Raw genomic sequence first — 54,998 nt, forward strand, 5'->3', positions numbered from 1 at the left:
TCAGGTTTAGTAGGGCTGGCGCAACTGCTCAGTAACGGTATCAGGGATAGCGCAGCGACTATCCGCCACTTGCTGCTCAAGAAACTGGATGTCATGGCGAAGCTTTTCCTCCTGCTTTGCGTTTCTGTTGGCTCTTTCGATAAGTAAGGTGTTCATGCGCTCGCGTTCGTTACTGACTTGCTCAAGAAGTGTTTTGCGCATCAGGCTCGTTGCATTGGCGCTGGCCAGTTGCTCACGTAACAGCGAGTTTTCAGCCTTTTGAGCTTTGATGTGCATAGCCATCCCAAAGAGCGTGGCAATGAGAAGAGCGGCGACTACCGCTTTACTAGCGAAGCTCATTGATAATTTCCGTATCGGTTGGAAGCTGGCCCAGTTGGAGCAGTGCGTCGTAAACAGAGATTTGCCCGAGACAGAGCTGGGTTTCGATTTCCCGCCTAGAGACTATTCCTCGGCATTGCCACTGCGGATCCCGACAGTCTCTTGGTTCTCCGCCTATCGTGACATAACGCCAACGGTTGAACTGATAACAGGCGTATTGGATTTGGCCACGCTGCAGATGACGATAGAGCGTAGAGTTTTCGAGTGCTCCGACTCCGACGTTGTAAGCAAAGTCCAGCGTAGCGATGTGAACATTGGGCGGGAGTTGATAGGTAAGCTTTTCAAGCGGCTGATTATGCTTTTCTAGAGATTTAGCCAGCATTTCCGCGCATTGCGCATCAGTGTACTTATCACCCTGTTTAACGCCGTTGGTTTCGCCGTTACAAACGGTCCACACTCCGCCAACGTCCTGATATGCCACATTCTCTTTGCCCTCGAAAGCAGCCGTCAACGCAACTGCCCCGACAAGCGTTGCACCGATTAGTCTGTTGTACCGCATTGTTCATGCTTCTGGATGGGAGATTTAGGATACAGCCATCGAGCGGCCGTTAGCGCGATACCCAAAATAGACAGCGAGGTACCGACCACAAAGGCAATGTCGCTGCCATACCAGGTAAAATTACCCGCAATGATGTCTGCAAAGCTCGAATTGAGCATGGATTGGTAGTTCTCTACCCCTTTAGCGACACCAACGCCGACGGTTGTGCCGCTACCCACCGCGATAGACATGGTGGCTTTGTCGGTAAGAACGGGGCTGGATGTCTTACCGATGGAAAAGAAGAAGCTCATTAATAGTCCCCGGAAACGAAAAAACCCCGCCGAAAAGGCGAGGTTCTACATCATGGGTAATAATTTACCGAACTTTTTGGTTCAGTCAATGACAGCATAGCCACAGGCTTTAGTTGATTTTCTGGCGGCGATGGTTATTTCAACGATTTAATCCATCGACTAACTCTGGATGAACACGCGCAATTTTTTCACGAATCGCATTGCAGACGAACGCATTCAAACTCTCACCTTCTGCCGCAATAACGGCGGCACGATGCAAGTTCTCTCCGGTTCTCACGTTAAAGGAACCTTTGCACGGCTTATTAGGTTCGCGCCCAAGCTCCGCACATGAAGCCAAGTACTCATCAACAGAGTATTGAAACTCTCGCTCTAGCTCCTTAATCGTGCTGGCTTCATAAGTCACCACGTCGCGAATAAAAGCCAGCTTTCCAAACAGCGTATTAGTCTCTAGCTCTGGCTCAATTGTGCCAATGTAGCCCTTATACCTTAAGTAAGTCATAGAATGCCCTCTTGTTTCAGGTGCATGATTACCGATTTAAGCGCACCACCTTTAATTTCGTTCTCAGGGTGAGGCTTATGCAGCAATAACAACGCATCAGTTTCAGCATTGAAGAAACGCACGCGAGAACCTGCCATTTCTTTCTTCTCATATCCTAATTGAGCGAGTAGCGTAACCAAATCACTCCAAGGGAATACACGTTTTGCGTTTTGTAGCTTCGCCAGAAGCTTTTCTTGCTTTCCCATTACCACTCCTTGCTCTATACGCAAAGTATAAACAGGAACAACACATTTGCAACTATATTAAGTTGCAAATGACAAATGAACCGCGAAATGACTCCGCCCCGATAAGTTAGTGTTTCGCGGCAGATTTACTGGCGGTGATGGCTATTTCAACCATTTTCTTGTTCACCGCTTCGGCGATCTGCGCCATTTCTTGCATGGTAAAAATACCTGGCTCTGCAATTAGGTTGGCGATCCGGCTTTTGCTGACAACAAAGGCATCATTAGGGATGTGTTTTGCTTCCACGGTTTGACCGTTCTCGATAACGAGCATGATCCGCGTCATAGAAGGAATTGGGAGCTGAGGTTCTGGTAGTGCTTGGGTGAGGGGCTGAGTTTGGGCTGATTCGGTCTCTTTATCGAGCACATCCAAAACCCATTTGCGGAATTCTTTGGCTCTTTCCGTTCTAGATAGCATAGCAATAAGATGAGCGCCGCGAAGGGAGAAAATGCGAGAAGATTTAGTCAAGTTTCCCGAGAGGGTCAAATTGACCTCTTCGGTCATTGCGCTTGAAAACTCATCTTTGTTCCGAGCATAAACTCGGCTAATTGAGTTTGAATTTGCATAACCAAGAGCCTTTGCAATATCGGATGCTGATAACCAGATCTGGTTGCATTTCTCGATTACATCAAAGCGAGTATTTTGGAAAGTAAGTGCTGAAGTCATAGTGAACTCCTTGAGTATGATACATAAATCACCACACAAAGGTTCCTAATCAATGGGTGGTGAACTGAACGAGGTTAGGAACTACCGTACTCAAGGAAACGGCGCGCCGAAGCGCCCTCATCCAGCCCACCATAATTCTATAGGTGTGCCGAAGCCACACACAAAAAAACCAGCAAAACGCTGGCACTTGTGTGCCTTGAGTTACAATGCGGGGTTCCTACGCCCGACACTGGATTTTGCCAGTGCGAGGTAAAAATAGCTCGGTACATATTGACTGTCAAGCCGATAAACTTTAAGTGTTGCTTGTTTCGCCATCTAATGGCACCCGAAAAAGGAGATCGGCCACAGCTTTCCATTCTGTTACTCATCCCCCAAATACCCCAAACTTCTCCAATCTCAACCGCTTTTCCAATGCATCTGCGGCGATGATCTCCTGCCTGCAATAGCCACTTACAAGCTCAGTGATTACCGGGAGGAAGTTGCGCGCAAAATCCTCTTCTGAAATGCGCACGCCGAGCTGACGAAACTCCGCGTATATTTGCTCTCTTGTTGGGCGAAGCATCCCTACACCACCGCATTCGTTGCACAAGCGAAGCAGGTAGTTACCTGAACCATGACATTTGGGGCAATTGAGTGAGTCACCCGCTTTCATCTGCGCATGTTCGTGTAACCTCGCTTTCTCAAGTTCTATGTCCTGCTGGTGTTTCTCTATCAATGGTTGCATGGAAAGATTGCCGGACTTTTCCATCGACTTGATGCGCAATTTCCATGTCTCGATAAGCTTCAGAGAGCGCTTCGAACGTGCGTCGTATTTCTTATACAAACTGCGCAGTTTAACTCGCTGTGAACGCAGAGGAACTTGCAGTACTAGGTTGGCAACAATATCGGCTACCGCGCTCACATGGTTTACCTTCTCCTGCGCGACAGTTGCGCGCACATGGTCAATGAAGGTCAGGCGTGCAGCTTCATCCCCCAAATAGCGGGCCTCGATAATGGTTCGCCCTACCGGGTGATGCAACAGCTCAGCCGAGAACGCAGCCAGTATGACATCTGGCGTTAATCGTCTGCGCCCTACTTTCGATTCCACAATCATTGCCTTTGGTGCATGGAGCTTTGCCAACATTTCCACTGCTTGATTCATAGTTCACCCGCCATATAGTTGATTATTATTTGTTTTGCTTCGTCAAAGCCTTTAGGGAAGACCACCAAGTAACCCTGCTGGCACAACTTGTCACCTAGCTCACTTTGCGCATTTGAAATTACAGAGCGATAAGGCGCTGGCGCTTTCATTTCAATGCGCAAGCCGTGATAGCCACATCTGGCCACATCAAAGACGTAGTCCATGTAGCCGGATGTCCCGCCCATCTCGATGAAATCCTTTCGCGCTTTAGGCCCACGCTTTCCTTCATTGGGAATGTGAGTGAGATAGTCGGCGATATTCAGCCCGTCAATGACAGTGTGCTTGGCCCACTGATACAGCGCTTTGCATTCGGCCAGTTCGATTTCTCTTACCTTTCGCTTGGCCTTGTCACCGCTCATAGAGACATGCTTCCCTGCAAGCCTTTCGATTTCATAGGGGTTCATGCAAACGTCAGTATCCCTTCTTCCACAAAGCTTTCTTGAGTCTCTTCTACCGCTCGGAGTTTATCGGCGGCATACGCTTCGCGACCGCAGCGATCAATCTCTGCATGGCAGGCTGAACATGCATAAACCACCATGTTATCGCCTGCTTTAATGCCCATCCCACGGCGTAAGCCAACATGCGCCGCCACCGTCGTTTCTGGGTCAAAGTTACAAATGCCGACTAAGCGCAATGTGCATGCTTTACCGCGAGCCGACTTCATGATTTTTTTACTGCGAACGAGCGTCATACATACCCCAACATCTGGTTAATGACATTCTCCATTTCGGCTTCATTTCTTAGATAGCCACCTGGTCGAACGATTTGATTCCAAACCACATTGAATGAAGCGCGATATAACTCCTGAAACTCGTGCTCCTGCATGTTGGCAAAACTGATTGACTTAGGCTCTTTACGAAGAGCCCCATTAGGCAGTGTCACAATGCTAAAAAATCCCGCTTCCACCACAACCCAACGGCGGTAAGAGAGAAAACTCTTTTCAACGGCGTAAGTGGTTCGCTTGTGTATGAGCTGGTTGAGAAATGCCGATTCGAACTCGAGCAAAACGTCTTCCTCTCCAACATGCTTCACTAAGAACTTCACAAAGTTATCCAACAAATGACGCTCGTTCGGACACACGGCCCCGCCAGTGGGTTGCCAATAATCAAACCCAAGTTTAAGCAGTGCCATATACTTGCGGTGAAACATTGGATTGCGCACTTTGCTTGGCAGCTTGGGGAACTCAATCACTTCGCCGATGGCGTAGCGACGTAAAACCTCATCATCTTCTGGAGACAGAGGGGCTAACCCCCCTGTTTTGCAGCGAACAAGGGATAAGCTCATTGCAGATCCCCTTGGTCGTCTTTAAGCAGGCTCAGAATACGATCATTCGAATTGCTGAAGTTCTCGTAATCTTGTGTCTCACACTCGTCCCAGCGCTCGATTTCTTCGCGCTTTGCTTCACCGGAAATGCAGTAAAAAACATACGTCACCACACACGCGCACGCGTAAGCAAACAGCGCCTTTTCTTCAGGCTCGAATGACGTCAAAGAAATAAAGTAGCCAGCCGCAATCGCAATACAAACCGCGACAAACATCATGGAGATTGATTGAATAGATTTCATGAGTTCACCTTCATCCCTATTCGTTTCGCCACCTCTTTCACTGGCAGAGACGGCACAAGGCGATAGCGCCAAACTTGTTTCTTGTTCACAACTTCCATTTTGCGTTGCTTAACCAAGCCATGCCGTGAGGGGCTGACTTCACGAAGCCTTGCAGAAATAGCCGCTTGCGTATCGCGATCTGGAAAATGAGCGTGGATCATCGCTTCAATCTCGCGCAGAGTATGCCAACCGTTATTCGACACCATCACCGCAATCACTCGGCCAATCTGTGAAGTGTTGAAATTGATCTGCTCTGGATACTTGCTGCGCTTCCACGCCTCGATGGATGTCATCATTTCCGTCATGCAACACGCTCCGATTTCAGGGCCATTTCCCAATGCTTAAACATTTGCTTGGTCGGCGGTAAATGCTTGTCTGCTTCAAAGCAGTACATCAGCCATTGGTGCACAATGGCCCGTGTAGGACGAAACTGGTGCAAATACATCTTCACGCCGTATTCTTTGGCAAGATCAGCGAGGATAACCGCGTGTTTTCTTGGTATACCCTGCTTTTCCCAATCTCGAACAGCGCCGTAACTCAGATCATCACAGCGACGAGCGATCATAAAAATTGCGTCCCCCCGCTCCATCGGCAGCTTGCGAAGCAGTGAGAGAAACGCATACGCACTCAGCTCATCACGCATGGCTATAAATTCACGTTTGGTAAAATGGATATTCATTGGTCGTTACCTCTTTTGGGCCAATTGCATTTGCACAACGTTGGATTGACTTACCAGTGCCACTGGCGCTTTCTGAGTCGCATCACCGCCACGATACACAAGCTTGCATTGCTCCCTATCGCCTACACTCAACGGCGGGTCGATAGCAAAGCCCGAAGCCGCGTTCTCCGTTTCAGATACACCAGCCAACACTCTGGGATAGCTGCTCGGCGGATTGAACAGATACGTGCGATAGCGGTTCTCAAAGTCCTTTTGGCGAAATGTCAGCTCTTCCTCGCTTCCGTGACAAAGCGCTGGCCATCCCCCCATATCACTCACCACCGCATGGATCAGCGCATCGTCAAACACCACAGAGGTGTAAGAACCAACACTGCCTATCGCCTTTTTGGTTTTGTTCCAAGCCAAGATCGCCCGATCTTTCGAGGTACCGCCAAGCAAGCGCACAATGTCTGCCGGCTTTGGCGCAAACTGGCCGTTATCTGGGTTGCGGCGGTGCATGGATAAAGCCTGTTTCACCGCGGCAAGGTCAAAGATACTCAAGTCTTCCCAATACACGCTGAGCAGTGCGGGGGTCAGTTCCATCCGGTAAATACTCAGCGTGGCCGCAAGTGTTTCTGCAAATTCTGGTCGTTGATTAGGTGTCATGGTCGTTACTCTCCGTGTTCGAAGGTGTTTCCTGTGCTTGTGGTCGTTCCTAGCCATTGGTCAATGGCGCTCTGGTTCCTCGCTTCCAGCGCGGATTGACGCCCTTGAGGTGGCGCAGAGATTGGCGCATGTGAACGGGCCAAGTGGTTTTCCAGCCACTCAACCTCAAACCCTTGCCAGCCTCTCTCCACGCAAATCCCCAGCACATCGTCGGCGGTCAGCCCTAGTTTCTGCTGTGCAAGTTCAAGTTTGGGTCGCAGACGGTTGATCGCCGTTTGCGTCAGAGGGGCGCGTTTCTTGTTGCGGATTAGTTGCCAATCACTCAGCACCTGATCGCTTGGTTGTGTCGGCCAGTTTGAAAAATCCAAAGCCTGCGCTTTTTTTGGTTTACTTTTTTTCTCTTGTTTAAATTCAGTATTTGTTAAGTGATCAGTACTTATTAAAAGATCAGTATTTATTAGTGTCGGCTCAGCCGGATACGGTTCGGCCGTTTCCGGTTCAGCCGTATCCGGCTCATCCACCGCTTCCGTGTTATCCGTATCCGGTTTAGGCGTATCCGGTTTTTCTAGTGGTTCATCAAAGACCACATAGTCCACACCCGACATTCGGCCAGAGCCATTACGCCGTTGTCTGCGTTCCACAAACCCTTTCTCAACCAGTTCTGTAATGGTTGCGTAAACAGCGTCACGCCCAATAGGAGCAGCGGTATCACTAAAACACTTGACCAACTGAGCAGGAGACACTTCCCAGTTGTCCGGCTTGCTCAAGAGGTACGTCAGCACTCCGATAGCGCGTGGGGACAAACCGCTATCAAAAATGGCGTTATTGATAATCGTAAAACCGACCTTTCTGGCGCTACGGATGATGCTCATTAGTGAACTCCTTCCGCTTTCTTACTGAAATCAAAGGGATTATCAGTCCCCGCCCCTAACATATGCGCAATCAAACGGCCACGAACTTGATCGCGGCGCTCGCCTGAATACTCAGCAGCCTGAGTGATCACCAATTCAACAAACGCAGACTCCGAACTGCATGGAGTGTGAGCGGGGTTGGTCCCCCGCCCTTTTTTAGTTGTGTTCATGTTTATCGGGCCTCTTGTTGTGGCGAGCGAGAGGAAGGCGTAAGAACATCAAACTCCCCCTCAACGGTGAATGGTTTGTGATTTTCGATCTCATCAAAGAAATCAAGTCGCTCTCCCCCTTGTCGCTCCCAAGCAAGCAGCACTTGGTCTCGTAACTCGGGTTCACTCTTCAAAAGAGCGATCACCGCTTGGATGATCAGCACATTGCAAAGAACGGCCTTTTGCGCGTCTACTTCATTTGCCAGCAAGGAAAGAAACTCGCTTTCATCCAACGTGAATCGGGCTTTCACCTGAGACGTTCGCACCTTGTCGAAGGGCAAGCCCTCCATGCCAACGGTTCGGTTTTGCTTGAGCTGTTCAATTTTCTGATTGATTTTGGTCATTTTCATTTGGTCGTTACCTCGTTAGGGGCCATTTCATTACCCATTTACTGTTAGTCTCACTACGAGTGGGGTTCAGGGAACACATCACTGAAAGTGCAATTAGCATTTAAGCCATTGAGAGCCTTTACGATTTTCCAAGCGGTAGAAACATTTAGATTTCGCTCACCGCTTTCATATCGGTCAATGGTGCTTTGGCCGACACCAATGGCTTCGCCCAAATCTTTTTGAGTTGCTCTAACGGCATTTCTGTAGTGTCTGATCTTGTTCATAACACCTCCAAATTGGGATTTATACCATAACGGAATACCAGCAACAACATGGATATACCAATAAGGCCATTTTAACTACATTCCGATATGGCATAATCTGGGAATGAAAATGAATTGGAACGATCTGGTTAAAGCCAGAATGAAAGAAATTGGCATGACACAGGATGCTCTTGCCGAAAAGATGGGTCTTGCGCAGGCTTCGATAGCCCGTTACCTAAATAAAAAACGAGAGCCAGATATTGATACAATCGCCAAGATTATGAAGTGTGTAGGTCTTGATCAATTGATGTTGAGCTCTGATGGTTATGTTGAATACCCTGACGAAGTATTGGCGAACGTTTCGAGAGTTAAGGTTCAACCAAAATACCAGAATTCTTTCCCCCTATTGAGTTCTGTTCAAGCCGGCGCTTGGTCTGAAGCCGTAGAACCCTATCGGCTTGATGAAATAAGCCACTGGTACGAAACCACAGAAAGAGCCAGCAAACGCAGCTTTTGGTTGGAAGTAGAGGGCGACTCAATGACATCCGCAACAGGTGTGAGCTTCCCAGAAGGCACGCTAGTGTTGGTAGATACAGAAAAAGATTACCAAAACGGTTCACTCGTCGTCGCTAAGTTAACCGATGTAAACAACGCAACCTTTAAAAAGTTGGTGATCGATGCAGGGCAAAAGTATCTCAAGCCCCTTAACACCGCTTATCAAATGATGCCAATTAATGGCAACTGTCGCATTATAGGCGTGGTGATCGATGCAAAATTAAAATTATTCTAAGGATGGAAAAATGTCTTATTTCTTTGACACTGCTGTTAATATTGAAGGAAATAAAAAACTAAGGTCACCTCAAATTGAGGCATACATAAAAATAAAAGAGTATTTTAATAGCAAACCTATAAATAGAGAAGCGCTAGTTGTTTTGCCAACTGGTACTGGGAAAAGTGGTCTAATATCTATATCTCCGTTTGGTGTGGCAGAGAAGCGAGTTCTTATCATTACTCCGGGATTAATTACCAAAAATAGTATTCGTCAAACACAGGAAGCGCTTAAAGACAACTTCTGGATAAACTATGACATAATTTTTAGTGGAAAGGATATACCAATAGTAAGTGAGTACCTTCCAGAATTGTCAGACGAACACCTCAATCAAAGTCAAATTGTTTACACCAATATCCAACGAATTTCCTCCTCAAGAAGCAACGGCCTGTTGAGTCGAGTTCCACCAGATTTTTTTGATTTTATTATTGTTGATGAGGCACATCACTCCCCTGCACAAAGTTGGAAGGAGGCATTGACGTATTTTCACAACGCAAAAGTGCTACATGTAACAGGCACACCATACCGTGGTGATAATATTGATTTGCCAGGTGAAAAAATCCACGAAACTCCTTTATCTGAAGTAATGCGCGACAGATATGTGAAATGGCTCAGAAAAGATACTGTAAATGCCCATGAACTTTATTTTACAACTCCTGACAAACCTGGAATAAAGTTAAGTAAAGAAGCAGTCCTTGAATTCAAAGATAAAGAGTGGATTGAAAAAAGTATTGCACTTTCTAAAGGTTGTTCTTTAGACGTTATTGAACACAGCCTAAACAAACTAGATGAACTGAAGTCTGCCTCACCCAACGTTCCCCATAAAATACTAGCAGTTGGATGCAGTATAGCTCACGCAGAAGATCTGCTGAGTTGGTATAAGGAAAAAGATAAGAAACCTGTCATTGTCCATAGTAAAATGGAGCCTAGTGAACTTCACGAAGCACTTCAGAAAATAGAGCTTAATCAGTGTGATGTTGTAATATCTGTAAATATGCTTATGGAGGGTTACGACCACAAATATCTTACTGTTTTAGCAATTTTTAGACCTTATAGAAGTTTAAATGCTTTTGCGCAAGTAGTTGGCAGAATACTGAGGACAATTCCTGAAAACGAGATAACCCACTTTGACATTGATAACAATGGAATTGTGATCTTCCATGAGGAAATCGGCCTTAACTCCATGTGGGAGAGTTTTCAGAAAGAAGTGGAGAAAGCTCGCCGAGTTAGAGAATACACTTACACCGAACGTGATTATGAGGAACGAGAGCATACATTAGCGGGAGTTGAAAGCGATATCTCTTACGTTAGTGACAGTGACTCTTACCTACATGATATTGATTTTAACGATCTTTTTAATCGAAAACGCCAAGAGATTAATGCCTCCGTAGAAACAAAACTTAACCAAATCAAGCAGTCTGGCGTGGATATCCCTGATGACATACTAGAAAATTTACGCAAACAACTAGCGGAGAATGAAACTCAAAAAGCGGCAGAAGAGTTTATCGATCCAGAGTTGATTTCCAAGCGCCCTCATATCGCGAGAACAAAACTGAGGCAAACGCTAAAAGAACGCACCCAAGATATGGCTTCTAACATATTGATTGATAATGGTATCGGTGAAAAGAGCTCCGAACTGTATCATAATTTCAGAAATCACATAGTTCCGCTACGTGAAACTGACGCAAATGATGGTATGATTGTAAGATACGTTAACATGAAACTTTACAATATGTTTGGGCCCATAAAAGACCGAGATAACCATACTTTGGTTGCGTCTATTAATAGCTTGGAGAATATATTCAGAGAGATTGAGAGGATGATTAGATGAATAACGCTTTGATTATGAAAGAAATTAACAAAATTATATCATTCTGTATGGTCAAAGGTGTCCAACCTAGTGAACTCGCTGCTTCAATTTTTGAAAGTGAATATCACCACATTGAATCATATAAGGAAGGTGATAAGGTTGTTTTTGTACTCAGCTTTATTGATAGAAGCGAAGATGACGTTAGCAATATTAAAATGAAGTATGTTTACAATGAAAGTCAGCAGTTAATCTCAGTTAATCAAAAAGTTAACTCCGGTCCTTATAAGATTCAGTGGGATAGAAATCAAAAACTTACCGACATGCTAAAATCTCTCGCCCAAATGGTACCTGGCGATACCGCATTGATCGACAAGTTAAAAGACGCAATCCCTAATGAATTCAAAGACATACTATACCCACACTTAAAGTTAGTAAGTTAATAAATTTCCACATCAAAAAAGCCACTACACTAGTGGCTTTTTTTGCTTCTTAGCATCTCACCACTACCCTTTGTAAGCAGCCCTACTTTGCCTCTCAAACTCCAAAATGTAATACAGATCACATTCCTCGTATCCCCAAAAATTTAATTCCATTTTGGTATTGACAATAAAATACCATTTCGGAATACTATTTATACCAAAGGCAAACAGCCTTACGCTCTTTAACAACATGAACCATGAACGATAACTACCCTCTCCGCTTGTAGGTGAGAGTAGAGGTCAGCCCAAGATCCACGAATGGGCGACATGAATTTCGTGAAACAGACTTGTGTGCCTCTTGCGGCGACCGGATGTTGGCCCCTATGGATAACGGGAAAAGCTTGGAAGAACCAAGCCGCTAACATTGCTGGAATGGCTTAACCGAGTGGATGACCCGCAATGCACACAACCCCGCCTAGTTTCGGCGGTGAGGTAGAAACGCAAATCGGCTTTGGTAACAGAGCCAATTTGAAACCCCTTTTTTGGTCGGACAGCGGCGTTAGGAAAGGCCGACAAAGCCTAACAAAACTGCATTAGAGGGGTTTCAAATAGAAGGAGGATTTATGCTTGAGCAGCGATTCATTTTCACTAAGCCAATGCCGTTCATTGCTTATCGCCATTTTGACCGATTGATGGCCGATATTAACGGCCTAATGAAATCACAAACTCATACCGATATGTTACGGCTCACTCTCTGCTTGGTTGCGAGTAATGGGCAGATCACTGTTGCGGGCTTTACGACATTCGCAAAACTTGCCGAACGCAAAAATGTTGCCGTTCATTTTCAACTGCCGTCCATAGTTGATGCATATAACTTACGCGGCATTCCAGAACATGACCATAACGTAACGTTCACTATGTTAGGAATTGAGCTGCTCTCTGGGTCGATAGAAGCAATTACCGATCTGATTACCACCTATGAAGGAAAAATGTGCTTTTTGAATTTCTCAAGCGACATCACTCAACGAGCAATGTCGCCAGATTCTTTTGAACATTGGCTCAAAGATGAACTCTCTATTTCACCACCCCTAAACGCAACTTTGCGCCCAGTTCAAGTAGACGTTGATGGGTTGCCTCTTCCTCAATTAGCTCGAAGCGTTCTAGATATTTTTGATACCTATTCTTAATGCTTTCTGACACTCAGTAACTCGGGCGCGAGCTATAAAAAACAAGCAGTCACTCTTGTGTTTGGGGAAAGGGTTTCAAATAGAAGGAGGTTCTGTGTCAGATCTTGTCAGAAAAGGGCTGGTTTTCCCCAGCTATCGGCCTTCACTTAGGTATAACGAGGCATACAACGTTTTCAACGTTTTGCGCGATGAATGCTGTAAAGGCCTTTACCCAAATCAAAACTTTGTTGTCATGCTCAGTTTCATCTGCCGATTCAAAGATTTTACGTTGGGAGCCAACGTCAGCTTTATGCAAGCCGGAAACGAGGTTCGCACCGATTGCTCTCAGGTTGGCCTCTTTGACCACGGAGTTGTCCCAGATGGCATATGTAAAACAAATGGTTGGGAAAACACTTTAGCCTTAGAGCTCGTTGGCATTGATTCCCTTATAACCACGCGCAAGAGTAATCTTGCCGAGTTATTTAAAGCGTTTTGGGAATCAAACGAGCGCTTCTATCACCTTACAGGCGACATCAATAAAAACCTGATGCCACCCAACAGTGAGTTCGAACAATGGCTGAATGGAAAACTTATCTCATTTTCTCAGGAAGCGCACTTTTCGCTCCAATCTCTTGAAGATAATCAAGGGAAACATCCACAGGCGTTAATTTGTAGCGTTTTAGAAAGTCTGGATACATGGCAATAGCATCTTCAGTTACCCAGTAATCTTGCTTGCCGTACTCGTCAGGATTTTTATTGTAAATCAGCAAATTAACATTCAGGTCTATCGCAAGCTGCTCTTCAAGTGAACCAAAATGCCAAGGTGGCAAATTTGTACAATCAGGTTCGAACACAAAATGGAAAAACTTCATAGATTTTAGCGCCTTCGTTTACATGAAATGTTGGGGAACATGATTGTAGCTTGGGCGCTAGATCCAAAACACCAGTAGCCATTTTTGTGTTTTAGGAAAGCTATAGAGATCACGCTCTGGGTGTGATGCAACAAACCAACCTGCTTTGGTGAGCGACTGTTTTTCTTCAACTTTTGACTGTCGGTGTTAAATTTTTGAAGGTCGCTCAACCAAAGCAAGTGAAAGCGTGACTACAAGGTGTGTCAGCTAGTAGTGCAAATCCTTGGCTCGATGTTCCTAACATCGAGTTGCCGCAGCCGGGGCAGAACCGGACGTTGAATTAGCGGTAAAAACACTAGCATTGCAGGGGCTAGGCCTCCAAAAGCCTGACTGCATGGACACCGGGAAAGACTGGCGAGTGACTGCCGAACGTAGTCATTTTGAAAGCGGTCTGGCGCGAGAGACGCGAGACTCATATGGAATTCAAATAGGAAAAGCTAACTCAAGTCATCGAGGCCACTAGTGTGAAACTGAGAAGATTGATCACTAAGCCCGTTTCAATATCGAAGCCTGTTAGCCAATCCAGACCGCTTTCAAAAACAAATAATACGGTTTTATGAGGCGAATCATGAACGTTGATTGGAAATATTTTAGCCAAACCAAAGGCTACAAATCTCTGAAAGAAGCGTACATGAGTGACGCTAGAAGGGCCGGAAAAGAAGCGCGACCAATGCGCAGTAAAGGCGAATTGTATGAAAAATTTCAGTGGGTAATAAGCCGTTGTTTTCATTACGCGCAATCATTGAATAAACAGCCTTGGGACGTTCTGGATGAATGGGAATCTAAGCGTGATTTCTGGTGGTTGAACTACTACCAAGAATCAAGACAGCCAAAGATTCGCCCTGAATCCATATCCAGAAAGCCAATGCACATCCGAGGCATTAAGAAGTATTACAAGAGTGGTCGTTTCCGTGACTCAAACACAAGAGTCAACTCAAGGATTGGCGATTATCTTAGAAATCAAAGAACCAAGAAGCCTAGATGGACCGCAAAGCGAAAAAGTCTAGGTTATTAACCGAGTCTGTAAGTTAGAACCTCGAAGGGAAAGCGCTCATTTGGATGAACAGGTAGAGCTAAGTAATCCTGTTGTGAGTAAGTACCAGATTGGCTGGGGAAAAGCATCTGAACTCTAATAACGATGTGCAATATCCGCCTTGTGTAGACCGAGCAAACCGATACCAGAACACACCTTCTCGCGCTAACGTGACAACAGTTGTTCTAACAGGGTGCTGGTATCACCTATTTTTAAAGCAAGCTTAGATAGCTGACATTTACCGAAGTATCGGGGTCTGGGGAACGAAAGCTTGCTTTCAAACCAACTGGTTGGATTTGGTGTTTTTAGCACCTCCAGCGCCAGTGGCGGATAGTGTAACCGCATGACAGCTCGGAAAGACGGCAACTTCCGTTACCAATATTCTATAAGCTCTAGAAATTTGGCCCTAGTCGGGTGACGACAAAAAACTAAAGTCTGGCTGTGACGAGACCTTCCGAAATGAAGTAAAACTACAGCCATTTAATAAAGTCTTTTGCAAGTGTTGAGCTTAAGCGGTGTGAATCACTAGAGCAGGTGAGGTGAAAGCCCTCACAACATGCAAAACAAGTTGAATCGCTAGCCCTGTGAGATTCAGGGCAACTCGCAAAACACTTTTCAAAATACGCCCCGTATGCCAGCACCGGCCTTCTAAGCCGGTACGTAAAAAGCTGGAAGGACGTGAGAGGTTCGATTCCTCTACGGGGTGCCACATTCTACCAACGACCAAACAACCCGCCACTGTGCGGGTTTTATTTCACCAGATAGAAGGTAACGACGATGAGCCAATGTAATTGCTTTGATGAAATGCTTAAAAGAGTAAAAGTGTCCGTAAAAGAACAGATTAAAGATACACCGATGGTTGAAGATTCTCTTAAAGTTGACTGGCAGAATCGCGTGTTCTTTCTTGACGGGAAACCCTCTGCGCCTGTTGCTCTTTATGTTAACGCTGAGTATCGACCACTTAAGAAAAACAGCGAACCTGCAAAGAATGTGAGGCACTTGCAACACGGATTCAAAATGTCTCACTGCCCTTTCTGTGGCAATAAATACGACAGCGAAGAAACCAAAAAGCCCGACTAATGCCGGGCTATTGGGGAGTGCATAACGACCAAGAAACGCACTCCAAACCGCCGAGGCGGTCAAGGTAACGACCAATAGACAACCACATCGCAGACTCATCCACATTGCAAAGGCCTATTGGCAGCTAAGGCAACGACCAAGAAGCCCTAACCGTTTGGGAGAATAACAAAGTGAATATCCTAAATCTAGTACCAGAAAATCAAGAAGCTGCGTTCAGCCACTTCATTGACAACGGCATCAGCCGCATTAAAGCCAATCGTGAATTTTGCGGCTTAACCCTGAGCAGTTTTGTTGAATGGATGCTTGAGCAAGATATGCCCTTTCGCATGATGACAGGCCTCGTCCGCAATATTCTCTCCATCCAGTTTGAACCCATGATGAGTAGCCACAAACTCATCGAGCTTGAAACCTTCCAAGAGCACTTTAATGAGCTTTTAGAAAAGTACGTGGATGCCAACCGGAACGTTGTTCTTAAAGGCTACCGCGAACTCAAAAACGACCAAATCCAAGAGCAGAAAGTGACTCAGTTTGAGCAACAGCAGCTCTCTAACTTTTAATCGAGGTAATGATAATGACCAATATTGTGCCATTTGAGGAGCGTCACCCACTTGTCGCACAACGCGGGATAGACGAGGCCACCTGGTCTGCACTGCAAAACAGTGTTTATCCGGGTGCGAAGGAAGAATCTATCTTGATGGTGACGGATTACTGCCGCGCCCGTCACTTAGACCCGCTTCTTAAGCCCGTTCATATCGTGCCAATGAACGTGAAGAACTCACAAACCAACAACTACGAATGGCGTGATGTGGTGATGCCCGGCATTGGCATGTATCGCATTCAAGCAGATCGCAGTGGTAGCTACGCTGGCTCAACAGACCCAGAGTTCGGCCCACTGATTGCCATGGAGTTTAAAGGTGAAAATAACTATTCGGAAATCATCAACATTCCAGAATGGTGCAAAATCACAGTCCATAAACTGATCAATGGCACCTTAGTCGCCTTCTCGGCAAAAGAAATGTGGTTGGAGAACTACGCAACTGCAGGGAAAAACACCCAAATTCCCAACGCGATGTGGAAAAAACGGCCATACGCACAGTTAGCAAAATGCGCCGAGGCTCAAGCCCTTCGCAAAGCATGGCCTGAAATCGGACAGCAAGCGACTGCTGAAGAAATGGAAGGTAAAGAGCTCATCATCGAGCACGATGTTACGCCAGCTCGCAATACCATCACCGTCAAGCAGTACCCCGCTCAAGACTTCGAAAAGAACTTCCCTTCTTGGCAAAAGAAAATCGAATCAGGCCGCAACACACCTGAACGCATCATCGCCATGGTTGAAGCCAAGGGAGCACTAACCGAAGACATGAAACAGCGCCTTTTAAGCATCAGTACCACTCAGGGAGAAACCAATCATGCAAGTCACTAACATCCAGTTCCACAACGTTCAGCAAGGCACCGATGAATGGCATGCATTGCGTGAAACCGTCGATTTTACCGCTTCTGAAGTTTCTGCCGCGCTAGGGTGCTCACCTTATAAAACCCGCGATCAGCTCATGCACGAGAAAGCGACGGGCATTAAGCCAGAAATCAGTAGCTATCAAGAGAAAATCTTCGCCGATGGCCACCGCTTTGAAGAAATGGCGCGCCCTATCTTGGAAAGTAATCTTGGTGAAGAGCTCTATCCGGCCACCATTACTGGCGAATGCGAAGGGCTTACTCTACTCGCTTCGCTTGATGGCTTAACAATGGATGGCGACATTGCATTCGAACACAAATCGCCTAATGGAAAGCTTGTTGCCCGAATCGCTGAACGCAACTTAGACACTCATTATGTTGTGCAGATGGAGCAACAGTTACTTCTCTCTGGCGCGGCAGTCTGCAAGTTTGTAGCAAGTGATGGCACTGAACAAAACTGGCACGAAATGGACTACTACCCCGACGAATCAGTACAAAGCTGGATTATTTCAGGCTTAAGGCAATTCAAGTCTGACTTAGCGGAGTACAAGCAAAAACTGGCAAACGGCGAAATCGCTCAGGAAAGCAAGCCAGTGGTCACCGCCGAGGTAATTCAAGATTTACCCGCCGTCACCTACAAAATGAACGGCCTTGCGATTGTCAGTAACCTAGACGAGTACAAGGTTAAGGCGTTAGAACTGGTTGAGCAATCCAAAAAGAAACTGGAAACAGACCAAGACTTTGCCAACGCAGAAAGCATGGTGAAGGTGTTCAAATCCGCCGAAGATAAACTCGGCCTAATGTCACAACAAGTTCTCGGGGAAGTGGAAAGCATTGATACCTTTGTGAAAGACCTTGGCTTTATCAGCGAAAACATTCGCCAAGCGCGCCTCGCGCTAGATAAACAGGTCAAGTCTCGCAAAGAAGAGATCAAGACTGAACTGGTTATGAAGGCAAAGACTGAAATTCAAGCCTTAGTTGCTGACATGTCCCAAAAATATAATGTCGGTTTTAACGTTAAGCATGACTTTGCTGCGGCCATTAAAGGCAAGCGCAACATTGAAAGCATGCAAAGTGCAATCAATGACGAACTGGCCAAGGCAAAAATTGCACTGTCTGAGCTAAAAGATATCGCGCAAACCAACCTAGATACCGTTAATCAGCATAGCGAATACCGCTTCTTATTTAACGACTGGGGGCAAATCGCCTTTAAAGCACCGGAAGACTTCGCAACGCTCGTTAAACTGCGTATTGCCGAGCACAAAGATGCTGAAGAGAAACGCCTTCAAGCAGATCGCGACCGCATCCGCAAGGAAGAAGAAGCTAAAGCGCAAGCCGAAGCCGAGCAAAAAGCAGATGCATTACGTAAAGAGCAGGAAGCCGAAGATCGCCGCAAAGCGCAAGAGCTTGCAAAGAGCCAAGCCAAAGAGAACGCGGTTGAACAAGCAATGCAGGACATCCCTACCCCTGCAGACCCAAATCGTATAGCGCATGCTCGCCAGGTATTAGCAACGGCCGAAACCGCCGAAGTGAAACCGTTCACCGTTGCGAACAAAGCGGTTATCACCATCCCAACCGACGAATACAACGAACTGTTACGCAAAGCCGATTTGCTTGAAGCGCTCTACGCATCGGGGGTCGATAATTGGGACGGATACGGCGAAGCCATCGCCATGTTAAAAGCGTCTTAAGCCTTGAAGCTATTGACAAAGCGCCTAGTTCGGGGCTAACCTTTACGTGCACTGGCAAAATCCAGTGCCGGACGTGGAAATCCGAATTGCAAGGCGCATAGTCGCCAACACATGTTGGTTTTTTTATGCGTAAAATCCGCACATCTAAATTATGGTGAGCTGGATGAGGCTGGCTTCGGCTAGGCCGTTCCCTTGTAGCGGTATTTCCACACCTCGTTCAGTTCACCACCCAATCGTGGAAAGTTGAGTGGTGAACTCCTAAAAAATACAAGGAGCCTCATCATGAACACAGTTTCTACAGCTATCGCATCTGCTAAACCATCCGATCTTGTTTTCGCATCTCAAACAAATCAGCTCGTTACCAATTCAATGAAAGTTGCTGAATACTTTGGCAAGCAACATCGTAACGTATTAGCAAAGTTAAGATCATTGGAATGTTCCGGCGAGTTTAGGTCTGCTAACTTTTTAGCATACCACCACAAGAACGAACAAAACGGTGAAGTTTACCAAGCCTACCAAATGACCAAAGACGGCTTTATGTTCTTGGTGATGGGCTTTACAGGCAAACGCGCCGCAGAAATCAAAGAGCGCTACATCAACGCCTTCAACGAAATGGAGCAGAAACTGGCAAACAACCAGAAGAAGCTACCAGAACCACAAACCCCAGTACCTTCAATGACACGAGTGATGCTTGTTATCGAGAACGGCCAAACCGTGGAAGCCAAGCACATTCCTAACGATGCATTCGTTGTCAGCAAAAGCAGAATCGCCAACCTCATAGCAGAGCCGGGCATCTTCACCATGCAAGAAATGGCGCAGATCGCCGAAGCGGTGAACAAGAAAATGGTTGAAATAGCCATTACCGCCAGCAAATCTGCCGCGAAACACTAACCCCACAAAGCCACTTTCGAGTGGCTTTCTTTTTAAATCAACTCAGGGGCTAGCCCCTGAGAATCAAGGTAACGACCAATGAAGAAGCACATTTCATTTATTGCTTACGGCCCCGTAAGCATAGATCCACGCGATGGCGAGACCGAAGCCACCGCAAAAATCGAAGACGTTCTCGGTAACTTCACTGCAGAGGAAATCGCTGAACACTTTAACACCGAAGAATTGCTAAGTGAGATTGGCAAAGCCAAGGCGATTGAATGGCTACTCAGCCAAATGGGAACTGATGAGCTGATTAGTCTATTGATGCTTAAAGCTGCATAGATCGACATAAAGATATAGCTAACTAAACGAGGGCATTGACATGTCAAAAACAGAAGCAGGAAACCTCAGTATTGAGGACCGCACCACCAACTTTCCAAAACTCATGCAAGAACTTGACGGCGGCGTTATCTCCAATGTTATTGGATTGGCTCTCTCGAATGTAGCTCGCGCAGCCTCATACAGCGATAAACAGGGCAGCGTGAAGATTGATCTAAAACTAAAGCCAATGGGCACAAACAATGAAATGGTCGAGATCACTGCCAACATGTCGGTTAAAGAACCTAAAGCCGGCTTTGGAACCAAAAACGAAGACTTTCAATACACTTCAATCGCTTTCGTTGGCAAAGGCGGGAAACTCACTTACGACCGCCCTAAAGAAGATATCCGCGGGCAACTAATTATCGACGATTCTAAACAGTTGCGCGAAGTACGCTAATTCATTCACCAATCACATTTGAGAGAAACAGCTATGAGTATGGACAAATCTGCTATTCAACAAATTCAAGAATCCGGCAATGCCAAAGATTTTCTAAACCAGCTAGTAAATACTGGTTTCCCTGTCGCAGCACTGCCAAGTTCGTTCGATTTACACGATCTGGAATCATACATGCCACACCGCAATATGTTTCGCGGTGTTATGGAAACGAGCCATATTGATGAGTTTGTACGTTATCACGAAGAGTATCAAACCGAAGGTATTCAGTGTTTCATCAGCACAGAACGTATGTCAGCCACAACAATTTTTGATATCGGTACGATGATGAAGCCAGGCCACTGTAGACATAAGGCTAAACTCGCGCTTCGGCAAACGGCATCATATCGAGCCCTTTTAGAGATCAACGGCGAGCGCCTAAATCAGAAGAAACTCTCGGATTGGATTGAAGACTACAGCACATCCATTCAAGTATTCTCCACCACAGGTGAGTTAATCGAGAACTCCATAGCTTCTGCTGCAGTACGCAATATGAAATTTGAATCCAAAGCGGGCCGAGAATCGAACGTGGATGATTTTAGTCATCAACAATCAGAATACGAGTCGATAGCCGTACGTACCAAAGAAGAATTTCCAATGCCAGCAGTTTTCAAGTTCACCTGCCAACCATATCTCGGACTTTCAGAGAGAGAGTTCGAGCTGCGAATGAGCACCATTGGAAACGAAATTCTAGTACTACGAATCAAGCGACTCGAACAGCACGAGGAAGAAATGAGTGAAGAGTTTAAAGACAACTTAGGAAGAGGATTTATCTCTGAAAATATCGAGATCAACACTTTTATCGGCACATTCACTTCTTAACCGCTTATCTTCACTTTTCTTTAAGCCCTCACCCGAGGGCTTTTTAAGGTAACGACCAATGAACCACTACGCACAAAAGCTGCTAGAAACACAGCAGCAACCGAGCCATAAACTGAAAGAAATCGGCGACCAATGGCAGACTCCAAAAGCCATTGCTTGGGGGCTATTTAGCACCTTCAACGCTCGTCTTGGCTCCATCGTCATCGATATATTTGCCGATGATTGCAATACCCTACTTCCAAGCTACTACACCGCTGCCGACAACGCCTTAACCAAAAACCTAGCGGCAGACCTACGTAAGATCGGTGGCAGTGCAGCTTATGGCAACCCGCCATATTCAAGAGCCAGTTTTGATGACGAGAATAACGCCATCACAGGCATGGAGCACATCATTGAATGGTGTCGAAATCAGCGTAATGAAGGCGCAAAAATCCTCTTGCTCATCAAAGCGGCCACCTCTGAAACATGGTGGCCAGAGGATGCAGATTTCATCCAGTTCATCAAAGGCCGCGTTGGCTTTGAAGCACCCGACTGGTTTGTACCTGCCACGCCCAAAGACAAGCCAAGCTCTGCAGGCTTCCCTTCCGCAGTCGTCATCTTCGATAAATCGTGGGCATGGGAACGCCGACCAACTGAGCGCTTAAATCGAGATGACCTTATCGCCCAAGGTAACGTCATTTTAAACATGATGGCAAAGCAGAAGGAGGCAGCATGAAGATACGAATGCTTCCAAAAAGCAAAGCCGCCGATGCTGCAGAAATTAGCTTTAAGCGAAATCTAATTTTCGAACACAACGGCAAAGCTTACTTCGTCAAATCACTTAGCAAAATCGGCACTGGGCCAGATTCAAGGTTAGTCGCTGAGTTAGAGCCTGCCTTCAACCCCATTCATTGAGGTACCCATGGGAAACATTGTAAAACTTACCGATATTGGCGAGAACGAAACGCTGATTGATTATGCGGTTCGCAAAGAAGAAGAATGCAACGAGCACCGTATTACCATTGCGAGCCTACGTGATTGGATCCACCAAATCGCCGTTAACTCAGGTAACGAACAATTCATCATTGACGCGACAGGAGCTGCACTCTCAGGAGAAGAGTGCAACCAGCAAACTGAGTTTAACTAACCCAGCTTAAAAGGCATAAAACAAAGCAAGGGGTCCGAATGAATACACTTAACATTCCAACCACCAAAGGCCGTGCAGATGTTCCGGCCTTTTTTGTTGATGGCGTTAGCGCATTAGCAATCACTATGACGAACTTTGGTCTTTTTGAAGTTACGCACATCAAATCTGGGCACAAGATCATCGGTGGTTTTGAGCGCTTTGCCAATGCAGTTGTTGAAATGCTCTCACTACACCTAGCGATGCACGAAGCGGGGATCGACTTTGACGCTGAGCACGACGAGTTCAAGCGCCAAGTTAAAGAGTCGTCAATCAAAAGTGAGCACATTTCTGGGCTAACTCTGGTCGAGCATCTTCAAATCATGCGCCCAATCATGGGCTTTTCTGGAGAATTCCCGTGGGAAGGCGAGGAAGAAAGCCCGCACACAAAAGCTTCTCGGCTCATTGCAAAAATTAATGAGCTTAATGGTGTTAAGCGGGTTAATGAGCAAGCATAAGCAACACCGACGCCCAAGCAGAGATCAATTTAAGCGCATGCCAAAAATAGGCAAAGACAGTGACGGAATGATCGTCGTTCGATGCAACAACTTCGACAGAGTGTGAACGCCAATGAGCAAGAAAAGACAATTAATCTGGAGTAAATCCGGAGGAAAGTGCTGGTACTGCGGATGCGATCTACCACAAAAAGGATGGCACGCCGATCACTATTATCCGATAGTAAGAAAGCTTGAAGAGAACAAGAACAAGCACGGTATGGTTATTGGGTATAAAACTGGTAAAGAGTGTTTATACCCAGAGTTGGACTGTGTAGAAAACCTAGTTCCTGCATGTGCTCCATGCAACAGCTTTAAATCATCACTACCACCAGAGGCTTATCGCTCTCTAATTCAAGATCAATTTGTAAATACCATTAAGTACTCTACAGGACTAAGACAGTTAAATCGGCTTGGTCTAGCTGACTTATCTCCTAAGCCAGTTGTTTTTTGGTTTGAAAAGCAAGGCATTGCAATGCCAGCTCAATGGGATTTGATGGGGATATCTGATGAAGCATTATCCATCGAATGGTGCATAGACAAATCAGAGCCAGACTATTACCACCAGTGGATTCGCGGGAGGATGATAACACTACGCCGTATTAGCAATTACTGGCTAATTATCGCAATAGAAACTAGTTGGGACTCGTCAAATAGAACAGAAATACCAAACGTTTCTGTTGATAAAGCCAAAGCTCAGGCTGCTGAGTGGGCAATTAGACTGGATAACCAGTTGAAAGAGCAAGAAAGAGAGGCCAAATCAAATGCCAGTTAACACTAAAACCCCATTTTCATCACCTAAGCCATTTTTACCCGTGATCAGCTTTAAAGAAGAAAACCCATACCCTCAAGCGAAGAAAGTTCGCCAGGCGGACAGAATCGCAGCTTACGCAAAATCAACGGAGTTGGTTGGCAGCTTCCTAGAAGGGCTGAAGCACTCTTAAGCCCTTAACCTATTGACAAAGCGCCTAGTTCGGGACTAACCTTTACGGGCACTGGCAAAATCCAGTGTCGGGATTGGTCTCCCGCAATTTTCCAAGGCGCATAGTTGCCAGCTTCTCGCTGGTTTTTTTATGCGCGCGATTCAGCACACCCAAATTATGGTGGGCTGGGTGGGAGCGCCTCGGCGCGCCGTCCCTTGGAGCGGTAAGACCAATCTCACTCAGTTCACCACCCAATGGTTGGTCTCATTGACGTGGTGATTTACTCATTGCGTTCCAAGGAGGCTTCTATGCCTAATCAAATCAAAGTCCCTTTTCACGGCTCAAATCTTTTTATTGTCGATCGCAACGGTGAGCCATATACACCGATGAAACCTATTGTTGAAGGAATGGGACTGGCTTGGCAAAGTCAGCACAAAAAGCTAACAAGTAATTCAGAACGATGGGGTATCACCATGATGGTGATACCATCTGTAGATCCACACAACTCAGTAACTTGCATCCCTCTTCGTAAACTCTTCGGCTGGCTCCAAACACTTCAACCTAACCGCATTCGTGAAGATATCCGCGACAAAGTGATTCAGTACCAAAACGAATGTGATGATGTGTTGTGGAAATACTGGACTGATGCGCAAGTTATTCAAACGCCGGAACCACCGCTCCCAGTACCTTCCATGACGCGGATCATGCTAGTTATTGAAAACGGCCAAACCGTGGAAGCCAAACATATCCCAAATGATGCCTTCGTTGTCAGCAAAAGTAGAATCGCAAACCTCATAGCAGAACCGGGCATTTTCACGATGCAGGAAATGGCGCAAATATCAGAGGCGGTGAACAAACAAATCGTCGATATTGCTTTAACCGCTGGCAAGGCCATAGCTAAACACTAATCCAGTAAGGCCACTTGTGTGGCTTTTCTTTTGGGCAAATCACAGGGCTAGCCCCTCTGCTAAAAGATCAAACGCGCTACATTGCAACAAACACAGGGAGTAATCTCAATGCAATGTAGCCGCTGCGACCAACCCGCCATTGTTTCCAAACCAAAGCCTCTTTGCGAAAGCTGCGCACTAGACACGGCTTTGGGCCTGCTCGCCGCTTCTAGACTCAGCGAGCAATCCATTCAAGCACTCATTCAATCTGGCTTTGACATGCCTGTCATAACCGAGCGTCACTATTCCGCGACCGATCTTGCCAAGGAGTTTGGCATATCGGCGCAGAAGATAGGCAAGTTGGCGAATGCGAACAACCTAAAGCAAGCGCCATTCGGTCAATGGCGGTTAACCAAAGCCGCTAACAACCCCAAACAGATCGAATCCTTCTTTTATAACGAAGAAGGACGAGACCAAATCAAGCAATTATTAAGGTAACGACCATGCCACAAAAAGAAACCACTAATGTAGAACCTATTTTCATTGCACCAAATGAATGGGTTGAAGATACCCTACTTTCAAAAATAACCGGAATGACTGAAGGGCAAATTAAAAATTATCGTCAGTATCGTTGGGTTGAAGGCATACACTATAAACGAGCTTCTTCATGCAATTCGAGTAGAGGTAGTACTTATAAATACAACCGTATCGCAATTGATCAATTTTCTTCACAAGAGAAGGTGGCATGATGAAGCTTCCAGAAGGCGTTGAAGTACGCGGGAACTCGATTCGTATCCGCTTTACATATAAAGAAATCCGATGTGGTGAAACGCTGAAGGGTTGGGAAGTTACTAAGAGTAACATTAAAAAAGCTGGGCAATTGCGAGCCGTTATTCTATCGGAAATCAATGACGGCACATTTAATTACATTCGCAGATTTCCAAACTCAAAAAAAGCAAAAGAACTGTCCTCCCCTAGCACCCTAGGATCAGAAATGACCGTACAGCAGCTACTAGATACATATTACGAGTTCAAAGTAAAAAAACTTTCATCCCAGACTCAATACGTAATGAAAGGGACCATTGAACGCTGTCAAATGTTACTAGAAAATATAAAAGTAAAGGATTTCAACCATCTACATGCTTTGGAGTTTCAGAAATTCCTAGTCGAGAAACCTACTATTCGTGGTAAAGCACGAAGCCCGAAGACAACAAACAACCACACTAAGCTTATGCGAAGAGCATTCGATTTAGCCGTCAAATCTAAATTTATTGACTCCAATCCATTCGCAGATCTTCAACTTGTTAGAAACAAGCCATCTGAACCTGACCCGTTAGAGCGAGATGAGTTTGAAAAATTACTTAAAGCAACACCTAATGAACGATGGGCAAACATGTTTACCGTCGCAGTTTATACTGGTCTACGAACCGGGGAACTATGTGCCTTAGCGTGGGAGGACATTGATCTAGAAAAAGGCATCATCAACGTCAGGCGCAACATTGGTGTGAAAAGAGTATTTACAACTCCCAAAACTCACCGTTCGACTAGGACTGTACATTTGCTAAAACCAGCCTTAGAGGCTCTACGTTCACAGATGAAATATACCTACTCGCTTACTGCGAAAGATATTGAAGTTGAGGTAAAGAATACCAGTGAAGTTCGTCGCGAATCTGTTAGATTTGTATTTGTTCCTATGAATTGTTTGCAGAAGACCGAACTAACCTACAAGACAACCACCTACAATCGTTTGTGGACTCGCAGGTTGAAGGCGGCGGGCATTCGCCACAGATGCTCCTACCAATCACGCCACACCTACGCATGTTGGTTGATAAGCAACAATGCAAACCTATCATTTATAGCAGAGCAAATGGGTCACGTAGGGACGTCTATGCTAGAAAGAGTATATGGCCGATTTATGAAGTCACATGCTAGCAATCAAATAGACATTTTGAATAAAGTAATTTCCAATTGGCCCACCAGTGCCCCATCAGAAAATCCTATCGAATAGAACACTTTAAAATCAGATAGTTATTGAGAGTGTATGAAAACGACGCAAATATATACTCACGTGCTCGACAGAGGCGCATCGGGCGTACTCAGCCCGCTATCTCGTTTGTAAATGAAGAAAAAGGATAAGAAAAAAGGAGAGCAAATGCTCTCCTTTTCTTAAACCCAAACTGCTAATTAAAGAGCAGCTTTCGCTTTTTCAACGAGAACAGCAAATGCTGCTTTGTCGAATACTGCGATGTCGGCCAGGATCTTACGATCGATCTCGATAGAAGCTTTCTTAAGACCGTTGATGAAACGGCTGTAAGATAGACCATTTTGACGAGATGCTGCGTTGATACGTGCAATCCATAGTTGACGGAATTGACGTTTCTTAGCGCGACGGTCACGGTAAGCGTATTGACCAGCTTTAGTAACTGCTTGGAAAGCTACGCGGTAAACACGAGAACGTGCACCGTAGTAACCTTTAGCTTGTTTCAGAACTTTCTTATGACGTGCACGAGCTTGTACACCACGTTTTACGCGAGGCATTATGCTTCTCCTAAACTAAACGAATTAAAAACTAAAAACAAATTAAGCGTATGGCAGACAACGAACGATACCCGCAACTTCACATTTAGGAAGAATTGCGTTTGGACGTAGTTGACGTTTGTTCTTAGTAGTACGCTTAGTCAGGATGTGACGTTTGGTAGCGTGTTTGAACTTAAAACCACCAGCAGTTTTCTTGAAACGCTTAGCAGCACCTTTGTTGGTTTTCATCTTAGGCATGATGAATAACTCCGCATTGTAGTAGTTTAATAAACAACGTAATTAGGGCGAATAAAAAACCGCCGCGTTAAACGGCGGGTATTTATTACTTGCAAAAGCCGTTAATTACTTCTTTTTAGGGGCCAACACCATGATCATCTGGCGACCTTCAATCTTCGTCGGGAAAGATTCCACAACAGCGATATCTACTGTGTCTTCTTTCAGACGATTCAGAACGTCAACACCGATCTCTTGGTGAGCCATCTCGCGGCCACGAAAGCGAATAGTTACTTTCACTTTGTTGCCTTCCTCAAGGAAACGCACCAGGTTGCGTAGTTTTACCTGGTAGTCTCCGATATCAGTTCCAGGACGGAATTTAAGTTCCTTGATCTGAATCTGTTTTTGCTTCTTCTTTTGCTCTTTAGTAGCTTTGCTCTTCTCAAAGAGGAACTTGCCATAGTCCATCACTCGACAGACTGGTGGCTCGGCGTTAGGGCTGATCTCTACGAGATCCATACCAGCTTCATCGGCTGCTGCTAATGCTTCTTGGATCGATACGATACCGACAGATTCACCGTCAGCGCCTGTTAAACGAACTTCACGAACGCCACGAATTTCACCGTTTAAACGGTGCTGGTTTTGTTTGACCGGAACTTGGCCACGTCTTCCGCCTTTAATAGTTTATTCCTCCAGATTGAGCTTACGGCTACTGATTTGGTCTTGGATGTAAGAAATGAAGTCATCCACCTTAAATTTACCTAAATCATTACCTTTACGAGTACGCACTGCGATTTCGCCAGCTTCCATTTCTTGGTCGCCGCAAACCAGCATAAATGGCACGCGCTTCAAAGTGTGTTCGCGGATTTTAAAGCCAATCTTTTCATTTCTCAAGTCCGCTTTTGCTCTAATTCCACATTTTTGTAGTTTTTGAGCAACTTCCTGAACATAATCAGCCTGTTTGTCAGTGATGTTCATAATCACTGCTTGCTCTGGCGCCAGCCAAGTTGGGAAGAAACCCGCGTATTCTTCGATCAAAATACCGATGAAACGCTCAAGTGAACCCAAAATCGCACGGTGAATCATAACCGGGATAAGGCGTTCGTTGTTTTCACCAACGTAAGTTGCACCAAGACGAGACGGCAGGTTGAAGTCGAGCTGCACGGTACCACATTGCCAAGCACGATCTAGGCAGTCATACAGCGTGAATTCGATTTTCGGGCCGTAAAACGCCCCTTCACCTTCTTGGATTTCGTATGGAATCTCCATCGACTCCAAAGCCAGTTTCAATGCTTCTTCTGACTGATCCCAAATTTCATCGCTACCAACACGTTGTTCTGGGCGAGTAGAGAGTTTCACGACGATGTTATCGAAACCAAAAGTTTGGTAAGTGTCATACACCATCTTGATACAGTTGGTCACTTCTTCTTGAATTTGACTTTCTGTACAGAAAATGTGCGCATCGTCTTGAGTAAAGCCACGAACACGCATAATGCCATGCAGTGCACCAGAAGGCTCGTTACGATGACAAGAGCCAAACTCCGCCATACGCAGTGGTAGATCGCGGTACGACTTCAAACCTTGGTTGAAGATCTGCACGTGACCCGGACAGTTCATCGGCTTAATCGCATACTCACGGTTTTCAGAAGAAGTCGTGAACATCGCGTCAGCGTATTTGTCCCAGTGACCAGAACGCTCCCACAATACACGGTCCATCATCAATGGGCCTTTCACTTCTTGATAGCCATATTCGTTTAGCTTGGCGCGAATGAACACTTCCAAGTCGCGGAAAATTGACCAGCCGTTGTGATGCCAGAACACCATGCCCGGTGCTTCTTGCTGCATGTGGAACAGATCAAGTTGCTTACCGATCTTACGGTGGTCACGTTTTGCCGCTTCTTCAAGGCGAGTCAGGTGGTCTTTCAGCGCTTTCTTGTCGTGGAAAGCCGTACCGTAGATACGTTGCAGCATCTTGTTGTCGCTGTTACCACGCCAGTACGCACCAGCCACATTCAACAAAGTGAAGTGTTGGCAAAAGCCCATATTAGGGACGTGCGGACCACGACACATGTCGATGTATTCTTCATGATGGTACAAACCGGGACGATCGTCACGAGAGACATTCTCGTCCAAAATTTCCATCTTGTAGGTTTCGCCGCGCGCTTCAAACGTATCACGCGCTTCCTGCCAACTGACTTTCTTCTTGATAACCTGATATTTGGTTTTCGCCAGATCTTTCATGCGAGCTTCGATCTTTTCTAGATCGTCTTGTGTTAACGACTCTTCAAGATCAATATCGTAGTAGAAGCCACTGTCGATGGTCGGACCGATCGCCATTTTCGCATTTGGATAAAGCTGCTTAAGCGCGTGCCCCAAAAGGTGCGCACAAGAGTGGCGCACAATCTCAAGACCATCCACTTCATCTTTTGTGGTGATGATTTCAAGACTGGCATCGCTTTCGATCAGATCGCACGCATCCACACGTTGACCGTTGACACGACCTGCAATGGTCGCTTTCGCAAGACCAGGACCGATCGATTGCGCAACTTCCATGGTAGAAACTGGGTTATCAAAATGACGCTGACTGCCGTCAGGAAGAGTAATAATTGGCATGTTTTTTCCTTTACAGTGGTGTTGCACACCAAGCAACACATGTTTTAAGAAATACGCTTTAGATTCATATTGGTATGAAAAACGCATTGCGAGTGTAATTGATTTGGTACGAATTTTGGTGCAATTACGGATGCACCAGCCTAGGTACTGAACCCGCATTCTAACCAATGAAACTGAAATCGCAATGAGTTTCTTGTTTGTGAAGCCTACAGATTCAACGTCGGCGCAAGCGCTTGAGCAATTTGCGCGGCGGACGCATCTAACGGCAGGGTAAAGGAACGATATTGATCGCCAGAAAAGCTCAATGAGCGATCAATTTCCGCCAAGCAATGGACTCGCTGCCCGTCCAAAATAAACGACAGTTCGATCTCTTTACTGCCGATAAAGCCGTTACTGCGAAACTCAAGCTCTTGATAGCAGCCGGAGCGAGAAGAAAAACTCTGTCCACGCAACTGCCCCTTTTCGACGTCCGCTTTCACCATAGTGAACCCCGCCTGAACAATAGCGTCGATGACCTTGCTCACTACGGGCAGTGGTTTTACTTCGATAAAATCTCGGTCACGGGGATCGATGGCAAAGCCAATATCCAATGTCGTTTCCAACCAAACATGGCACTGGTTTTTCAGTGCATTGACCGCGGTGATCGGGGTTTCGTCATGCAATTTCATCTCAAACGGCACTTGTTTTTCTTCATTCGCTTGAATTACGAATGGCTCAACGGCAGCCAATTTGTCCAGTGTGAACGTTTGGTAGCTGACACTCTCTTCGCTCTCTACTTTGACTTCGGTATTGAGCTTGATGATGATGGCGTCGATCTGCTGTTCCACATCGCCGCCCTTAATGTGAACGTAGCCTTTGAGTGTTTCACCTTGATACACACTCATTTGGTCGAGAATCGTATCCACCTTGGCTGAACCAATTCCCAATGACGCCTTAAGTTTTTTAAACATGAGATCCCTTTTTATGCTGATTTATTTGTACTTTGCCCCTGTTTACACAACCGCATAACGTGTCGCAAGTAAAATGGCGCAAAAGAATGGTAAGAATGTGTCACAGCACAAAATGGTCATCTTGAGTTGCTTTTTATGCCTCTTTTTTGCACTATTTGTATAGTCAATTAAAAGGAACCTTTATGTCATCGCCAATTTATATGCAAATCAAACAGTTTATTGTGCAGAAAATCGACAGCGGTGTGTGGCATATCGGCTTCAAAATTCCCACTGAGCTGGCACTGACAGAGCAATTTGGCGTCAGCCGCATGACGGTTAACAAAGCAATCCGCGATTTGGTCAATGAAGGACGACTGCAGCGTCGGCCACGTTTAGGCACTTTTGTCTGCGAGCCGACGGAAAAAGCCGAATCGCCGTTGCTGGATATTCGCAATATTGCCGAGGAAGTGAGTAATCGTGGCAAAGCGTACCGCAGCAAAGTGCTTCGCCAACAAGCTTTGAAAGCGGACGATACAATTGCGACCAAATTGGGCGTAATGCTAGGCACGCAAGTGTTTTACAGTGAGATCATCCACTACGAAGACAAAGAGCCGATCCAACTTGAGCTGCGCTGGGTCAATAGCAGCTATGCGCCCAATTACTTGCAGCAGGATTTCACACAGATAACGCCGAACCAGTATTTATCGGAAAGCTGCCCGCTGAGCGCGATGGAACACACGGTAGAGGCGATCATTCCCGATGCGCGCGTACGTCAAGAACTCAATATGAAAGTGAGCGAACCTTGTTTGCTGCTCAACCGACGCACATGGAGCGACGACCGACTCGTCAGTACTGCCCTGCTCTATCACCCTGGTAACCGCTACAAGCTAAGTTCCAAGATTCTGCTTTGATCGCCACCTTGCCACTTCGACTTGATCACATTTTTGCAACATCCAACTTGTCATAAATACTTTTTTAACCTATTTATTTGTATATACATTTAATGCATACAATTAATCAGGATGACATCATGGATCTGCTGCTCACCAATGCTCGCCTCGTCACCATGCTTGACGGAGATACGGGTTACCATCCGACTGACCCGCTCACCATTGGTATTCAAGATGGGTTGATCGCGTATGTGGGTGCGGACACCACTGAGCTCCATGCAAGCCAACGTATCAATCTGGAAAGCCGTCTTGTCACTCCCGGCCTGATTGACTGCCACACCCATCTTGTATACGCCGGAAATCGCGCGAATGAATTTGAGATGCGCCTAAACGGGGTGCCATATCAGCAGATCGCCCAGCAAGGCGGCGGAATCCTTTCTACGGTACAAGCCACACGTTTGGCGAGCATCGACACCTTGATTGAGCAAAGTCTACCAAGATTGGATGGGCTGCTTGCCAGCGGTGTCACATCCGTAGAAGTAAAATCGGGCTATGGGCTGACCTTGGCTGAAGAGATCAAAATGCTGCGAGCCGCGAAGGAGTTACAACGTCACCGAAAAATTAAGGTCACGACGACTCTCTTGGCCGCGCACGCCCTTCCTCCCGAATACGCTGGCAGAGCGGATGAGTATATCGAGTTCATTTGCCAAGAGATCATTCCAACGGTTGCACAAGAGCAACTGGCTTCGAGTGTGGATGTGTTTTGTGAGTCGATCGGCTTTAACCTCGCGCAAACGGAGAAGGTGTTTCGCTGCGCCCTTGAGCATGGTCTGCACATCAAAGGCCACACCGAACAGTTATCTAACCTTGGTGGTAGTGCATTAACTGCCAAGTACCAAGGGCTGTCCGCCGATCATATTGAATACCTAGATGAAGCAGGCGTTGTCGCGTTAGCCGCTTCATCCACAGTCGCCACACTGCTGCCCGGCGCTTTCTATTTCTTACGTGAACAGCAACAGCCGCCGATTGATCTCTTGCGCCAGCATCAAGTACCCATGGCAATTGCCACCGACGTCAACCCAGGCACTTCCCCTTTTGCCGATTTGACCTTGATGATGAACATGGCGTGCACGCTGTTCAGACTCACGCCACAAGAGGCGCTGCGCGGCGTCACTCAACATGCGGCGCAAGCGCTTGGCTATCAAGGAAAACGTGGGCAAATCGGTCTTGGGTTGGAAGCCGATCTGGCGATTTGGGGTATCGAGCACCCCGCTGATTTAAGTTATCAATTTGGTGCAAAACGCCTGCATGCCCGCGTGGTTGATGGCGATTACCAACAGCACAAAGGAGTGTTGTGATGAAAAGTCCGCTTAATCTCACCAACGAGTTTCCTTGGCAAGGCCGACAAGATGCCGAGGATGGTGCGCTGGGTAAACGCGTCCATCATGTCATTCGTCATGTCGATTATGCTGCCATCGACCCGCTTTCACGTGCCGTTGCCCTGCTGGGTTTCGCCTGCGATGCGGGTGTGGCGCGTAACAAGGGTCGTATCGGGGCGAAAAAATCCCCCGATTTGATCCGCCGTGCGTTAGCCAATCTGGCTTGGCACAGCGATGCGCCGCTCTACGACCTCGGCACTGTGGTGTGTGAGGATGACCAACTCGAGAGCAGTCAGCAGCAATGTGCAGAGGTTATCAGTCAAGCGCTCGCCCACTGCCCGGTCATTATCCTAGGCGGCGGACATGAAGTCGCGTGGGCTTCATTCCAAGGCTTAGCGGGTTATCTGCAAAATCATCAGCCGCAGAGTAAGCCCAAAATTGGCATCATCAACTTCGACGCACATTTCGACCTGCGCGCGTTTCACAGCCAACAGGCTGAAGTTAAGCCAAGCTCAGGCACACCATTTAATCAGATCCAGCACTTTTGCCAGCAGTCGGGATGGGATTTCCATTACGCGTGCCTTGGGGTAAGCCGTGCGAGCAATACCAAAGCGCTCTTTGAACGCGCGGATCAACTCAATGTTTGGTATGTGGAAGATAAAGATCTCGGGGTACTCAATCTCGACTATCACCTGACAGAACTGCAGCACTTCATCGATGGTTGTGATTACCTCTACTTAACCATCGACCTCGATGTTTTCCCGGCAGCAACCGCACCGGGCGTCAGTGCGCCAGCCGCCAGAGGCGTGAGCTATGACTACTTGGCTCCGTTTCTTGAACGCATTCTCAGCCATTATCCCAAGCTGATGCTGGCAGACATCGCGGAATACAACCCAACCTATGATATCGACAGCCAAACCGCCCGTTTGGCCGCCAGATTGTGCTGGGACATCGCCAACGCAATGAATAACAAGTTTTAGACCGAACTGAGCCTGAACAGCGCCAGCGTTCAGGCGACTTAAAACAACTATCAGGTCGGCCAATGAGCCTGCCAATTCGTGAAATTAAAGGAGTCTCCACATGACACAAGGACACGATCCTCGCCTTGACACCAGCAGAACCATTCGCGCCCCACACGGTACGACTCTGCGTGCCAAATCCTGGCTCACTGAAGCGCCACTTCGCATGCTGATGAACAACCTCGACCCTGATGTGGCCGAGCACCCACACGCACTGGTGGTCTATGGCGGCATTGGCCGTGCCGCTCGTAACTGGGAATGTTTCGATAAAATTGTTGAAGTGCTGGAGCGCTTGGAAGAAGACCAAACGCTGGTGGTGCAATCGGGTAAGCCTGTGGGCGTTTTCCCCACCCACAAAAACGCACCACGCGTTCTGATTGCCAACTCAAACTTGGTGCCACATTGGGCTAACTGGGAGCACTTCAACGAGCTCGATAAAAAAGGTTTGATGATGTACGGCCAGATGACGGCCGGCAGTTGGATTTACATCGGCTCACAAGGCATAGTGCAAGGCACCTACGAAACGTTTGTTGCCGTGGCGAAGAAGCATTTTTCAGGTGATGCCAAAGGGCGCTGGGTTCTAACTGGTGGCCTTGGTGGCATGGGAGGCGCGCAGCCTCTGGCAGCGACAATGGCTGGCTTTTCTATGATTGCGGTTGAGTGTGACGAATCACGCATCGACTACCGCCTACGCACTGGTTACGTAGACAAAAAAGCCACGTCGCTTGACGAAGCCTTGGCGATGATCAAAGAAACCGATAAACCGATTTCGGTTGGCTTGCTGGGTAACGCCGCCGACCTCTTCGCTGAGCTGGTTGAGCGCAACATCACCCCAGATGTGGTCACCGACCAAACTTCGGCGCACGATCCGCTTAACGGTTATCTTCCGCAAGGTTGGAGCATGGCACACGCCGCCGAAATGCGTCTGCAAGATGAAGCTGCGGTTGTCAAAGCAGCAAAACAGTCGATGGCGATTCAAGTCCGCGCCATGCTCGATCTGCAAGCTCGCGGCGCTGCGACGCTCGACTACGGCAATAACATTCGTCAAATGGCGTTGGAAGAAGGGGTAGAAAACGCCTTTGATTTTCCGGGCTTTGTACCCGCGTATATTCGTCCGCTTTTCTGTGAAGGAATTGGTCCATTCCGCTGGGCGGCCCTTTCTGGTGATCCGGAAGATATTTACAAAACCGATCAAAAAGTCAAAGAACTGATCCCAGATAACCCTCATCTGCACAACTGGCTCGACATGGCACGTGAGCGCATTCAGTTCCAAGGCTTACCAGCACGGATCTGCTGGGTCGGCTTGAAAGATCGCGAACGTTTGGGTCAAGCGTTCAACGAAATGGTTAAAAATGGTGAATTAAAAGCACCGATTGTGATTGGTCGCGACCATCTCGACTCGGGTTCTGTCGCCAGTCCGAACCGTGAAACAGAAGGCATGATGGATGGATCAGACGCGGTTTCTGATTGGCCACTGCTCAATGCCCTGCTGAACACTGCGGGCGGCGCGACTTGGGTTTCGCTGCATCACGGTGGCGGCGTGGGAATGGGCTTCTCACAACACTCCGGTATGGTGATCTGCTGTGATGGTAGCGATGATGCGTCTGCGCGTATTGCTCGCGTGCTGCACAATGACCCAGCCACTGGTGTGATGCGCCATGCCGATGCCGGTTACGACATCGCCAAAAAATGTGCTGCCGAGCAAGGGCTTGATCTGCCCATGCTTAACGAAGAATTGCGCAAGTTGAAGTAAGGAAAATCGACATGTTTAATTTTACGCTTAACCCAGGCCACTTGAGCCTCAATGAACTGCGCAAAGTAAGCCGCTCCCCTCTCAAATTGTCCTTGGATACATCGGCGATTCCAGCGATTGAGGAAAGCACTCGAGTGGTGGATCGTGTTATTGCGGAAAATCGCACCGTTTACGGCATCAACACTGGTTTTGGTTTACTGGCCAATACGCGTATCGCGCCAGAAGATCTTGAGACACTGCAACGCAGCATTGTGCTTTCGCATGCTGCGGGGATCGGTCAGTTGATGGCGGATGAAACCGTCCGTTTGATGATGGTTTTGAAAATCAACAGCTTGGCTCGCGGCTTCTCCGGCATTCGTTTGAAAGTGATCAACATGCTGATCGATCTGGTGAATGCCAAAGTCTACCCTTGCGTGCCACAAAAAGGCTCGGTTGGCGCTTCTGGCGATCTTGCGCCACTGGCCCACATGAGCACGGTTTTGCTCGGTGAAGGTCAAGCGCGTCATAACGGCGAAATCATTTCAGGGCTGGAAGCGTTGAAAATCGCCGGGCTTGAGCCAATTACGCTGGCACCAAAAGAGGGCTTGGCGCTTTTGAACGGCACACAGGCGTCTACCGCCTTTGCACTGGAAGGTCTGTTTATTGCGGAAGACCTATTTGCCTCGGCCACCGTGTGCGGCGCCATGTCGGTGGAAGCAGCGCTGGGCAGCCGTCGTCCGTTTGACCCGCGCATTCACCGCGTTCGGGGTCATCGCAGCCAAATGGATTCCGCAACGGCGTATCGTCACTTGCTGGAGAACAACAGCGAAATTGGCGATTCCCACAGCAACTGCGAAAAGGTGCAAGACCCGTACTCGCTGCGTTGCCAGCCACAAGTGATGGGTGCGTGTTTGCAACAGATCCGCAACTCAGCCGAGATATTGCTGGTTGAAGCGAACTCTGTATCGGATAACCCGCTGGTGTTTGCCGAAGACAATGACATCATCTCTGGTGGGAACTTCCACGCAGAACCGGTGGCAATGGCCGCGGATAACCTCGCCTTAGCGATTGCTGAGATCGGCAGTCTGTCAGAGCGGCGTATGGCACTGCTGATCGACAGCGCGTTGTCGAAACTGCCTCCTTTCTTGGTAGATAACGGCGGCGTGAATTCAGGTTTTATGATCGCTCAGGTCACTTCAGCCGCGCTGGCCAGTGAGAACAAAACCTTGGCCCATCCTGCGTCTGTCGACAGTTTACCGACTTCGGCAAATCAGGAAGATCATGTGTCGATGGCAACCTTTGCGGGGCGCAGACTGCGTGAAATGGGCGAAAATACGCGCGGCATTCTTGCGGTTGAGTATCTCTCCGCTGCACAAGGGTTGGATTTCCGTGCGCCGCACAAATCCTCACCACGTATTGAGCAAGCCAAACAGATGTTGCGTGAAAAAGTCGCTTTCTACGATAAAGACCGCTACTTTGCGCCAGATATCGAAAAAGCCAATGCGTTACTCGCACTGGCGGTACACAACCCACTGATGCCTGAAGCGCTATTACCGAGCGTCATCTAAGCGAAAAAAGCCGAGAGAGTTGCGATTCTCTCGGCTTTTCACCTGCTGAATTCATCTTTTGCATATAAATCCGTGAGCACATCCCAATCTTGACACTGGATGGACCATTGACCTCTCAAAGTTGGCATATAATCCACGGCAGTTTAAGTTATGTCAGATGAAATATGTTTCTAGCACCTTATTTTTCAAGCAACCAACAACAATTCCAGTTTACCCGCGAACAAGCAAGCCACTTTGCCAAAAAGGTCGCCGGTGATTTCAACCCTATCCACGATGAAGACAGCAAGCGCTTTTGCGTACCCGGCGATCTGCTTTTTGCCGTGCTCCTGCGTAAAGAAGGCGTGAGCCAGAAAATGCGTTTCGACTTCTCTGGGATGGTCAGCGATGGCGTTGCGCTGCACATTGAAAATAAGTGTGAGAAAGAGAGCGCAGTAGTCGATGCCGCAGGCAAAGAGTATTTGCATATGCAGCGGGAAGGCCAAGTGAATCACAATCCCGAATTTATCGAGCATGTGGTCACCAACTACGTTCAATTCTCTGGAATGAACTTCCCGCACATCATGGTGCCGTTGATGGAAGAGCAGCAGATGATGATCAACTGCCAACGCCCTTTGGTCATTTACGAGAGCATGGAAGTGGAATTTAGCCGTCTCGACCTGACCCACCCTGAAGTGGAGTTTACTGGCGCAACATTTAACGTCGATGGCAAACGTGGCGTAGTCACCATGAACTTTGCGTTTAAAGAAGAAGGTGAAGTGGTTGGCCATGGCATCAAACGAATGGTCGCCAGCGGCTTAAAGCCGTACGACCAAGAAGCGGTGGACGATTTAGTCAATCGTTTTCATTTGCGTAAAGAAGAATTCTTGCAACGTTTTGCCGCGGCGGCTTAACCAAGCGAAATGATAAAAAGGGGCCATTTGGCCCCTTGCTCTTTTTTGGCTGACGATTTACTCCGTTGTTTTTTACATTGACCATCAAATCCAGCGTCTAACTTTTTGTTTATATTGTAAATAAGCCGAACCAAACCGCTTTTCTAGCGCACGTTCTTCCGGCTGGATCTGAAAGCGATTCATATACAACACAAACAAAGGAGCAAACGCGAAAGTGATGACATTCTGCAACCAGCAAGCATACGCGGGTAACAGCAGCAACAACGCCAAATACATCGGGTTGCGGCTGTAAGCAAAAATGCCACTCGCTACCACGGTTGAGGCCGTCTCCGGTTTGACCGGATTGACTGTCGTTTTTGCCTTACGAAACTCTCTCACGCCCGCAATACCGACGACAGCGGAAAGTCCGAACGGCAGCAAGGCGCTCACACGGGGAAACGTTAAGCGAAACAAAGGTTCGGCCAGCCACAGGTCAACGGCGAACATGCCTGTGCACATCAGCAAGAATACCGCCACTGGGGGAATTTTGAGCTCTAACTTACGCATAACTTCTCCAAAAAATAACCCGGCTGAGCGCCGGGTTGAGGTATTACAGAATGCTGAGTAGAGCTTGAATCGGATGCATCTGCTTCGTGCCTTCAAAACGTTTTACTTGGCTACGGCATGAATAACCAGTAATCAAGCAACGTTCTTTGGGCAGTTGCTCTAGGCTCGGCTTCCAGCTCAGCGCATAGATATCTTTCGACATCTGCAGTTTGTCACTTTCATGGCCAAAGGTTCCCGCCATACCGCAGCAGCCCACCGGAACCGTCTGCAGCACAGCGCCAAAGTGGCTAAAGATAGCACCCCACTCTTTTTCCGCATTTGGCAGCTTGGTTTTCTCCGTGCAATGGGCAAACAGATACCAAGGCTGGCTATCTTCGGCGGTGAAAGAAAACTCTTTTAGGCGCGGCAACAACCACTCGTGCGCGGTAAGCACTTGGAACTCGCCGCGTTTATCGGCCAGAATTTCGTTGTACTCATCACGGTAACAGAGCACCAGTGCGGGATCGACACCAACCATAGGAATACCGAGATCGGCCACCATAGTAAGGAATTTGGCGGTATCTGCCGCCGTCGCCGCAAAACGTTTCAAGAATCCTTTGATGTGCTGCGCTTTGCCATTGGGCTTAAAGGGCAACAACACTGGCGTTTTACCCAGCTTGATGGCCAAGCTGGCAAAATCTTCCACCACTTGTGCATCGTAATAGCTGGTAAAGGGATCTTGCACAATCAGCACATGATTGCCTTTTTCCTCAGAAGACAAGGCATTGAGCGCTTGCAGATCAAAGCGCTTCAACGTGGTGAGTCTCTGTTTCAGCGTCGGCACAGATAGCAGCGGCGTATCGACGTAACCAACGGTTTTTTCCGTCAGGCTTTGCACCCAAGGCTGAGAAATGACACCGTTGACCAACTTGGGCGCTTTGCCCATCAGCGGCAATAAACTCTCTATGTTGGCAACCAGATAATCTTTCGCTGGGCGTTGATAACGACTGTGGTAAATATTGAGGAATCGCGAGCGAAAACTCGGCACGTCGACTTTGATCGGACATTGGCTGGCACACGCTTTACACGCTAAACAGCCGTTCATCGCTTCGTACACTTCGTGCGAAAAATCATACTCATGACGCTTATTGATCGAGTTTCTCACTCTATCCAATAAACTTTTCACCGTGGGCGAGCCGGCGACAAGCTGCTGTTCCAAATCAAGAATATCAATGCCTTGTTCCGTCAACTGGCGTAGCCATTCACGCACTAAGCCCGCACGCCCTTTAGGCGAGTGGCGACGATCGGCGGTGACCTTCATGGAAGGGCACATCGGCGAGCTGGTGTCGTAGTTAAAGCACAAACCGTTACCGTTACATTCCATTGCCTGTTTAAAGCTGTCTCGCACCTTGACGTCAATTTGCCGATCGTAATAACCCCGTTTGGTATCGGACACTTTCACCAGAGGTTCGTCACTTTCAAGCGGCGTACAGATTTTACCCGGATTCATTTTGTTATGCGGGTCAAACGCCGACTTGATGCGTCTGAGCTCGGTAAACAGCTCGTCACCAAAGAACTCTGGGCCGTATTCGGACCGGAAACCTTTGCCGTGTTCGCCCCACATCAAACCGCCGTACTTAGACACCAACTTGACCACTTCATCGGATATCTGCTTCATCAGCAGCTCTTGCTGAGGGTCACACAAATCCAGCGCTGGACGTACGTGCAGCACTCCGGCATCAACGTGACCAAACATGCCATAATCTAGCTGTTTGCTATCGAGCAGTTGGCGAAACTCGGCAATAAAGTCGGCGAGGTTTTCCGGTGGCACACAGGTGTCTTCCGTAAAAGCAACAGGTTTAGCGCGCCCTTTCGCTGCTCCAAGCAAGCCCACCGCTTTTTTGCGCATATTGTAAATTCGGCCAATACTGGCCAGATCATCGCACACTTGGTAGCCAATAATGCCCGCTTCGCCGTTTGCCAACATCTCATCTAAACGAACGATCAATGCGTTTACCTGCTCGTTGACTTCTTGCGGATTTTGCCCGGCATACTCAACCATGTTGATGCCCAACATCTCTTGCCCCGGCACATCGGTGATTAAGTCGCTCACGGTATGCCAAACGATGTCCTGCTTGGCCAGGTTCAACACTTTGGAGTCGACGGTTTCCACGGAGAGCGCTTTGGCTTCCACCATGAATGGGGCATTACGCAGCGCGGCATCAAAACTGTTGTACTTCACGTTGACTAAAGTACGCGCTTTGGGAATTGGCGTGAGGTTGAGCGTCGCTTCTGTGATAAAGGCCAACGAGCCTTCGGCGCCACACAAGACACGAGTAAAATTAAACTCGCCACTCTCATCGTCAATGGCGTTTTTCAGATCGTAACCGGTAAGAAAACGGTTAAGCGGCGGAAATTTATCCACAATTTGCTGACGTTTTTCCCGGCAAACGGCTTCCGTCACTTGAAGCGCTTTGTGGGCGTATTCGCCTTCTTGCGGCAAACCATGTGAGAGATCGGTTTCAAGGATGGAACCATCAGCAAATACCGCTTGCAATGAGATTACATGGTCAGAGGTTTTGCCGTATTTCAACGAGCCTTGGCCAGAAGCGTCAGTGTTGATCATTCCGCCCAGCGTCGCACGGTTGCTGGTCGAGAGGTCAGGAGAGAAAAAATAGCCGTAGGGCTTCACTGCATCATTGAGTTGATCTTTGATCACCCCTGCCTGAACGCGAACCCATCCTTCCTTTTCATTGATCTCCAGCACTTTATTCATGTGCCGCGACAAGTCCACCACAATGCCTTTGGTCAGCGACTGGCCATTGGTTCCGGTACCACCGCCGCGCGGAGAGAAGGTAACTCGTTCATAAATAGGCTTTTGAATCAGTTTGCCAATCAAAGCCACATCTTGGGTAGTTTTAGGATGAACAACCGCCTGAGGAAGCTGCTGATAAACACTGTTATCTGTGGCGACCGCGAGACGGCTGGAATATTGGGATTCGATGTCGCCGCTAAAACCAGCCTGCTTAAGCTCTTTGAGAAAGCTCAGCACAACAGGATCGACATCCGATTGCGAGTTAAGTTTTGGTAACATTTGCTTCCTGCCCCTACAACACTGATCCAATCAGTTGCGGGTTAATATTTTTGAGTTTGAAAATAATCTTTGAATTTCGTCACTTTACAACATTTAAAAAGGTGATCAAATCAGAATCTCAATGCAAAAATGGAAGAGTTGCTTTCTTTTCTGCAGATTAAAACCTAAATTCATTACAAGAGACATTGTAAAGAACACACACAGAGCATTGATAATGAAAAAAAATAAAGTCGTTACGACTGAAGACATCCTGTTAAAACTGTGCCAATCCGTTTCTGGCGTATTAACTTCCGCCACCTCATCACAAATCAACTACTCTGCCATGGTGCAGAAAATCAACAAAACCAGCTTAAAACCTGATTTTGGCTGTTTCGTACTCTTTGATGGCGGTTTTACTGGATTAGTTGTCATCAATTTTACCGCAAAAGCGGCGTTAGAAATCTACACCAACTACATGCGCAGTATGGGCATGCCAGAGGAAGAACTTGCTGTGTTACACACGTCCGACGAAGTGGGCGATGTGCTCGGTGAACTGATGAACCAACTGGTTGGTGACTTTACCAACAAAATCCGCAAAGAGTTGCAAACCAATATCACACAAAACCAGCCTAAAATGCTTTCTTTGAACAAGCAGGTTTTGCTGTCGGTGGATACTAACCTCGACCGTCCTCAAGCGCGTCGCGTTACTTTCTCGACCGAAAACAACAACATTTTCTATCTTGAGTTAGCAATGGATAAAACAGAGTTCATCCAGTTAGAAGATTTTGAAGTGAGTGAAGATGAAAACCCAGATGACATCTTAGAAATGACGCAAGCTAACATGCGCAGCAAGCAGCAAAGCCAATCCTCCAGTGATGATTTGGACATGGCCTCTGACCTTTTGGACGAATTGGGCATCTAACTCGTTTTGCTAAGCGAACTTCAAGCCGCCTCCTAGTGAGGCGGTTTTTTTATCGCACGACACTGGTTAAAGATGCAGGATTTAGTTTTGTCACAAAAAAGGGTAAAATATGCGACTTTTCTGAGCCACCAGGATTTGTTGTCACTTTCCATGGATAAACAAAAAGCACTGAAGAAGATCGCCAAGTGCCTTGAACTAGGTAACTCTGCGAACGTTAACGAAGCGGCCAATGCGATTAAAATGGCCCATCGCCTAATGATGAAATACGGGCTAGACAAAGACGATATCGAGTTCATCAAAATGGGCAAGACACAGTCTAGTCATCTGTTGCCAGCCAACGTCAGCTCCGTTTTGCTCCGTGTGATCCGTGGAATTAATACCAAATTCGGCGTCGAAGCGGTGCTGCTTAATCATAAGGGCTTAAAGAGATTGGAGTTTATTGGCGAAGCCGATCGCGCTATCTTTGCCGCCTTTGCCTTTGACATTATTTACCGTGAGATGAACGAAAGTACCGGACAGTTTCGCAATAGCTTCGCAGGCTCTGGCACGTCCAGTCTTGAGGTGACCAGACGGGTCAATTCCTACGTTTCCGGTTGGGTAGAAGGCGCTTTGGAAAAACTGCCGGTAATCACACCCGATGAAGAGTCGGCGAACAAAATCAACAGTTACATCGACAAAGAGTTTCAAAACATTGACCGCGAAACCTTCAAGAAGCAGTTGCGCGAAGCGATGAAAAATCTTACTGCCGATTATGAAGTGGGTTTGAAGAAAGGCCGAAAAGTCTCGGTTAACCGCCCCGTTGGTGGTCAACAATCCGCTAAGCAAATAGAAAAAAGATAACCTTACACTGACAATTAAAACATTAGTTCTGTGAATAATTCTCTCTTGGAGGCAGACGTTCGCCTCCGATTCACACGGAGAGATAACCTTGAAAAACCGTTCACTTGCTTTAGCGATTCTACTGACCCTTAGCGGCTGCCAAGCGACTCAACGACAAAACGCAACCACCGGCGAAGCCGAAACCAATTCCGCAACCAAAGGTGCCCTACTTGGAGCTCTCGCTGGCGCCGTTGCAGGCGCGGCTACCGGCGACAAAGATGACCGAGGCAAACGCGCACTGATTGGCGCGGCAGGTGGTGCAGCCATCGGTGGCGGTGTCGGCTACTATTTTGATCAACAAGAGAAAGCGCTACGTCAAGCCTTGCTCAACTCGGGTGTTCAAGTCGAGCGTATTGGAGAAAATCAACTGCTGCTGCGTTTGGAAAATGGCATCGGCTTTAGCTCAGGTTCTTACAACCTCGAGGCTTCCATCCACAGCACACTGCAAGGCGTTGCACGCGTTTTAGTCGAGTATCCGGACACCAGTTTGGTGATTGATGGTTATACCGACAGCACGGGCAGCGATTCATCCAACCAAATTTTGTCTGAACGCCGCGCTGAATCTGTGCGTGCTTTCTTAATCTCGCAAAAAGTGGCTGCTGGCCGAGCGATTGCACGCGGAAACGGCGAACGTTACCCACTTTGCACCAATAGCACTGCCGAAGGCCGGGCCTGTAACCGCCGAGTAGAAATTCAGATCCTGCCTTTAAAATAGGGCTATCTGGACAGTATGAACGGCCGTGTTTACTGCTGATTTCAATTCAGGTTCCGTCTATACTTGGCACTGAACCTGAATTTGAGAGGCACGACTTTGCGCTATAATCTTCTGATTCTTATCGGACTTCTCTTGTCCACTTCGGCATTCGGCCAATCAGTGCAACAGTTAACCGAACAGGCCAATCAAAGAGATCCAAACGCGCAATACCAATTGTCACTTGAATTGGCCAAGGAAGAAGGCGAGGCGGCCAAAGCCGATGCCTTTTATTGGTTGCAGCAATCGGCACAATTGGGCTATGAGCCCGCACAAATCAAGTTAGCCCAAGCTTACGAAAGCGGTATCGGCACACAAGTTGATCTTAAACTTGCTGCCAATTGGTATTGGCAAGCCGCCGTACAAGGTAATCTGGGCGCGCAAATCAAATTAGGGGCACTGTTTGAAGAGCAAGGCTCTCTCTTTTCACAACTTGATATCGCCCAGTTCTGGTTTGGAATTGCGTCCAAACATTCTGCCGAAGCGGAAGACGCTTACAATCGCATTCTAGAAATCAAATTTAATGCAATGCGCGCCAAGCAGGTTTCTGCCATTTCACAGTTGGATACGGCATTAGATACCCAAACGCAATCGCTAGACTCCGGGCTAGAGACTTCGGCTGCAACTACCGCTCCGCCCTCGCCTATATATACCGACTGGATCTCCATCAGCGCCATTTTGTTTCTCGCACTCTCCTTCAGTAGCGTCATGTTCTACTTTCGCCGTAAAAGAGTGTCGCGGGAAACAACGCAACAGCTTGAACTGCAAAGCGAGCTCAAAAAACAACGCTATAGCAACAAACAGCTCAAGCGACGGCTGGAAAAAGTCTTTAATGAATACAAAAAGGTACAGGCCCAAGCTGGAAAGCAGAAACTCTCTCTGGCGTGTGCGATGTTTGGTTATTCGCCGAGTGCCATTCCCGACGAAAAATCTATTAAGATTCGCTTTCGCCAATTATCCCGTCTCTACCATCCTGACGCCCGCGGCAGTGAAGAAGAAATGAAGCGTCTGAATGGCGCATTGAAGGTTCTGTTGCAAAATGTTGCAGATTCGTAAATGCACCCATATCTCTTAGACCAAATAGACTTCTTCACCTTGTTAATAAAGGATCGCAATCGATCTCCCTCTCATTTTTTATTAACAGATATTTAACGCAGTAACGAAGTTTATGGCATAATGCGCCTCGAAAATGACACCAGCACAACAAGAAGCCTGGTGAGGAGAAGCAGCATGTTTAATATTGAAGGCACCTGCGATTGGTGCAAGAGACCAAGATTGTTGACACGTCACGATTATCTGGATGGCAAATCCAACCATTCTTGTGAAGAGTGTAACGACATCGCCAAGATTGACGTTCGTCTGTTTAATCTTGGTGAGCAACAAATGCGCGACCGTCAGGCGAGAGCCTGCTAAAACGGGAAATCACGCAAAAGAACGGATTCTTTAAGCACCCTACGGGGTGCTTTTCTTTTACCTATAGTTCTTGAATTACGCAATGCATCCCTGACCACCTTACTGAGCAGCACTGTATACCCCTGTATAAACCCTCACTCGTCGCTGAGAAGTCCATCACAAAACCTCACACTCTTCTAAACGCCAAAGAATGGAAAATATCATGTACAAACAATATGTTAATACACAGCACCCTACCATCAGGCGCGCAATATGTGGCGAAAAAGAGAGCAAGTAGGTTGACGAACAGCATTGGAAAAATTACTGTATAAACATACAGCATGTATATAGGAGCAGTAAAATGCAGATTCAAGGTCAAACTCGTACATACTCACATTTCAATGTTCTGGCACAACCGACTCAGCCAATGAATGCCTCAGCGCCGTTGTTGCAACAATTGGCCGTTTTATCTCAGCTGAATCAATGGATTTTATTTACCTCCGAGTGCCCACGTCCGGATCTTAGCCAGCTCACTGCGTCTAATATTTGCTGTAAAAATGTCATCCAGATGAAACCGTCCCACTCTCTGACTGAAATTGAAATCGTGATGAAAGCGATACGCTCTGGCAATGCTGCCGCGGTTGTCGCGTCTAGCCAGATTGATTTAGTCAACCAATCTCTGCTGCAGGAGATGGCAAAAGAGTTTGGCTGTGAAGTCTTTTTCGTTGAAGGCAGAGCAACTCAGTATCATTAATAAGTTCAACGTTATCCATCCTGCATTTGGCCTTCTTTATGAAGGCTTTTTTAAATTTCGTCAAACCAAGGCAAACGTTTGCTTTTCTTCTGGCGAGTTCAAATAGTTCTGGTATCATGCCCCGGTAATCGATGAATCTGATGGATTTTGTTGTCCGATTCGTTTCCGCATGACGTTTGAAATTATGATAGGAATGTCAAAATGAGCCTCGCTGATCAAGTACTTGCCGTCAATGACGATCTGCCCATCCGTACCGATAAACCCGTTCACAGTGGAAAAGTTCGCTCTGTCTACTGGCTTACTGAGCAAGACAGTGCCCGCCTGATAAAAGAAAAAGGCTATAACGTTGCCCCAGATGCGCCCCTAGCCATCATGGTGATCAGCGATCGTATCTCCGCTTTCGATTGTATTTGGCACGGTGAACACGGGCTCAACGGCGTACCGGGTAAAGGGGCCGCATTGAACGCCATTTCTAATCATTGGTTTAGGCTGTTTAAAGAGAACGGATTGGCCGATAGCCACATTCTTGATATCCCACACCCGTTTGTTTGGATTGTGCAGAAAGCGAAGCCTGTGCGTATTGAAGCCATTTGTCGCAAATACATTACAGGTTCCATGTGGCGCGCATACGAAAAAGGCGAGCGCGAGTTTTGCGGTATTCAATTGCCAGAAGGGTTAGGCAAAGACAAACCTCTGGTCGAACTGCTGATGACACCGTCGACCAAAGGGATTTTAAAAGGAATTCCTGGCGTGCCTGAAGCCGATGATGTGAACATTACCAGACAAAATATTGCCGACAACTTTGCCGCATTTAACTTTTCCAGCGCTGACGACATTGCCACTTACGAGAAGCTGCTGAAAGAAGGTTTTGCGGTGATCAGTGATGCTCTAGCACAAGTAGGACAAATTTTTGTCGATACCAAATTCGAGTTTGGTTATGTGCAAGATGCGCAAGGCAACGAAAAGCTGATTTACATGGACGAAGTGGGCACGCCCGATTCATCGCGGATTTGGGATAGCGAAGCGTATCAAGCGGGTAAAATTGTCGAAAACTCGAAAGAAGGTTTCAGACAGTTTCTGCTTAACTACTTCCCAGACCCTGATATTCTGCTCAACAAAGATCGCATGCCTGAGCGCGAAGCACTGGCTCGTGACAACACGCTGCCAGAAGAGGCTTTACTGGCGGTATCTCGCACCTACATCGGCATCGCAGAAAAAATTACCGGTCAATCAATCACTTTAAGCGAAAATCCAAAACAAGAGATTATTGATATCCTTGCGCGTGATTACGGTCTTATCGATTAAATGAATTCAATATAACAACGTCAGTACCAACAGCCCGCCACCAAGCGGGCTGTTTTTTTATTGCAGCGCTGCGTTTAACTCATGGAAATGGTTTTACCATCGTTGGTAGTAACGCGTTTTGGTCACCAAACTGACAATCCCTTCCATCGACGGCATATCGAGCGAAAAATAGTCTAGAGGTTCTGCACGCGCGACCACTCGCGTATCCAACATGTAGAGATAGAGTAAATTACCGATTGATTAAAAACTCTAAATGAATGAAACATTTACATGAGACAAACAGAAACGCAGCCAGTGATAAATCATCAAACTGGCTGCGTCTAAAAGCGGCTAATTGGCAGGATTCTAGCTAAAGCCTTTGAGGTGAATGGTAAAAACATCCTGCTCGTAGCAGTTGATCACGCTGTCGCTACGGCTTTGAATAAAATCGATTTGTCTAGGTTCCAACGCGTAAGGCATCACCACGGTAAGCTCATCAATCCCTTCCAGTTTCGCGAGACGAAGCAGAGTTACCAGATTGGATTCATCACTACGACGAGAAGACATCGCTTTTAGTGCTGCATCCCAGAGGCGGTCTTCTGGTTTGGCAAGTTCGGCAATGCTGTCTTTCCACACCGTACTAAACACAGGCGCGAAGGTGGTCATCGCTTCTAAGAATGTCCATTTTTTGTTGCAAGAAGCCCCGAGAAAACTGGTGTAATCAAACTCAACATGCGTTTTTTCATTCTTTTCCATTTTATCCCCCGACAGACTGTCAACACAGCCTATCCACTATTAGACAATTACTTTGATATAGCAATAGGATATAAAACAATCGTCTTTTATGCCCTTATTTTAAGGAAAAAGGAAATATCAAAAGCAAATTCGTAACAATAACAGCACACATTCTGTAACCATGCGCATCTGATTGATTAATATTTCAAGCTAAAAACAAATTACAGACTAGGAAACTAGAAAACTAGAAAACTAGAAAACTAGAAAACTAGAAAAAGCCTACCACTTGACTAATTTAAACCCGAGGCCAATGCGTGTCTGATTGTGGTCATAGTCAATAAGCGTTTCGCCATAGCCATGATAAGCCTGCAAGTAGAAACCGATTATGTCATTGAAATAAAATGTGTAGCCAACCTCAACACCACCACGATCGTCGTTCCAGTTGTAAAATCCGCGAGTATTGAAAATGCCAGCGGCGCTATAGAACTTCAGCCAGACTTCGTAGGGAGCATAGTAATCTTCGATGTTGCGATTCTCCGACGTATCGCCAACAACCGACCACAAATGCACACCCCACTCTACAGGACCTTCCAGTCGCTCCGCAGCGAAGTAGAGCCGGTCCCAACTGCGTGATAAGTCCCCCGAACGACCATTGGATTCGTGTTTGTAACCCGCTTCCAAGTGATTGAAAAGCAGTAAGTTGCTTTGGTGAGCAATAAACAGTTGTGGTTTGTAATTGGTCTCACGAAACGGGGAAGAGATACTGGAGTTAGCTAACTGCCACAGTGACTTTTGCGTGTAGGAACCGACAATCGCGGTACTCTTGCTAAAGCGGTAGATGGGCACTGCCACGGACAATTGATATTTGACCTCGAAGTTTTGCAGATCTTCTAGATCGGTACCTGCGTATTCTTCTTCATTCACATCGGTAGTGTAGGTGCCGAGCGCGTAGTTGTCGTCGTAGCTCGAGATATTAACTAAGCTTTTGCCACTGGCGAAACAGGGCAGCGCCAAAAGAAACCATAATGCGTTAAACTTCATATTCATCTTCATTTTTAGGCAAATGGCTGCCGTATCAAGAGGATAAGCGGCAAATGTAAACACTCATCGTTTGAGAAAGCAAATTTTATTCCCATTTACCTATGGCTAACGCACATCGACAATACGGCTCGCTTTACGATACTGGACTTTCCAACCTGAAAAGCGCGGCAACTCCCAACGTTTCGGATCTTCTTTGCGATTGCCGCCACAGTGGACCACTTGCACCAGCTTACGCGCCGGGAAATACTCCACCTGCAATTGCAGATCCGATAAGGTCAACGATAATGGATACTGCTGTGCAAAATCGGCGTATTGCCAGTCTGGAATGCCGGCAAAAGGAAAGTCGGCGGCGTCAAACAGCGCCATCTCTTCTAGCGTATTCACCCCCAATGTATCTAACTGCTCGGCAAACCAAACATCAAAACTCACTTCTTTACTGTGAACTGAATTATTGTCATTCAGGCCTAATGCACAAAAAAGTTTCCAATGTTCAATTTGTTGGTGGCGCTCGGTATAAAATCCGTCCAGCAGTTGACCCGACTTCACCTGCGCGACAATCGCTTGAATCGCACTTTCACCTTGCGGCTGCACCAGCTTGCTGGCGACAACGCGTCCGGCGAATATTCGCTCCATCAACACTTGGCCTTGTTCGCTCTGTAAGCGGCTTTCGGCCTGACGCCACTCCCCTAGAACGAGCTCATCAACCAAGGTTAGCGCCACGGGCATCATTACCGAAGCGAGATTGAGCGTCTGCTTAACGCCTCGACCAGGCAGAGAGTGGCTATCTAGCACCACCGCCGCTTGCGCCTTGTCCCCAAAGCGGCTCTGTTTGCCCACCAGCATCTCCAGCTGGCCATTGCCCAGCGCCTCCTGCCTTTTGGCGCGGCGAACAAACAGCAGCTCTGGGTGTAACGTGGCGATTGCTTTTGCCAGCGCGTCCCGCTGATAGCGCGACGCCACCTCCAGTTCTGGTAACTCAAACAGAGCGCGCATTTGCTCTGCCAGCCCCATCGCCTCTGTCAGAGCTTGCTCATCGATGTTGACGCCGGGATAGCGTTTGCCACGTACTAGCGCAATCAATAACGTGACATCACACAAGTTCGGTTCAGCAACATCGAGCTCTTGCGCTTGTTCGCCACCAGCGAGCTGATATAAGTTAGCGGGCACCGAGAGCGCCGCGGCAAGGTCAATCATCGCCTCTTTAAGCGCTTTGCTGGGCATGCGCGTGACAAGGTCGGCGTACAGTGTGTCAATTGGCAGTGGGTTGAGTAGTCTGCCGTGATCTGTCACACGCCCGAGTTGATCGATGGCTTGCATGGTACGCAGTACTTCGCTGGCCTGACCAAGCGATTTTTCCGGCAACGGGTCGAGAAACGGCAACTCAGCCAATTGATAGCCACAACAAGCTGCAGAGAGCATCGGCTCGCTGAGTTCCTCACGTTGCAGTTCAGGTGGTGTAGCAAGTTCCATCGGCGCATGTTCACCAAACAGTCTGACGCAGCGACCGGCCATCACTCGGCCTGCGCGCCCCGCTCGCTGCGCCGCACTGGCTTTGGAGATAGTGCTTAACACCAGTGCAGTTCGTCCGTTGCGTTGCACGTTACGCCGCTCTAAACCGGAATCGATCACGCAGGTGATGTTAGGAATGGTCAGCGAGGTTTCAGTCACATTGGTGGCAAGAACCACTTTTCGCAGCGGCTGGACCGTTAATGCTCGCTGTCTTTCTTCGTCACTCACACTGGCATGCAGCGTCACCACCATGATGTCAGTGAAGGCTCTTAGCGCCTGCGCCACTTGCGCTATCTCTTTTCGCCCGGGCAAAAACACTAAAATATCTTCCCCGCCTCGCGTCAGTTCATTGCCGATGGTCTCAACCACTGAGCGTTCTAGAAATTTCTTCTGCGGCAGTTGCCTGCTCTCTTGCGCCAGATGCTGCACTTCAACCGGAAAGCAGCGCCCGTGAGAGACGATGCGGTGAGCGGCAAGATAGCTGACCAAGCGATCTCCCGCCATGGTCGCCGACGTGACGATCAAACGATGCTCGCCACGCACTTTCAGCATCGCGGTGAGTAAGTCCATATCCCAGCGGCGTTCATGAAATTCATCAATCAAAACAATATCAAACGATTTTAGACCGTCCTCGGCAAACCAGCGCAGCGCCACGCCCGGTGTGACAAACACAATCGGTGTATTCTTTTCAAAAACCGCTTTGAGTTTTATCGCGTAGCCGACCTGTACACCGAGCGCTGAACCCGACTGCTGCGCTAGGTATTGCGCCAATGACGTGCAGGCGATGCGGCGCGGTTCTATCACCAACACCCGGCCATGTTCTGACGCCCACAATGGCAAACGCGTTGACTTTCCTGAGCCGGTTTCTGCCTCTACCACCAAATGAGAATGTAAAATTTTTGTTTCAAATTGTGATTTAACACTATCGATGGGCAGAGCAGTCATAACAAATTCGCCGTGTTTAATTTGGACTCGCATTATAGTCAAACAGGCAGGTAACAACAGGCTTAACGACTGACAATTGCGTATTCCAATTAGTATCAATTGTTTTAAAAGGGATTTCGACTCGCGTGTCAACAATTTTGCCAACGAATGTTTTGATGTATATCAAGTCCTATTTACAACTAAACAGTGAAGCCGTTATCATTTTCGCCGTTTCCTCAAAACCCTACGTTAAGGCACCCAATGAATAACGATAAACGCCCACTTTACATCCCTTTCGCGGGCCCTGCGCTTCTCAGCACGCCACTACTCAACAAAGGAAGCGCATTTTCCAGTGAAGAACGCGTTTCTTTTAACCTTGAAGGTCTGCTTCCAGAAACCACTGAGACCATTCAGGAGCAAGTTGAACGTGCTTACATGCAGTACAAAGCGTTCGAAAGCGACATGGATAAGCACATCTACTTGCGTAACATTCAAGATACCAACGAAACGCTGTTCTACCGTTTGGTACAAAATCACATCACCGAAATGATGCCGATCATTTATACGCCAACGGTTGGCGCGGCATGTGAAAACTTCTCCAATATCTATCGTCGTGGCCGCGGGCTGTTTGTCTCTTACGCCAACCGCGATCGCATCGACGATCTACTCAACAACGCATCGAACCATAACGTCAAAGTGATCGTTGTCACCGACGGCGAGCGTATTCTTGGCTTGGGTGACCAAGGGATCGGCGGGATGGGCATTCCTATCGGAAAACTTTCCCTCTACACCGCCTGTGGCGGCATCAGCCCTGCTTATACGCTACCTATTGTGCTCGATGTGGGTACCAATAACCCACAACGTTTAGCAGATCCAATGTACATGGGGTGGCGTCATCCACGCATTACTGGCCCAGATTACGACGCGTTTATTGATGAGTTCATGCAAGCAGTACATCGCCGCTGGCCAGACGCACTGATCCAGTTTGAAGATTTTGCACAGAAAAACGCCATGCCGCTGCTTGAGCGTTACAAAAATCGCGTCTGCTGTTTCAACGATGACATCCAAGGAACCGCTGCAGTGACGGTCGGTTCCCTACTGGCGGCGTGTAAAGCGGCAGGTAGCAAGTTGTCTGAACAGCGCATTACTTTCTTGGGTGCTGGCTCTGCAGGCTGCGGCATTGCAGAAGCCATCATCGCGCAGATGGTGTCGGAAGGCATTTCGGATGAGCAAGCGCGCTCGCAAGTATTCATGGTCGACCGTTGGGGCCTCTTGCAAGAGGGCATGCCAAACCTACTCGATTTTCAGCAGCGTTTGGTGCAAAAGCACGCCGTCACTGGCGAGTGGCAATCGGAAGGAAACGGATTCTCTCTGTTTGATGTGGTGATGAACGCCAAACCGACGGTGCTGATCGGTGTCTCTGGTGCCCCCGGTCTGTTTACCCAAGAGATCATTGAAGAGATGCACAAACACTGTCCGCGTCCAATCATCTTCCCGCTGTCAAACCCGACCAGCCGTGTGGAAGCGATTCCGGCTGATATTATTCGCTGGACCAAAGGTGAAGCGCTGGTGGCAACTGGAAGCCCCTTTGATCCGGTCATCCACGAAGGTAAAACCTACCCGATCGCCCAGTGCAACAACAGCTACATTTTCCCGGGTATTGGCCTTGGCGTTTTGGCGGTTAACGCGCGACGCGTCACTGACGAAATGCTGATGGAATCGAGCCGCGCGCTGGCGACCTGTTCGCCGTTGGCGATTCATGGTCGTGGCGCTCTGCTGCCACCACTGGAAGAGATCCATATGGTATCTAAACGCATCGCCTATGCGGTAGCGAAGAAAGCCATTGAACAAGGCGTCGCGTTGGAGATCGCCGACGATGCGCTGCAAGTGGCCATTGAACAGCATTTCTGGCAACCGGTCTATCGCCGTTACAAACGTACCGCGTTCTAAGCCTCTCCCTTTCAGCCCTCGCATGCGAGGGCTTTTTCTTCACCAATTTGTCGATTTTTACGAGAATAGAGCTTCATTGTCTGCTTTACTTTCCGTTATGATGTGAGTTCTCAATAACTTGGAGTGAAGAGCATTGGATCATCCGCTTTGCCAAACACACGCAAAACGTCGCTGGAAAAAACTGGCGCTGCTGGTGTTTGTGTTGCTGATCCTTTTTGCCGCGGCGGTTATCGCGGTTGACCGCTGGGTCAGCTATCAAGCGAGTGAACGCATCATCACCTCTTACGACCAAGTACGGCCATTCGATGTCGCAGTGGTACTCGGAACCAGCAAATACATCGGCAAGACACTCAACAGCTATTACACCCACCGAATTGAAGCCGCAATTGAGCTCTATCGCTTAGACAAGGTGCAACACTTTTTGCTGAGCGGTGACAACGCCCATCGTTCCTACAACGAACCTTGGACAATGAAGCGTGATTTGCTCAAAGCAGGTGTGCCTGAAACCGCCATTCATCTCGACTATGCCGGTTTTCGCACGCTCGACTCGATTGTGCGGGCAAAAAAGATTTTTGTTACCGAAAACTTTCTCATCATCACGCAACGTTTTCACTGTGAGCGCGCACTTCTTATCGCGAATGCATACTACATTAACGCGCAGTGCCTAGCGGTTGCCGGGCCGGACAATCCA

General features: G+C 47.5%; 67 protein-coding genes, 1 tRNA gene and 1 pseudogene (1 of these 69 only partly in view). 41 read left to right on the forward strand and 28 right to left on the reverse strand.

The features are described from left to right. Window positions 1–6 precede the first annotated feature (6 nt). From UF06_RS23235 to UF06_RS25100, 18 genes are all read right to left on the reverse strand, one after another. On the reverse strand, window positions 7–339 hold the full coding sequence (locus tag UF06_RS23235; protein WP_052702589.1) for a hypothetical protein: 333 nt from the start codon (window positions 337–339) through the stop codon (window positions 7–9). Further along, window positions 326–877: a lysozyme gene (locus UF06_RS19290; RefSeq protein ID WP_045571873.1), complete on the reverse strand. Its 552-nt coding sequence runs from the start codon at window positions 875–877 to the stop codon at window positions 326–328. The genes UF06_RS23235 and UF06_RS19290 overlap by 14 nt, the downstream gene beginning before the upstream one ends. After that, window positions 859–1,167 carry a hypothetical protein gene (locus UF06_RS19295; RefSeq protein ID WP_045571874.1) on the reverse strand — a complete coding sequence of 103 codons (309 nt, stop codon included), beginning with the start codon at window positions 1,165–1,167 and terminating at the stop codon, window positions 859–861. The genes UF06_RS19290 and UF06_RS19295 overlap by 19 nt, the downstream gene beginning before the upstream one ends. 139 nt (window positions 1,168–1,306) lie before the next feature. Continuing rightward, the gene (locus UF06_RS19300; protein ID WP_045571875.1) at window positions 1,307–1,666 is read right to left on the reverse strand and encodes a type II toxin-antitoxin system HicB family antitoxin; all 360 of its coding nucleotides are present in this window, start codon (window positions 1,664–1,666) and stop codon (window positions 1,307–1,309) included. Further along, on the reverse strand, window positions 1,663–1,911 hold the full coding sequence (locus tag UF06_RS19305; protein WP_045571876.1) for a type II toxin-antitoxin system HicA family toxin: 249 nt from the start codon (window positions 1,909–1,911) through the stop codon (window positions 1,663–1,665). The genes UF06_RS19300 and UF06_RS19305 overlap by 4 nt, the downstream gene beginning before the upstream one ends. A 106-nt stretch (window positions 1,912–2,017) precedes the next feature. After that, window positions 2,018–2,614 (reverse strand): BRO family protein, encoded by a 597-nt coding sequence (locus UF06_RS19310; RefSeq protein WP_052702590.1) that lies wholly within the window; start codon window positions 2,612–2,614, stop codon window positions 2,018–2,020. Between the two features lie 364 nt (window positions 2,615–2,978). Continuing rightward, on the reverse strand, window positions 2,979–3,755 hold the full coding sequence (locus UF06_RS19315) for a TIGR02642 family protein (RefSeq protein ID WP_045571877.1): 777 nt from the start codon (window positions 3,753–3,755) through the stop codon (window positions 2,979–2,981). Beyond that, window positions 3,752–4,198, reverse strand: a complete 447-nt coding sequence (locus UF06_RS19320) for a hypothetical protein (RefSeq protein ID WP_045571878.1) — start codon at window positions 4,196–4,198, stop codon at window positions 3,752–3,754. Before UF06_RS19320 ends, UF06_RS19315 begins: the two co-directional genes overlap by 4 nt. After that, window positions 4,195–4,485, reverse strand: a complete 291-nt coding sequence (locus UF06_RS19325; protein ID WP_045571879.1) for a nuclease domain-containing protein — start codon at window positions 4,483–4,485, stop codon at window positions 4,195–4,197. Before UF06_RS19325 ends, UF06_RS19320 begins: the two co-directional genes overlap by 4 nt. After that, the gene (locus UF06_RS19330; protein ID WP_045571880.1) at window positions 4,482–5,078 is read right to left on the reverse strand and encodes a DUF1367 family protein; all 597 of its coding nucleotides are present in this window, start codon (window positions 5,076–5,078) and stop codon (window positions 4,482–4,484) included. Before UF06_RS19330 ends, UF06_RS19325 begins: the two co-directional genes overlap by 4 nt. Next, complete coding sequence (locus UF06_RS19335) at window positions 5,075–5,359, reverse strand: hypothetical protein (protein ID WP_045571881.1); 285 nt, start codon at window positions 5,357–5,359, stop codon at window positions 5,075–5,077. Before UF06_RS19335 ends, UF06_RS19330 begins: the two co-directional genes overlap by 4 nt. Next, window positions 5,356–5,703, reverse strand: coding sequence for a hypothetical protein (locus UF06_RS19340; RefSeq protein WP_052702592.1), 348 nt, complete (start codon window positions 5,701–5,703; stop codon window positions 5,356–5,358). The genes UF06_RS19335 and UF06_RS19340 overlap by 4 nt, the downstream gene beginning before the upstream one ends. Next, on the reverse strand, window positions 5,700–6,077 hold the full coding sequence (locus UF06_RS19345; protein ID WP_045571882.1) for a hypothetical protein: 378 nt from the start codon (window positions 6,075–6,077) through the stop codon (window positions 5,700–5,702). Before UF06_RS19345 ends, UF06_RS19340 begins: the two co-directional genes overlap by 4 nt. A 6-nt stretch (window positions 6,078–6,083) precedes the next feature. Further along, window positions 6,084–6,722, reverse strand: a complete 639-nt coding sequence (locus tag UF06_RS19350; RefSeq protein ID WP_045571883.1) for a DUF6475 domain-containing protein — start codon at window positions 6,720–6,722, stop codon at window positions 6,084–6,086. A gap of 5 nt (window positions 6,723–6,727) precedes the next feature. Continuing rightward, window positions 6,728–7,594 (reverse strand): helix-turn-helix domain-containing protein, encoded by an 867-nt coding sequence (locus UF06_RS23240; RefSeq protein WP_052702593.1) that lies wholly within the window; start codon window positions 7,592–7,594, stop codon window positions 6,728–6,730. Further along, on the reverse strand, window positions 7,594–7,803 hold the full coding sequence (locus UF06_RS19360) for a hypothetical protein (RefSeq protein WP_045571884.1): 210 nt from the start codon (window positions 7,801–7,803) through the stop codon (window positions 7,594–7,596). Before UF06_RS19360 ends, UF06_RS23240 begins: the two co-directional genes overlap by 1 nt. A 2-nt stretch (window positions 7,804–7,805) precedes the next feature. Further along, window positions 7,806–8,192 (reverse strand): hypothetical protein, encoded by a 387-nt coding sequence (locus UF06_RS19365; protein ID WP_045571885.1) that lies wholly within the window; start codon window positions 8,190–8,192, stop codon window positions 7,806–7,808. 53 nt (window positions 8,193–8,245) lie between these two features. Beyond that, complete coding sequence (locus tag UF06_RS25100; protein ID WP_082069784.1) at window positions 8,246–8,455, reverse strand: helix-turn-helix transcriptional regulator; 210 nt, start codon at window positions 8,453–8,455, stop codon at window positions 8,246–8,248. A 103-nt stretch (window positions 8,456–8,558) separates the two neighbouring features. On the opposite strand from UF06_RS25100, the gene UF06_RS19370 reads away from it, so the two are divergent. The 26 genes and pseudogenes from UF06_RS19370 to UF06_RS25105 form a co-directional block, all read left to right on the forward strand. Beyond that, on the forward strand, window positions 8,559–9,224 hold the full coding sequence (locus tag UF06_RS19370; protein WP_045571886.1) for a LexA family transcriptional regulator: 666 nt from the start codon (window positions 8,559–8,561) through the stop codon (window positions 9,222–9,224). A gap of 10 nt (window positions 9,225–9,234) precedes the next feature. Further along, window positions 9,235–11,094, forward strand: coding sequence for a DEAD/DEAH box helicase family protein (locus tag UF06_RS19375; RefSeq protein ID WP_045571887.1), 1,860 nt, complete (start codon window positions 9,235–9,237; stop codon window positions 11,092–11,094). Beyond that, window positions 11,091–11,513 carry a hypothetical protein gene (locus UF06_RS19380; RefSeq protein WP_045571888.1) on the forward strand — a complete coding sequence of 141 codons (423 nt, stop codon included), beginning with the start codon at window positions 11,091–11,093 and terminating at the stop codon, window positions 11,511–11,513. The genes UF06_RS19375 and UF06_RS19380 overlap by 4 nt, the downstream gene beginning before the upstream one ends. Before the next feature lie 602 nt (window positions 11,514–12,115). After that, window positions 12,116–12,679, forward strand: a complete 564-nt coding sequence (locus UF06_RS19385; RefSeq protein ID WP_045571889.1) for a hypothetical protein — start codon at window positions 12,116–12,118, stop codon at window positions 12,677–12,679. Window positions 12,680–12,773: 94 nt separating this feature from the next. Then, window positions 12,774–13,364: a hypothetical protein gene (locus UF06_RS19390; protein WP_045571890.1), complete on the forward strand. Its 591-nt coding sequence runs from the start codon at window positions 12,774–12,776 to the stop codon at window positions 13,362–13,364. Window positions 13,365–14,137: 773 nt separating this feature from the next. Then, window positions 14,138–14,584, forward strand: coding sequence for a hypothetical protein (locus tag UF06_RS19395; RefSeq protein ID WP_045571891.1), 447 nt, complete (start codon window positions 14,138–14,140; stop codon window positions 14,582–14,584). A gap of 642 nt (window positions 14,585–15,226) precedes the next feature. Beyond that, a tRNA-Arg gene (locus tag UF06_RS26980) sits at window positions 15,227–15,311 on the forward strand. Between the two features lie 68 nt (window positions 15,312–15,379). Continuing rightward, on the forward strand, window positions 15,380–15,682 hold the full coding sequence (locus UF06_RS19400; protein WP_045571892.1) for a hypothetical protein: 303 nt from the start codon (window positions 15,380–15,382) through the stop codon (window positions 15,680–15,682). Window positions 15,683–15,852: 170 nt separating this feature from the next. Next, window positions 15,853–16,239 carry a hypothetical protein gene (locus UF06_RS19405; protein WP_045571893.1) on the forward strand — a complete coding sequence of 129 codons (387 nt, stop codon included), beginning with the start codon at window positions 15,853–15,855 and terminating at the stop codon, window positions 16,237–16,239. Between the two features lie 14 nt (window positions 16,240–16,253). After that, on the forward strand, window positions 16,254–17,105 hold the full coding sequence (gene bet, locus UF06_RS19410; RefSeq protein WP_045571894.1) for a phage recombination protein Bet: 852 nt from the start codon (window positions 16,254–16,256) through the stop codon (window positions 17,103–17,105). Next, window positions 17,092–18,825: a lambda-exonuclease family protein gene (locus UF06_RS19415; protein ID WP_052702594.1), complete on the forward strand. Its 1,734-nt coding sequence runs from the start codon at window positions 17,092–17,094 to the stop codon at window positions 18,823–18,825. Before bet ends, UF06_RS19415 begins: the two co-directional genes overlap by 14 nt. Window positions 18,826–19,107: 282 nt before the next feature. Next, entirely contained in the window at window positions 19,108–19,716 is a 609-nt protein-coding gene (locus UF06_RS23245) for a Rha family transcriptional regulator (protein WP_052702595.1), read from the forward strand. Between the two features lie 78 nt (window positions 19,717–19,794). Further along, the gene (locus UF06_RS19425; RefSeq protein ID WP_045571895.1) at window positions 19,795–20,037 is read left to right on the forward strand and encodes a hypothetical protein; all 243 of its coding nucleotides are present in this window, start codon (window positions 19,795–19,797) and stop codon (window positions 20,035–20,037) included. A gap of 40 nt (window positions 20,038–20,077) precedes the next feature. Further along, complete coding sequence (locus UF06_RS19430) at window positions 20,078–20,473, forward strand: hypothetical protein (RefSeq protein WP_045571896.1); 396 nt, start codon at window positions 20,078–20,080, stop codon at window positions 20,471–20,473. Between the two features lie 33 nt (window positions 20,474–20,506). Next, window positions 20,507–21,331, forward strand: a complete 825-nt coding sequence (locus tag UF06_RS19435) for a DUF2303 family protein (RefSeq protein WP_242402041.1) — start codon at window positions 20,507–20,509, stop codon at window positions 21,329–21,331. Window positions 21,332–21,389: 58 nt separating this feature from the next. Beyond that, the gene (locus UF06_RS19440) at window positions 21,390–22,046 is read left to right on the forward strand and encodes a phage N-6-adenine-methyltransferase (protein WP_052702596.1); all 657 of its coding nucleotides are present in this window, start codon (window positions 21,390–21,392) and stop codon (window positions 22,044–22,046) included. Further along, window positions 22,043–22,225 carry a hypothetical protein gene (locus UF06_RS19445; protein WP_045571897.1) on the forward strand — a complete coding sequence of 61 codons (183 nt, stop codon included), beginning with the start codon at window positions 22,043–22,045 and terminating at the stop codon, window positions 22,223–22,225. The genes UF06_RS19440 and UF06_RS19445 overlap by 4 nt, the downstream gene beginning before the upstream one ends. Before the next feature lie 7 nt (window positions 22,226–22,232). Beyond that, on the forward strand, window positions 22,233–22,457 hold the full coding sequence (locus tag UF06_RS19450; RefSeq protein WP_045571898.1) for a hypothetical protein: 225 nt from the start codon (window positions 22,233–22,235) through the stop codon (window positions 22,455–22,457). Between the two features lie 38 nt (window positions 22,458–22,495). After that, window positions 22,496–22,951 (forward strand): hypothetical protein, encoded by a 456-nt coding sequence (locus UF06_RS19455; protein WP_045571899.1) that lies wholly within the window; start codon window positions 22,496–22,498, stop codon window positions 22,949–22,951. 112 nt (window positions 22,952–23,063) lie between these two features. After that, on the forward strand, window positions 23,064–23,762 hold the full coding sequence (locus UF06_RS23250) for an HNH endonuclease signature motif containing protein (protein ID WP_052702597.1): 699 nt from the start codon (window positions 23,064–23,066) through the stop codon (window positions 23,760–23,762). Next, window positions 23,752–23,931, forward strand: a complete 180-nt coding sequence (locus tag UF06_RS19465) for a hypothetical protein (protein ID WP_045571900.1) — start codon at window positions 23,752–23,754, stop codon at window positions 23,929–23,931. Before UF06_RS23250 ends, UF06_RS19465 begins: the two co-directional genes overlap by 11 nt. A gap of 287 nt (window positions 23,932–24,218) precedes the next feature. Next, on the forward strand, window positions 24,219–24,818 hold the full coding sequence (locus UF06_RS23255) for a phage antirepressor N-terminal domain-containing protein (protein WP_052702598.1): 600 nt from the start codon (window positions 24,219–24,221) through the stop codon (window positions 24,816–24,818). A 108-nt stretch (window positions 24,819–24,926) separates the two neighbouring features. After that, window positions 24,927–25,295 (forward strand): hypothetical protein, encoded by a 369-nt coding sequence (locus tag UF06_RS19475; RefSeq protein ID WP_052702599.1) that lies wholly within the window; start codon window positions 24,927–24,929, stop codon window positions 25,293–25,295. Between the two features lie 5 nt (window positions 25,296–25,300). After that, on the forward strand, window positions 25,301–25,546 hold the full coding sequence (gene xisR / locus UF06_RS19480) for an excisionase family protein (protein WP_045571901.1): 246 nt from the start codon (window positions 25,301–25,303) through the stop codon (window positions 25,544–25,546). Then, window positions 25,543–26,805 (forward strand): tyrosine-type recombinase/integrase, encoded by a 1,263-nt coding sequence (locus tag UF06_RS19485; RefSeq protein ID WP_242402042.1) that lies wholly within the window; start codon window positions 25,543–25,545, stop codon window positions 26,803–26,805. The genes xisR and UF06_RS19485 overlap by 4 nt, the downstream gene beginning before the upstream one ends. 36 nt (window positions 26,806–26,841) lie before the next feature. Further along, a pseudogene (locus UF06_RS25105) lies at window positions 26,842–26,916 on the forward strand (integrase); the annotation flags it as partial. A gap of 65 nt (window positions 26,917–26,981) precedes the next feature. Here the strand turns inward: UF06_RS25105 and rplT are convergent. From rplT to UF06_RS19510, 5 genes are all read right to left on the reverse strand, one after another. After that, window positions 26,982–27,335, reverse strand: coding sequence for a 50S ribosomal protein L20 (gene rplT / locus UF06_RS19490; protein WP_004727974.1), 354 nt, complete (start codon window positions 27,333–27,335; stop codon window positions 26,982–26,984). A 42-nt stretch (window positions 27,336–27,377) separates the two neighbouring features. After that, window positions 27,378–27,572: a 50S ribosomal protein L35 gene (rpmI, locus tag UF06_RS19495; RefSeq protein ID WP_045571902.1), complete on the reverse strand. Its 195-nt coding sequence runs from the start codon at window positions 27,570–27,572 to the stop codon at window positions 27,378–27,380. A 105-nt stretch (window positions 27,573–27,677) separates the two neighbouring features. Next, a complete protein-coding gene (gene infC / locus UF06_RS19500) occupies window positions 27,678–28,229 on the reverse strand; it encodes a translation initiation factor IF-3 (RefSeq protein ID WP_082069785.1) in 552 nt (183 codons plus the stop codon). Between the two features lie 3 nt (window positions 28,230–28,232). Continuing rightward, window positions 28,233–30,161 (reverse strand): threonine--tRNA ligase, encoded by a 1,929-nt coding sequence (thrS, locus tag UF06_RS19505; protein WP_039435471.1) that lies wholly within the window; start codon window positions 30,159–30,161, stop codon window positions 28,233–28,235. A gap of 206 nt (window positions 30,162–30,367) precedes the next feature. Then, window positions 30,368–31,111 carry a sporulation protein gene (locus tag UF06_RS19510; protein ID WP_045571904.1) on the reverse strand — a complete coding sequence of 248 codons (744 nt, stop codon included), beginning with the start codon at window positions 31,109–31,111 and terminating at the stop codon, window positions 30,368–30,370. A gap of 182 nt (window positions 31,112–31,293) precedes the next feature. Between UF06_RS19510 and hutC the strand changes: the two genes are divergently transcribed. The 6 genes from hutC (at window position 31,294) to UF06_RS19540 (ending at window position 38,568) form a co-directional block, all read left to right on the forward strand. After that, window positions 31,294–32,001 (forward strand): histidine utilization repressor, encoded by a 708-nt coding sequence (gene hutC, locus UF06_RS19515; protein WP_039429420.1) that lies wholly within the window; start codon window positions 31,294–31,296, stop codon window positions 31,999–32,001. 119 nt (window positions 32,002–32,120) lie between these two features. Beyond that, window positions 32,121–33,338 (forward strand): imidazolonepropionase, encoded by a 1,218-nt coding sequence (gene hutI, locus UF06_RS19520; RefSeq protein WP_045571905.1) that lies wholly within the window; start codon window positions 32,121–32,123, stop codon window positions 33,336–33,338. Continuing rightward, window positions 33,338–34,339, forward strand: a complete 1,002-nt coding sequence (hutG, locus tag UF06_RS19525) for a formimidoylglutamase (protein WP_045571906.1) — start codon at window positions 33,338–33,340, stop codon at window positions 34,337–34,339. The genes hutI and hutG overlap by 1 nt, the downstream gene beginning before the upstream one ends. Before the next feature lie 100 nt (window positions 34,340–34,439). Next, entirely contained in the window at window positions 34,440–36,131 is a 1,692-nt protein-coding gene (gene hutU / locus UF06_RS19530) for a urocanate hydratase (RefSeq protein WP_045571907.1), read from the forward strand. A gap of 11 nt (window positions 36,132–36,142) precedes the next feature. Continuing rightward, window positions 36,143–37,678 (forward strand): histidine ammonia-lyase, encoded by a 1,536-nt coding sequence (gene hutH / locus UF06_RS19535; protein ID WP_045571908.1) that lies wholly within the window; start codon window positions 36,143–36,145, stop codon window positions 37,676–37,678. A gap of 164 nt (window positions 37,679–37,842) precedes the next feature. Then, window positions 37,843–38,568, forward strand: coding sequence for a DUF3581 domain-containing protein (locus UF06_RS19540; RefSeq protein ID WP_045571909.1), 726 nt, complete (start codon window positions 37,843–37,845; stop codon window positions 38,566–38,568). 84 nt (window positions 38,569–38,652) lie between these two features. Here UF06_RS19540 and UF06_RS19545 read toward each other — a convergent pair whose 3' ends face one another. Both UF06_RS19545 and UF06_RS19550 read right to left on the reverse strand, forming a co-directional pair. Further along, entirely contained in the window at window positions 38,653–39,114 is a 462-nt protein-coding gene (locus UF06_RS19545) for an isoprenylcysteine carboxylmethyltransferase family protein (protein WP_045571910.1), read from the reverse strand. A gap of 43 nt (window positions 39,115–39,157) precedes the next feature. Further along, window positions 39,158–42,187 (reverse strand): FAD-binding and (Fe-S)-binding domain-containing protein, encoded by a 3,030-nt coding sequence (locus UF06_RS19550; protein ID WP_045571911.1) that lies wholly within the window; start codon window positions 42,185–42,187, stop codon window positions 39,158–39,160. Between the two features lie 214 nt (window positions 42,188–42,401). On the opposite strand from UF06_RS19550, the gene UF06_RS19555 reads away from it, so the two are divergent. From UF06_RS19555 to UF06_RS19585, 7 genes are all read left to right on the forward strand, one after another. Continuing rightward, window positions 42,402–43,088, forward strand: a complete 687-nt coding sequence (locus tag UF06_RS19555) for a DUF3334 family protein (RefSeq protein WP_045571912.1) — start codon at window positions 42,402–42,404, stop codon at window positions 43,086–43,088. Window positions 43,089–43,238: 150 nt separating this feature from the next. Further along, window positions 43,239–43,928 carry a DUF2786 domain-containing protein gene (locus tag UF06_RS19560; protein ID WP_045571913.1) on the forward strand — a complete coding sequence of 230 codons (690 nt, stop codon included), beginning with the start codon at window positions 43,239–43,241 and terminating at the stop codon, window positions 43,926–43,928. An 88-nt stretch (window positions 43,929–44,016) separates the two neighbouring features. Further along, window positions 44,017–44,682 carry an OmpA family protein gene (locus UF06_RS19565; protein ID WP_045571914.1) on the forward strand — a complete coding sequence of 222 codons (666 nt, stop codon included), beginning with the start codon at window positions 44,017–44,019 and terminating at the stop codon, window positions 44,680–44,682. Window positions 44,683–44,778: 96 nt separating this feature from the next. Next, a complete protein-coding gene (locus UF06_RS19570; RefSeq protein ID WP_052702600.1) occupies window positions 44,779–45,774 on the forward strand; it encodes a J domain-containing protein in 996 nt (331 codons plus the stop codon). A 174-nt stretch (window positions 45,775–45,948) separates the two neighbouring features. After that, window positions 45,949–46,131, forward strand: coding sequence for a hypothetical protein (locus UF06_RS19575; RefSeq protein ID WP_039435389.1), 183 nt, complete (start codon window positions 45,949–45,951; stop codon window positions 46,129–46,131). Between the two features lie 340 nt (window positions 46,132–46,471). Further along, a complete protein-coding gene (locus UF06_RS19580) occupies window positions 46,472–46,864 on the forward strand; it encodes a SulA-like leucine-rich domain-containing protein (RefSeq protein ID WP_045571915.1) in 393 nt (130 codons plus the stop codon). A gap of 201 nt (window positions 46,865–47,065) precedes the next feature. Further along, on the forward strand, window positions 47,066–48,169 hold the full coding sequence (locus tag UF06_RS19585) for a phosphoribosylaminoimidazolesuccinocarboxamide synthase (protein ID WP_045571916.1): 1,104 nt from the start codon (window positions 47,066–47,068) through the stop codon (window positions 48,167–48,169). Between the two features lie 345 nt (window positions 48,170–48,514). Here the strand turns inward: UF06_RS19585 and UF06_RS19590 are convergent, their stop codons facing one another. From UF06_RS19590 to UF06_RS19600, 3 genes are all read right to left on the reverse strand, one after another. Next, window positions 48,515–48,904 carry a hypothetical protein gene (locus UF06_RS19590; RefSeq protein ID WP_045571917.1) on the reverse strand — a complete coding sequence of 130 codons (390 nt, stop codon included), beginning with the start codon at window positions 48,902–48,904 and terminating at the stop codon, window positions 48,515–48,517. Window positions 48,905–49,162: 258 nt separating this feature from the next. Beyond that, a complete protein-coding gene (locus tag UF06_RS19595) occupies window positions 49,163–49,924 on the reverse strand; it encodes a phospholipase A (RefSeq protein WP_045571918.1) in 762 nt (253 codons plus the stop codon). A 105-nt stretch (window positions 49,925–50,029) separates the two neighbouring features. Continuing rightward, window positions 50,030–52,378: a helicase-related protein gene (locus tag UF06_RS19600; protein ID WP_045571919.1), complete on the reverse strand. Its 2,349-nt coding sequence runs from the start codon at window positions 52,376–52,378 to the stop codon at window positions 50,030–50,032. A 240-nt stretch (window positions 52,379–52,618) separates the two neighbouring features. Here UF06_RS19600 and UF06_RS19605 point away from each other — a divergent pair, with 240 nt between their 5' ends. Together UF06_RS19605 and UF06_RS19610 are read left to right on the forward strand one after the other, a co-directional pair. Continuing rightward, a complete protein-coding gene (locus UF06_RS19605; protein WP_045571920.1) occupies window positions 52,619–54,307 on the forward strand; it encodes an NAD-dependent malic enzyme in 1,689 nt (562 codons plus the stop codon). A gap of 187 nt (window positions 54,308–54,494) precedes the next feature. After that, a protein-coding gene (locus UF06_RS19610; RefSeq protein WP_226972431.1) for an ElyC/SanA/YdcF family protein crosses the window boundary here: on the forward strand, window positions 54,495–54,998 show its 5' portion. 174 nt of this gene lie beyond the right edge of the window; the window shows 504 of its 678 coding nt (coding positions 1–504); the start codon lies at window positions 54,495–54,497; its stop codon lies off the right edge, out of view.

It is taken from the genome of Vibrio sp. S234-5, from assembly GCF_000960595.1.
Taxonomy (GTDB): domain Bacteria; phylum Pseudomonadota; class Gammaproteobacteria; order Enterobacterales; family Vibrionaceae; genus Vibrio.

What these genes read in the sequence shown, in the direction of transcription:
- UF06_RS23235 (WP_052702589.1), bottom strand. Translation starts at nt 339, where the DNA reads ATGAGCTTCGCTAGTAAAGCGGTAGTCGCCGCTCTTCTCATTGCCACG.
- UF06_RS19290 (WP_045571873.1), bottom strand. Translation starts at nt 877, where the DNA reads ATGCGGTACAACAGACTAATCGGTGCAACGCTTGTCGGGGCAGTTGCG.
- UF06_RS19295 (WP_045571874.1), bottom strand. Translation starts at nt 1,167, where the DNA reads ATGAGCTTCTTCTTTTCCATCGGTAAGACATCCAGCCCCGTTCTTACC.
- UF06_RS19300 (WP_045571875.1), bottom strand. Translation starts at nt 1,666, where the DNA reads ATGACTTACTTAAGGTATAAGGGCTACATTGGCACAATTGAGCCAGAG.
- UF06_RS19305 (WP_045571876.1), bottom strand. Translation starts at nt 1,911, where the DNA reads ATGGGAAAGCAAGAAAAGCTTCTGGCGAAGCTACAAAACGCAAAACGT.
- UF06_RS19310 (WP_052702590.1), bottom strand. Translation starts at nt 2,614, where the DNA reads ATGACTTCAGCACTTACTTTCCAAAATACTCGCTTTGATGTAATCGAG.
- UF06_RS19315 (WP_045571877.1), bottom strand. Translation starts at nt 3,755, where the DNA reads ATGAATCAAGCAGTGGAAATGTTGGCAAAGCTCCATGCACCAAAGGCA.
- UF06_RS19320 (WP_045571878.1), bottom strand. Translation starts at nt 4,198, where the DNA reads ATGAACCCCTATGAAATCGAAAGGCTTGCAGGGAAGCATGTCTCTATG.
- UF06_RS19325 (WP_045571879.1), bottom strand. Translation starts at nt 4,485, where the DNA reads ATGACGCTCGTTCGCAGTAAAAAAATCATGAAGTCGGCTCGCGGTAAA.
- UF06_RS19330 (WP_045571880.1), bottom strand. Translation starts at nt 5,078, where the DNA reads ATGAGCTTATCCCTTGTTCGCTGCAAAACAGGGGGGTTAGCCCCTCTG.
- UF06_RS19335 (WP_045571881.1), bottom strand. Translation starts at nt 5,359, where the DNA reads ATGAAATCTATTCAATCAATCTCCATGATGTTTGTCGCGGTTTGTATT.
- UF06_RS19340 (WP_052702592.1), bottom strand. Translation starts at nt 5,703, where the DNA reads ATGACGGAAATGATGACATCCATCGAGGCGTGGAAGCGCAGCAAGTAT.
- UF06_RS19345 (WP_045571882.1), bottom strand. Translation starts at nt 6,077, where the DNA reads ATGAATATCCATTTTACCAAACGTGAATTTATAGCCATGCGTGATGAG.
- UF06_RS19350 (WP_045571883.1), bottom strand. Translation starts at nt 6,722, where the DNA reads ATGACACCTAATCAACGACCAGAATTTGCAGAAACACTTGCGGCCACG.
- UF06_RS23240 (WP_052702593.1), bottom strand. Translation starts at nt 7,594, where the DNA reads ATGAGCATCATCCGTAGCGCCAGAAAGGTCGGTTTTACGATTATCAAT.
- UF06_RS19360 (WP_045571884.1), bottom strand. Translation starts at nt 7,803, where the DNA reads ATGAACACAACTAAAAAAGGGCGGGGGACCAACCCCGCTCACACTCCA.
- UF06_RS19365 (WP_045571885.1), bottom strand. Translation starts at nt 8,192, where the DNA reads ATGAAAATGACCAAAATCAATCAGAAAATTGAACAGCTCAAGCAAAAC.
- UF06_RS25100 (WP_082069784.1), bottom strand. Translation starts at nt 8,455, where the DNA reads ATGAACAAGATCAGACACTACAGAAATGCCGTTAGAGCAACTCAAAAA.
- UF06_RS19370 (WP_045571886.1), top strand. Translation starts at nt 8,559, where the DNA reads ATGAAAATGAATTGGAACGATCTGGTTAAAGCCAGAATGAAAGAAATT.
- UF06_RS19375 (WP_045571887.1), top strand. Translation starts at nt 9,235, where the DNA reads ATGTCTTATTTCTTTGACACTGCTGTTAATATTGAAGGAAATAAAAAA.
- UF06_RS19380 (WP_045571888.1), top strand. Translation starts at nt 11,091, where the DNA reads ATGAATAACGCTTTGATTATGAAAGAAATTAACAAAATTATATCATTC.
- UF06_RS19385 (WP_045571889.1), top strand. Translation starts at nt 12,116, where the DNA reads ATGCTTGAGCAGCGATTCATTTTCACTAAGCCAATGCCGTTCATTGCT.
- UF06_RS19395 (WP_045571891.1), top strand. Translation starts at nt 14,138, where the DNA reads ATGAACGTTGATTGGAAATATTTTAGCCAAACCAAAGGCTACAAATCT.
- UF06_RS19400 (WP_045571892.1), top strand. Translation starts at nt 15,380, where the DNA reads ATGAGCCAATGTAATTGCTTTGATGAAATGCTTAAAAGAGTAAAAGTG.
- bet (WP_045571894.1), top strand. Translation starts at nt 16,254, where the DNA reads ATGACCAATATTGTGCCATTTGAGGAGCGTCACCCACTTGTCGCACAA.
- UF06_RS19415 (WP_052702594.1), top strand. Translation starts at nt 17,092, where the DNA reads ATGCAAGTCACTAACATCCAGTTCCACAACGTTCAGCAAGGCACCGAT.
- UF06_RS23245 (WP_052702595.1), top strand. Translation starts at nt 19,108, where the DNA reads ATGAACACAGTTTCTACAGCTATCGCATCTGCTAAACCATCCGATCTT.
- UF06_RS19425 (WP_045571895.1), top strand. Translation starts at nt 19,795, where the DNA reads ATGAAGAAGCACATTTCATTTATTGCTTACGGCCCCGTAAGCATAGAT.
- UF06_RS19430 (WP_045571896.1), top strand. Translation starts at nt 20,078, where the DNA reads ATGTCAAAAACAGAAGCAGGAAACCTCAGTATTGAGGACCGCACCACC.
- UF06_RS19435 (WP_242402041.1), top strand. Translation starts at nt 20,507, where the DNA reads ATGAGTATGGACAAATCTGCTATTCAACAAATTCAAGAATCCGGCAAT.
- UF06_RS19440 (WP_052702596.1), top strand. Translation starts at nt 21,390, where the DNA reads ATGAACCACTACGCACAAAAGCTGCTAGAAACACAGCAGCAACCGAGC.
- UF06_RS19445 (WP_045571897.1), top strand. Translation starts at nt 22,043, where the DNA reads ATGAAGATACGAATGCTTCCAAAAAGCAAAGCCGCCGATGCTGCAGAA.
- UF06_RS19450 (WP_045571898.1), top strand. Translation starts at nt 22,233, where the DNA reads ATGGGAAACATTGTAAAACTTACCGATATTGGCGAGAACGAAACGCTG.
- UF06_RS19455 (WP_045571899.1), top strand. Translation starts at nt 22,496, where the DNA reads ATGAATACACTTAACATTCCAACCACCAAAGGCCGTGCAGATGTTCCG.
- UF06_RS23250 (WP_052702597.1), top strand. Translation starts at nt 23,064, where the DNA reads ATGAGCAAGAAAAGACAATTAATCTGGAGTAAATCCGGAGGAAAGTGC.
- UF06_RS19465 (WP_045571900.1), top strand. Translation starts at nt 23,752, where the DNA reads ATGCCAGTTAACACTAAAACCCCATTTTCATCACCTAAGCCATTTTTA.
- UF06_RS23255 (WP_052702598.1), top strand. Translation starts at nt 24,219, where the DNA reads ATGCCTAATCAAATCAAAGTCCCTTTTCACGGCTCAAATCTTTTTATT.
- UF06_RS19475 (WP_052702599.1), top strand. Translation starts at nt 24,927, where the DNA reads ATGCAATGTAGCCGCTGCGACCAACCCGCCATTGTTTCCAAACCAAAG.
- xisR (WP_045571901.1), top strand. Translation starts at nt 25,301, where the DNA reads ATGCCACAAAAAGAAACCACTAATGTAGAACCTATTTTCATTGCACCA.
- UF06_RS19485 (WP_242402042.1), top strand. Translation starts at nt 25,543, where the DNA reads ATGATGAAGCTTCCAGAAGGCGTTGAAGTACGCGGGAACTCGATTCGT.
- rplT (WP_004727974.1), bottom strand. Translation starts at nt 27,335, where the DNA reads ATGCCTCGCGTAAAACGTGGTGTACAAGCTCGTGCACGTCATAAGAAA.
- rpmI (WP_045571902.1), bottom strand. Translation starts at nt 27,572, where the DNA reads ATGCCTAAGATGAAAACCAACAAAGGTGCTGCTAAGCGTTTCAAGAAA.
- thrS (WP_039435471.1), bottom strand. Translation starts at nt 30,161, where the DNA reads ATGCCAATTATTACTCTTCCTGACGGCAGTCAGCGTCATTTTGATAAC.
- UF06_RS19510 (WP_045571904.1), bottom strand. Translation starts at nt 31,111, where the DNA reads ATGTTTAAAAAACTTAAGGCGTCATTGGGAATTGGTTCAGCCAAGGTG.
- hutC (WP_039429420.1), top strand. Translation starts at nt 31,294, where the DNA reads ATGTCATCGCCAATTTATATGCAAATCAAACAGTTTATTGTGCAGAAA.
- hutI (WP_045571905.1), top strand. Translation starts at nt 32,121, where the DNA reads ATGGATCTGCTGCTCACCAATGCTCGCCTCGTCACCATGCTTGACGGA.
- hutG (WP_045571906.1), top strand. Translation starts at nt 33,338, where the DNA reads ATGAAAAGTCCGCTTAATCTCACCAACGAGTTTCCTTGGCAAGGCCGA.
- hutU (WP_045571907.1), top strand. Translation starts at nt 34,440, where the DNA reads ATGACACAAGGACACGATCCTCGCCTTGACACCAGCAGAACCATTCGC.
- hutH (WP_045571908.1), top strand. Translation starts at nt 36,143, where the DNA reads ATGTTTAATTTTACGCTTAACCCAGGCCACTTGAGCCTCAATGAACTG.
- UF06_RS19540 (WP_045571909.1), top strand. Translation starts at nt 37,843, where the DNA reads ATGTTTCTAGCACCTTATTTTTCAAGCAACCAACAACAATTCCAGTTT.
- UF06_RS19545 (WP_045571910.1), bottom strand. Translation starts at nt 39,114, where the DNA reads ATGCGTAAGTTAGAGCTCAAAATTCCCCCAGTGGCGGTATTCTTGCTG.
- UF06_RS19550 (WP_045571911.1), bottom strand. Translation starts at nt 42,187, where the DNA reads ATGTTACCAAAACTTAACTCGCAATCGGATGTCGATCCTGTTGTGCTG.
- UF06_RS19555 (WP_045571912.1), top strand. Translation starts at nt 42,402, where the DNA reads ATGAAAAAAAATAAAGTCGTTACGACTGAAGACATCCTGTTAAAACTG.
- UF06_RS19560 (WP_045571913.1), top strand. Translation starts at nt 43,239, where the DNA reads ATGGATAAACAAAAAGCACTGAAGAAGATCGCCAAGTGCCTTGAACTA.
- UF06_RS19575 (WP_039435389.1), top strand. Translation starts at nt 45,949, where the DNA reads ATGTTTAATATTGAAGGCACCTGCGATTGGTGCAAGAGACCAAGATTG.
- UF06_RS19580 (WP_045571915.1), top strand. Translation starts at nt 46,472, where the DNA reads ATGCAGATTCAAGGTCAAACTCGTACATACTCACATTTCAATGTTCTG.
- UF06_RS19585 (WP_045571916.1), top strand. Translation starts at nt 47,066, where the DNA reads ATGAGCCTCGCTGATCAAGTACTTGCCGTCAATGACGATCTGCCCATC.
- UF06_RS19590 (WP_045571917.1), bottom strand. Translation starts at nt 48,904, where the DNA reads ATGGAAAAGAATGAAAAAACGCATGTTGAGTTTGATTACACCAGTTTT.
- UF06_RS19595 (WP_045571918.1), bottom strand. Translation starts at nt 49,924, where the DNA reads ATGAAGTTTAACGCATTATGGTTTCTTTTGGCGCTGCCCTGTTTCGCC.
- UF06_RS19600 (WP_045571919.1), bottom strand. Translation starts at nt 52,378, where the DNA reads ATGACTGCTCTGCCCATCGATAGTGTTAAATCACAATTTGAAACAAAA.
- UF06_RS19605 (WP_045571920.1), top strand. Translation starts at nt 52,619, where the DNA reads ATGAATAACGATAAACGCCCACTTTACATCCCTTTCGCGGGCCCTGCG.